The following is a 57,671-nucleotide window of genomic DNA, read 5'->3' as shown; positions in this document are numbered from 1 at the left end:
ATCCAGCGCCAGCAGGAGGATCTGTTATCCGAGGTCGAAGCACGCCGCCGGACCGAGGCCCTGCTGCGCGAGACCCAGGAGGGCCTGGAGCGCAGCGTGGCGGAACGCACCGCCGCCCTGCGGGAGACCACCGCACGGCTGGAGGATGCCCAGCGCATCGCGGGGGTTGGGCACTGGGACTGGGATATCGAACGGGGCCGCCTGCACTGGTCGGACAGCATCTACCAACTGTTCGGTCTGCCCCGACAGGGCGAGCTTGCGTCCTACGAACATTTTATGGCGGCTGTGCACCCGGATGACCGGCAGATACTGCAACAGGCGGTGGACAGGGCGCTGGCCGGCGACGCGCCCTACCAGGTGGATCATCGCATCGTCAGGCCCGATGGCGAGATCCGGCACGTGCGCGAGGAAGCCGAGGTGACCCGTGACAGTACCGGCCAGCCTGTCCGCATGCTGGGCACAGTGCGGGACATCACCGCAGACATCGCCATCCAGCAACAACTCTGGCACCTGGCTCACCACGACCCCCTGTCTGCCCTGCCCAACCGAAACCTGTTTCGGGCCCTCCTGGATCAGGCCCTGGAGCGGACTAGCCGCTCGGGCAAGAAACTGGCGGTGATGCTCTGCGACCTGGACGGCTTCAAGGCCATCAACGACCGGCATGGTCACGCCACCGGCGACCAGGTGATCATACACACGGCACGTCGACTCAAGGGTGCCATCCGGCGCAGTGATGTGGCCGCACGCCTGGCCGGTGACGAGTTCGTGGTGCTCCTTGAGGATCTCAACGATGCCGAGGAGGCGGTCGCCGTCGCCGGCAAGCTGCTTAAGGACATCAACGCACCCATCGCGCTGGCTGCCGCAGAAGTCTCGGTGGGCATCAGCATCGGCATCGCCGTGTCCCCCGAGCATGGCGAGACCGCAGAGACACTGATGGCCGGCGCGGATGCCGCCATGTACGCCGCCAAGGCCGCCGGCAAGGGCAGTATCCGGCTGGCGGGAGACTGACGCCTAGGGAAGCATTGGGTCGTGCTAAGGTGCTGAGCGGGCCCGAGGCAGCCATCGCCCAGATTCCATGGTGTTCGCAATGAGTGTCATGGTGGCTATCTGTGGCGATCACGACAACCTGCTGTGGCAAGATAGGGCGTACCGATTGGCCATCTCGGTACGCTGCCGACCGGTTCCATGGCGGTCAATCGGGGACACTCTGGTGGCGACTATGCTTTTAGTGTCGATCTGTGTTTGCGCAGGTATCACCTGGCGCTATAAAATTGCTTCGGCTTTTATGGAGGCCAGTGATCCTGCTCGACGTGGCCATTGATCGGACAAAGGAAGGTCAGGCGAAAAACCAAGTCTCACCTTTAGAAACTTCGTATAGGACCGTTAGATGCCCAAGCAGAGCCGGCGCGATGGATCAGATCACGCTCCGCGAGTTCGATCATCTGAGCGTGCCTCCGGCCTCGACGCACAAAGCGGATGAAATCAAGCTCATCAGAGAGGACACGCGCGTCAGCCAAGCCGTGTTTGCACGCATGCTCAACATCAGCGTCTCCACTGTGCACGAGTAGGAGATCGGTCAGAAGAGGCCCGCAGGTACCGCCTTGAAGTTGCTGCACCTCGTGCAAAAGCATGGGCTAGAGATCATCGCCGCATAGCGGCACACTGTGTCGCATTATCACTAAGTTCGAATTATCCATCGTTAACAGCATTCAAGTAGAACCACAGGCCCGCATGCCGACAACTACACTAGTAACCACCGGAGAAGATGCAAGTGCGCGGCTGATGAACCCGTTCATGGGGCGACCGCCATCCAACGTTGCCTATGCAACTGCGTGGGGCCGCATGCTTCACGGCAAATCCGACGAAATTCTTAGCGACGGATCTCTGGCGCGTTTTGAAGGCAAGGTGAACCTGATCTTCACGTCACCGCCTTTCCCACTGAATCGTAAAAAGCGCTATGGCAATGAGACGGGGGAAAGTTATATCCGCTGGCTTTGTACGTTCGGCCCGCTCTTCAAGAAAATGCTCACACCGGACGGATCTATCGTGATCGAGATGGGAAACTCTTGGGAGCCTGGCTCGCCAGTAATGTCCACACTGGCACTACGCGCGCTTCTTGAATTTCAGTCCAAGAACGATCTTTACCTCTGCCAAGAGTTTATCTGGCAAAACCCGGCGAAATTGCCGTCACCGGCACAGTGGGTCAATGTCGAACGTATTCGGGTGAAAGATAGTTTCACGAAGCTGTGGTGGCTGTCACCAAACGAAAAACCCAAGGCGAGCAATCAGCGTGTGCTCCAGGAATACAGCAAATCCATGAAGGATTTGCTGAAAAAAGGCTCGTACAACGCCGGCAAGCGCCCGTCGGAACATGACATCGGAGAGACCTCGTTCCTGAAAAACAATGGCGGTGCGATTCCGTCGAACGTCCTGACGTATGCAAACACACTAGCCTCCGACGCATATCAAACGTATTGCCGGAACAACCAATTCCAACTGCACCCTGCACGGATGCCAAGCGATCTAGCGAAGTTCTTTATCAAGTTTCTTACTGAGCCGGGTGATATTGTCTTGGACCCATTCGGTGGCAGCAACACTACGGGTTGCGCTGCAGAGAATCTTGAGCGGTTTTGGATCAGCATCGAGGCATCTGAGGAATACATTAAAGGATCCCGCGGTCGCTTTGGCAATGGCATAACCCTAGATTCGTTTTCAGTATTCTAATCCGCCGACGAATGTTGGGCATGTTTTTCAACCTGGGGGAGCTAACGAATGACGCAGAACATTGACGAAGCCGAGCTGAGTGTCGGCCCAAAGGCGATCGATGCCTACAGCCGTCTGAGCTACACGATGTGGTTCGCGCTAGCCGAGTTCGTAGACAACTCGACCCAGTCGCGCCTTAACTATGGAACGCTTGTCAATGATCTGCTGAAGTCAGAAGGACAACCGCTTACGATATCCATCGTGCACAACCGACAGACCAAGGAAATCACGATCGAGGACAACTCGATAGGGATGACTAAGGCAGACTTGATCGCCGCGCTGAAGATCGCTAACCCAACAGCTGACAGCAAGGGCCGATCGAAATATGGCATGGGAATGAAAACGGCCGCATGCTGGATCGGCGCGAAATGGTCGGTGACGACATGCGAATGGGGCAGCGGCGAAGAATGGACCGCTACGGTCGATGTCAACGCGATTGCGAACCATGGCGCGAAGGTCCCGTTGACTATGAAGTCAGTGAGCAAAGATGCGCACTACACGCGCATCACGATCACAGACCTACGCCGCGTGATTCAGAAGCGCTCCGAAGAGACCATCAAGACCTATTTGGGTTCGATGTACATGTTCGACTTGAGACCAGACGACAAGGGCCAGGTAGCACTGAAGTTGACCTATAACGGCGAGGAAGTGGCGCCGCCCCAGGACAGCGACTGGGATACCGACCCGTCTGGCACGGTCATGCGCCGCGATCTGCCGGAACTCGACATCGATGGCAAGAAGGTTATGGGCTGGATCGGTGTGTTGCGCAAGGGTGGTCGAAAATTCGGTGGTTTTTCTCTCTTCCAGAATAATCGTCAAATCCAGGGTTTTCCGAATGCCTGGAAGCCTAAGGCCATTTATGGCGGTGTCGATGACGAAGGCGCCAATAACCTCGTTGCGCAGCGACTCACTGGTGTCCTGAAACTCGATGGTTTCGTTGTGTCCCATACGAAGGATGCGATCCTTTTTGAGGGAGACGAAGAGGACAAGCTGGAGCAATTTCTCGTTAAGGCATCTCTGAATAACCCAGCCCATTTGGCATAATCCCGGCATCGCATCCAACCCGAGCCATTCGCCATGAGCCAGCTGACTTTCGCAGAAGCCGAATACGAGAACAAGAAGCACAAGACCCGGCGTGAGTTGTTCCTGGAGCGGATGGAAGGGCTGATTCCGTGGAAGCGGCTGGAGAAGAAGATCATTCGCTACTACGCCAAGGCCGGTCCGCAGGGCGGTCGGCCTGCCTACCCGTTGCCGACCATGCTACGCGTGCACTGCCTGCAGTTGTTCTACAACCTGAGTGATCCGGGGCTGGAGGACGCGCTGTACGAAGTGGAGTCGATGCGCCGCTTCGCCGGCTTGAAGTTGGACCGGATCCCCGATGAGACGACGATCCTGAACTTTCGACGCCTGCTGGAACGCCACAACCTGGCAGCGAAGCTGTTCAAGGAGATCAACCAGACTCTGGCTGAGCAGGGCTTGATGCTGAAGGAGGGCACGATCGTGGATGCCAGCATTCTGTCGGCGCCGAGTTCGACCAAGAATGCGTCTGGCGAGCGCGATCCGGAGATGCACCAGACCAAGAAGGGCAACGCCTGGCATTTCGGCATGAAGGTGCATGTGGGCGTGGATGACACGCTGGGCCTGATCCACAGCCTGGAGACGACGCCCGCCAATGAAGCCGATATCAACGTGGCCGACAAACTGCTGCATGGTGAGGAAAAAGTGGTGTGGGCCGATGCCGGCTATCAGGGCATCGAGAGGCGCGAAGAGCATCAAGATCGCCGGGTGGACTGGCGCATCGCGATGCGGCCAGGCAAGCGCGCGGCGCTGCCGAAGAGATCGCCCTTGCACAAGATCGAGAAGAACAAGGCGAGCATGCGCGCAAAGGTGGAGCATGTGTTCCAGCGCATCAAGCAGATGTTTGGCTATGCCAAGGTTCGCTATCGTGGCCTGGCCAAGAACACGAGCCGACTGTACCTGCTGGCAGGGTTTACAAACCTGCTGCGGGCGGAACCCTACATGCTCGCGTAGGGGTAGTACGCCTGTTTTCCACCCCAAACCGGCGGGAAATGGGCGGAATGAGCCCCTTTGGGGGGTAGCATTGATCGAAATTTGAACGACTAGACTGCGGAAGCAGATTTTTTTGGCATCAGGCTGGGTTATTCAGAGATGCCTTAACGAGACCAAAGCTTATGCAGAGTACGCCAAGAGCCGGCGAGGCAGCGGGCGGCAAAAATGGTCGAAGGAACAAGTGCGCGAGTTCGCCATGAGCATGCAAAGCGAATTCACGAGCAATGAGTTCAAGGACGCGCTGAACAACGCTGCCCTGCCACCGCCTGAAACTACCGCGGCCAACAACCAGCAGATCTTGAAGACGCTTACCGCCGAAGAGGAGCTGGTCACATTCGATATTCTTCCGGATTTGAAAGTAGTGATGTCGCTGAAGGAGGCCAGCGAGTGGGAGCCGCACGTCACGTTTGTACCAGGCGCAGACCACAGTACTCTCCATGTCATCATCAATGGCTTGCATCCTTACTACCAGACGCTAGAAGCGAAGGACGCAATACTCGAATGCGTGCAGCAGTACATCTTTGATGCAGTTGCAGAGTTCAAGACTAGTAAGTTGCTCTCTCGCGTCAATCCAGACAGCGTGCGCCGTCTGAAGAATGACTTGCTGAGAGCGCGGGCGACACAACTCGACAACGCGGATGCTGAGGTTCGCGCGCAGGCTGAGGAAGATCTATTCGGGAATAAAATCGATCCCGCTTCAGACCAGAGCTGAAGAGGCGTGGAATGCCAAAATTGACGCCGCGAGGCTGGCAAGTCGATGCGCTCGCTAATTGGGAACAAGCTAACCATCGCGGCATCGTAAGTGTCGTTACGGGCGGCGGTAAGACGGTGTTTGCGCTGTCATGCGTCGACCGCATTCGGCCGGTCGCGACACTCATCGTCGTCCCGACCTCGGCGTTGCTTGAGCAATGGTGGGAAGAGGCAGCAAGCTACTTCGATCTTGATCTTGATGAAATAAACATCATCACTGGGAGCCTGCGCTTCCGCCTTGGGGCGATTAACATCGCAGTGCTCAACACGGCCGCCAAGTTGCCTGAACGCATGCAGGAGCAGCATAAGTGCTTCCTAATAGTCGATGAGTGTCACAAGGCTGCATCTGAACAGTTTCGTTCGGCACTTCAAGTTCCAACCTTCGCGTCTTTGGGCCTTTCGGCAACTCCTGAACGGCAATATGACGACGGCCTGAAGGATGTGCTCGTTCCAGCACTCGGCGAGATCATCTACAGCTATGACTACACAGATGCACTGCGTGACGGTGTAATCGTGCCCTTCGAACTGAAGAACATCGTCTTCGAGTTGGAAGCAGGCAGACAAGCCGAATATGACAAGCTCAGCCGAGCCATAGCGCGCTCCATCAGCCAGCATGGCACCGAAGCTGAGGAAACGATTGCACTGTTCCTGAAGCGAGCCCGCGTCTTGAATCTCAGCCTGAACCGAATTCGCTTGGCGCTTAAGTTGGTGGCTGCAAATCGCGGCAAGCGTACCCTGATCTTTCATGAAGATATCGAAGCCTGCGATCTGATCCACGGCGTGCTATCCGAAAACGGCGTCAAGAGTGGCGTGTATCACTCTAAGCTGCCGCTCCGCGCGAAAGCCGCGATGTTGGGACAGTACCGACGCGGTGAGATCGATGTGTTGGTAACGTGTCGTGCGCTCGACGAAGGCTTCAACGTGCCCGAAACTGAAATCGGTATCATTGCTGCTAGCACGGCGACGCGGCGCCAGCGTATCCAACGACTCGGTCGGGTCGTGCGACCCGCGAAGGGAAAAAACCGTGCTTCAATCTATACGCTCGTTGCGACCGGTCTAGAAATTCAGCGCCTCAAAGAGGAAGAGGAGCGCCTTGAGGGCGTAGCAACCGTGACGTGGAGCCGGGCATGAGAATGCTATTGGCCGGCGAATGCCATCCCGAAAACATTTTTCAGCTTGTTGATCCAACGACATATGTCGAGGGTGACTTCGAGGCTGAGGTCGTTAAAGCGCTATCGTGTTTGATGCCGGAATACCGTTGCGGCGTGTTCGCTGGAGCGTTCGTCCTGGAGGGCGAGCGTCGCGTTGCGGACCTGGCGCTTGTTCACAAGACTTTATCGCATTGGTTCGTCGTCGAGGTTGAGCTGGCAGGTCATTCGCTGGAACACCACGTCCTGCCTCAAGTTCGCTGCTTTCGCTATGGTGACCCAGAGGACTCTTGTGTTACGAGCTTGGTACGGGCTTTTGGAGATCTGACCCGAGAACAAGCCAAGGATCTTTTGAGCTACATTCCGCGCTATGTTGCCGTTGTCGGCAATCTGCCCGACTCGACCTGGGCAACAAAGCTCAGCGCTGTTGATACGCAGTATTTGACGGTGTCTGTCTATCAGGACCGTAATGGACGAACAGCGCATGAAGTGGAAGGCCGACTATTCGTAAGAGCCCACAGCATAGGATTCGCTCGGTTCTCGGCGATTGACAACTGCTTACGCATCCCACGTGGCTGTGGGCTGCCGGTGGGGAACATTCAGGTCGAGGATCAGTTCGGTGTCGCTGGAGTATGGACTGTCCGCGATGAGGCTGGAAATCTGTGGATTCAGAAAGAGCATGGGCCTGCGCTGATTCCCCACGGCAGCTTGGTGCAGATCATCCGAAATTTCGAAGGTCGCATCTCGATCTTGCTGTCGTCGTAGAGAGATGGTGCATTCCCCATTGGATGCGCGATTTCCAGATGAGAGTTAATCAGACATTCTTTTGGTTGATCATGGTCTGAAAAATCGCCGCATCATCGGCGGAAACAAAGATCTGGTGATTCTGGCAGTATAAGCGACGGTAAAGCCCAAAATCAGTCGTTCATGAAGCCCATATTTTCAATGGGTTAAAGCCATCGATGATGATTGAGCGGGAATGAGGGCGCTAGCTAGAGACAAGTGAAAGGCTTTTTCCTGTCTCTTGCATCTTGCCTCTTGTCTCTGCCCTGTGAGCACTTCGCGCTCACAGGAATATTCTGCTTACCAACTCCATGCCCTTCATGCTCTGGTCCCAATGCAGATCGGGGTCCTCGGCGGTGTAGCCGAGGCGGCGGTAGGCGGGGATGTGCAGGCGGTTGATGCGTCCCAGGCGGTGGCGGGTGGCCTGGTAGCTCTCGACGTTGGCGGCCTGGACCACGTCCACGTAGTCCACCGGTACGTCGTCGCCCGGGTCGCGCTTGAGGTTTTCGTGTTCCGCGACCACCGCGATCAGGTCGGGTTCGAAGTTCCAGGCCTTGAGCACTGCCTTGCCCACCGCGCCGTGTAGGGAGGCGATGATCATGCCGAGCTGTTCGTCATTCTGAACGATCTCGTCCACATCCTTGGCCTTGTTGAGGATGGGGATCACGCCGATGTCGTGCACCAGGCCTGCCAGCAGGGCCACCTCGCCGTCCAGGTGGCGGTGGCGCAGGGAGATGAGCATGCTGAGCGCGGCCACCTCCATGCTGTGCTCCCAGAGCTGTTCCATGCGCTCCTTGATGCTGCGGTGACCGGTCTTGAACACCTCCTTCATGGACATGGTCAGGAGGATGTTCTTGGTCTTCTGCAGGCCCAGGCGGGTGATGGCGGACTTGATGGTGGCACAGCGGGTCAGGCCCCGGTAGGCGGGGCTGTTGGCATAGCGCACCAGGCGGGTGGCCATGGCCGTATCCCGGGCCACCACGGCGGTGACGTCGTCGATGGAGCTGTCGTCCCGGTTGATGGTGAACAGGGCCTGGAGGGAGAGGTCGGGCAGGGTCGGAATCTGAATGCCGTTGTTCTGCAGGTCAGCCTTGAGCTTCCCCACGAAGTCATCGACGATTTCTTTGCTATCTTTCCCGCTGCTCACGCCCGAATAAGCCCGTTATAAGTGGAATGGGGCGTAGTATGACACAAGCCTTTGCCGACCCGGAGCGGGGAGCGTGCCTTGACCGACAAACTGTCCAAACCCAGTGACGAAGACCAGCACTGGATGCGCCATGCCCTGGAACTGGCGGCCCGGGCCGAGGCGGCCGGCGAGGTGCCCGTGGGTGCCGTCCTGGTGCGCGACGGCGAACTGCTGGGGGAGGGCTGCAACGGCCCCATCGCCGCCCACGATCCCACCGCCCATGCGGAGATCGCGGCCCTGCGCGCGGCGGCGGCCCGGGTGGGCAACTACCGTCTGCCCGGGGCCACGCTCTATGTGACCCTGGAGCCTTGTCCCATGTGCGTTGGGGCCATGATCCATGCCCGGGTGGCGCGCCTGGTGTACGGTGCCGCCGATCCCAAGACCGGCGCCGTCGGCGGTGCCCTGGACCTGCTGGGGCATCCCAGTCACAACCACCGCATCGAGGTCACGGGGGGCGTGCTGGCCGAGACCTGCGCCGAGCAGTTGCGGGCCTTCTTCCGGACCCGGCGGCAGAGCCGTACTCAGTAGCTCTGCACGGTCAGGGCCGGGTCGCGTCTAGTCTAGCGCCTTCCTTCATTCCCACTCGATCGTCGCCGGCGGCTTGCCGGAAATGTCGTAGGTCACCCGGGAGATCCCGTTCACCTCGTTGATGATGCGCCGGGACACGGTGTCCAGGAACTCGTAGGGCAGGTGTGCCCAGCGGGCGGTCATGAAGTCGATGGTCTCCACGGCGCGCAGGGACACCACGTAGTCGTATTTGCGCCCGTCGCCCATCACGCCCACGGACTTGACCGGCAGGAACACCACGAAGGCCTGGGAGACCTGGTCGTAGAGTTCCGCCTTGCGCAGTTCCTCGATGAAGATGTGGTCGGCCTTGCGCAGCAGGTCGGCGTATTCCTTCTTCACCTCGCCGAGGATGCGCACGCCGAGGCCCGGGCCCGGGAAGGGATGGCGGTAGACCATCTCGCTGGGCAAGCCCAGCTCGACGCCGATCTTGCGCACCTCGTCCTTGAACAGCTCCCGCAGCGGCTCCACCAGGCCCATCTTCATGTGCTCGGGCAGGCCGCCCACGTTGTGGTGGGACTTGATCACGTGGGCCTTGCCGGTCTTGGAGCCGGCGGACTCGATCACGTCCGGGTAGATGGTGCCCTGGGCCAGCCACTTGGCGTTGGAAAGCTTGCCGGCCTCCTCGTCGAACACCTCCACGAACAGGCCGCCGATGATCTTGCGCTTGGCCTCCGGGTCGGTGACACCGGCAAGTGCCTTCAGGAAGCGCTCCTCGGCGTCCACGCGGATGACCTTCACGCCCATGTGCTTGGCGAAGGTGGCCATCACCTGGTCGCCCTCGTGCAGGCGCAGCAGACCGGTGTCCACGAACACGCAGGTGAGCTGATCGCCGATGGCCTTGTGCAGCAGCGCGCCCACCACCGAGGAATCCACGCCACCGGACAGGCCCAGGATCACCTGGTCATCGCCCACCTGTTCGCGCACCCGGGCGGTCATGTCGTCGATGATGTTCTCGGCGGTCCACAGGCTTTCGCAGCCGCAGATCTCGTGCACGAAGCGCGACAGGATGCGCATGCCCTGGCGCGTGTGGGTAACCTCGGGATGAAACTGCACGCCGTAGAAGCGCCGCGCCTCGTCGGCCATGCCGGCGATGGGCGCGGCGTCCGTGGAGGCCATGAGCTTGAAGCCTTCCGGCATCTCGGTGACCCGGTCGCCGTGGGACATCCACACGTCCAGCAGGCCGTAGCCCTCCGGGGTGGTGTGATCCTCGATGTCCTTGAGCAGGCGGGTGTGGCCCCGGGCACGTACCTGGGCGTAGCCGAACTCCCGGTGATCGGCGCTCTCCACCCGGCCGCCCAGCTGGGCAGCCATGGTCTGCATGCCGTAGCAGATGCCCAGCACCGGCACGCCCAGCTCGAACACCAGCTCGTGGGCCCGGGGCGGGTTGTCCATGTTCACCGACTCGGGGCCGCCGGAGAGGATAATGCCGCTGGGCGCGAACGCGCGCAGGGCCTCCGGGTTCATGTCCCAGGGATGGATCTCGGAATAGACCCCGCACTCACGCACCCGGCGGGCGATCAGCTGGGTGTACTGGGAACCGAAGTCGAGGATCAGGATGCGGTGGGAATGGATGTTCATGGACAAGTGGCTAGTCTCAAGTGGCGAGTGGCAAGGAAAACAGGACAAGTGACTGGCCTTCCCTGGCCACTTGCCACTTGAGACTTGCCACTGCCGGATGGACGTCAGTCCATCCGGTAATTGGGCGCTTCCTTGGTGATGGTCACATCATGCACGTGGCTCTCGCGCATGCCGGCGCTGGTCACGCGCACGAAGCCGGGCTTGGTGCGCATCTCCTCGATGGTGGCGCAGCCCACGTAGCCCATGGAGGAGCGCAGGCCACCCAGCAGCTGGTGGATGATGGCCACGATGGTGCCCTTGTAGGGCACGCGACCCTCGATGCCCTCGGGCACGAACTTCTCGGCGCTGCTTTCGCTGTCCTGGAAATAGCGGTCCGAGGAGCCCTGCTGCATGGCGCCCAGCGAGCCCATGCCGCGGTAGGACTTGTAGGAACGACCCTGGTAGAGCTCCACCTCGCCGGGCGCCTCCTCGGTGCCGGCGAACAGGCCACCCATCATGACGCAATGGGCACCGGCGGCCATGGCCTTGGCCAGATCACCGGAGAAGCGGATGCCGCCGTCGGCCACCAGGGGCACGTCGGTGTTGCGCAGGGCCTCGCGCACATTGGCAATCGCCGTGATCTGGGGCACGCCCACGCCGGCCACGATGCGGGTGGTGCAGATGGAGCCGGGGCCGATGCCCACCTTCACGCCGTCGGCGCCCGCGGCCACCAGGGCCTGGGCGGCCTCGGCAGTGGCAATGTTGCCGCCGATCACCTGCAGGTCGGGATAATGTTTCTTCACCCAGGACACCCGGTCCAGCACGCCCTGGGAATGGCCGTGGGCGGTGTCCACCACCACCACGTCCACACCGGCCTCCACCAGGGCGGCGATGCGCTCGTCGGTGCCGGCGCCCACGCCAACGGCAGCGCCCACCCGCAGGCGACCCCGCTCGTCCTTGCAGGCCAGGGGGAAGTCGGTGGACTTCTGGATGTCCTTGACGGTGATCATGCCGCGCAGGTGGAACTTGTCGTTGATCACCAGCACCTTTTCGATGCGGTGCTTGTGCAGCAGGTGCTGCACCTCTTCCTTCTCGGCCCCCTCGCGCACCGTCACCAGGCGCTCCTTGGGCGTCATGATCTCTGACACCGGGGCGTCCATGCGGGTCTCGAAGCGCAGGTCGCGGCTGGTGACGATGCCCACCAGGTCGACGCCGTCCACCACCGGCACGCCGGAGATGTTGTGTGCCCGGGTGATGGCCAGCACCTCGCGGATGCTGGTGCCGGGGGTCACGGTCACGGGATCGCTGATCACCCCGCTCTCGTATTTCTTGACCAGGCGCACCTGCTGGGCCTGGGCCTCGATGCTCATGTTCTTGTGAATGATGCCGATGCCGCCCTCCTGGGCCATGGCGATGGCCAGGCGGCCCTCGGTCACGGTGTCCATGGCGGCGGACAACAGCGGGATGTTGAGGGTGATGCCCCGTGTCAGACGCGTGGTGAGGTCCACATCCTTGGGCAGCACCGTGGAATGGGCGGGCAGCAGCAGGACGTCGTCGAAGGTGAGGGCTTCCTGTACGATGCGCATAACCGATCTCGTGAGGAAGTGGAGGTTAATCGGCCAATTATAAAGATCGAGGCCCCCTGGGTAAACCGATACCCGCGGGCACCGGAAGGTTGAAGGGGGAAGGTTGAAGGATGAATACCCCTTCCCTGTATCCTGAACCCTTCGAGTCTTTGCGCTCATGACCCGAGGCATCGAATGGCAGTCACCGATCGCGACATCTTCACCGTCACCCGCCTCAACCAGGCCGTGCAGGGCCTGCTGGAGGGGACCTTCCCGCTCATCTGGGTGGAAGGTGAGCTCTCCAGCGTGTCCCGTCCGGCCTCGGGGCACCTGTATTTCACCCTCAAAGACAGCGGCGCCCAGGTGCGCTGCGCCCTGTTCCGCAACCGGGCCCAGCTGATGCGCTTTCGACCCGCCGACGGCATGCAGGTGCTGGTGCGCGCCCGGGTGGGACTCTACGCCCCCCGGGGGGACTACCAGCTCATCGTGGAGCACATGGAGGAGGCCGGCGACGGCGCCCTGCGCCGGGCCTTCGAGGAACTGAAGCAGCGCCTGGAGCGCGAGGGCCTGTTCGATGCCGAACGCAAACGCCCCCTGCCCCGCTTCCCGCGACGCCTGGGGGTGATCACCTCGCCCACCGGTGCGGCCATCCGGGACATCCTGTCCGTACTGCGCCGGCGCTTCCCGGGCCTGCCGGCGCTCATCTACCCGGTGCCGGTGCAGGGTGCGGCGGCCGCCCCGGCCATCGCCGAGGCCCTGCGCACGGCCTCGGCGCGCAAGGACTGCGACGTGCTGATCCTGGCCCGGGGCGGCGGCTCCCTGGAGGACCTCTGGGCCTTCAATGAGGAGATCGTGGCCCGGGCGATCCACGACTGCGAGATCCCGGTGGTCAGCGGCGTGGGCCACGAGGTGGACGTCACGATCGCGGACCTGGCCGCCGACCTGCGCGCCGCCACACCCTCGGCGGCCGCGGAACTGGTCAGCCCCCTGCGCGATGAATGGCTGCTGCACGTGGAGCGCCAGCGGCGCCTGCTGGTGGAACGCATGCAGCGGGGACTGCAGCACCAGGCCCTGAAACTGGACAATCTGGAACGGCGCCTGCGTCAGCAGCACCCCGAGCGGCGCCTGCAGAACCAGGCCCAGCGGGTGGACGAGCTGGAACGCCGCCTGGCACTCGCCATGCAGCACCGCCTGCGCCACCGGGAATCCCGTCTGGCCAGGCTCCAGGACCGGCTGCAGCACCGATCCCCCGCCCGGGCACTGGAGCGCCTGGAGGCCCGCGAAGCCCAGCTGCGCCTGCGCCTGGACAGCGCCCTGCGCCGGCGCCTGGACCGCTTCGAGGCCCGCCTCGCCGCCGCCGGCCGGGCACTGCATTCCGTGAGCCCCCTGGCCACCCTGGGCCGGGGCTACAGCATTCTCACCACGGCCGAGGGCCAGGTGATCCGGGACGCGTCTCAGGTGCAGGTGAACGACCGGGTGGAGGCAAGACTGGGGAAGGGAAGACTGAGTTGCACGGTCGTGACCAGGTACGAAGGGTGAATTGGGAAGTGCGAAGTAAAGCCTTTCATTCCCACTTCCAAATTCCCACTTCGCACTTCACCCCCACTGTTTCATCTGCTCCACAGTGAGATACCCCCCCTCCACCGCCGGCCCCGCCAGCACCGTGCACGGGCTGCCCGGCTCGCCGAACTTATCCAGCACCAGCAGGGCGCCGGTGAAGTCCTCGTCCCGGGTGTAGCCATTGACGGTCACGATGGTGCGCAGGCCGGCACCCACGGAGGAGCGGACCCCGTTGGCAGAGTCCTCGAAGGCCAGACAGGCCTCGGCGGGCAGGCCCAGGTGACGCAGGGCGTACTCGAAGATGTCCGCGGCGGGCTTCTTGGCGGGCACCACGTCACCGGCGGCGATCACCGAGAACCACTCCACCGACTCCCGCCCCAGGGTGGATTCCAGCAGGTAGACCACGTTGGCCGGCGTGGTGGTGGTGGCGATGGCAAGCGTCAGCCCCGCCGCCCGGGCCTCGGCCAGCAGCCGGGCCACGCCGGGGCGCAGGGGGATGGCACCGTCCTTGAGCATGTCCAGATAGTGGCGGGTCTTTGCCTTGTGCAGCCCGGCGATGAACTCGTCCAGCGCCGCGGGGCGCTCGAAGGCGGTGTTGTAATGATCCAGGTAGTGGCGGATGCGCTCCTTGCCGCCGGTCACCGCCAGCAGCCTGCCGTACAGGGCCTCGTCCCAGTCCCAGTCCAGGCCGGCCTCCCTGAAGGCCGCATTGAAGGCCACCCGGTGGCCGTCCCGCTCGGTATCGGCGAGGGTACCGTCCACGTCGAAAATCAGTGCGCGCAATTCACTCACGATGGGCTCCGGGGCAGGGTTGTCCACTAGCCCGCATATCTCACCACCCTTCTACTGCGGCCGCCGATCTGCTCGCTGTGACGGGGCGTGCTCCCTCCAGCCGGCTTGACGTAGTGTCGGCTACGCCGGCGCCGTCTTCCGCTCCGCGCGCCCCGTCACAGCGGCATCTCGACGCCCTCGCTACGAACGGTGGTGAGATATGCGGGCTAGGCGGCGGGACTGTACCACAAGGCCTTGCCAGGCTTCATCGTGCTTGCGCCTGTCATGGTTCTCTGTTAATAAAGCACGCTTTTCAGGACTCAGGAGATAGTGCCCATGGCCTCCAAGAAGACCACGGCCGCCAAGACCAACACCATGTCGCTGCCCGTCAGCGGCATCGCCCCCTACAAGGAAAAGAAGGGCGAGGAGTACATGAACAAGGATCAGAAGGAGCACTTCCGCAAGATCCTGCTGGCATGGAAACAGGAACTCATGGAAGAAGTGGACCGCACCGTGGGCCACATGAAGGAGGACGCCGCCAACTTCGCCGATCCCGCCGACCGGGCCACCCAGGAAGAGGAATTCAGCCTGGAGCTGCGCACCCGCGGCCGCGAGCGCAAGCTGATCAAGAAGATCGACGAGGCGATCAACGACATCGAGTCCGGCGACTACGGCTACTGCGAGGCCTGCGGCATCGAGATCGGCATCCGCCGCCTGGAGGCCCGCCCCACCGCCACCCTGTGCATCGACTGCAAGACCCTGCAGGAGATCAAGGAAAAGCAGATGGCGTGAGGCCGTAGGCCTCAGCCAGAGACAAGATCCAAGATACAAGAGACAGGTTGATTCACGCCCGGCCCAGCCGGGCGTTTCTTTTTCTTGCCTCTTGCCTCTTGTATCTTGCCGCTATGTACATCGGTCGTTTTGCCCCCTCCCCCACCGGCCCCCTGCACTTCGGTTCCCTGGTGGCCGCCCTGGCCTCGTGGCTGGATGCCCGGCGCCACGGCGGGCGGTGGCTGCTGCGCATCGAGGACCTGGACCCGCCCCGGGAGGTGCCGGGGGCGGCGGATGCCATCCTGCGCACCCTGGAGGCCTTCGGCCTGAGCTGGGACGGGCCGGTGCTCTACCAGAGCAGCCGGCTGGAGACCTATTGGGCCGCCCTGGATGAGTTGCGCGCCGCGGGCCACGCCTACGACTGCGGCTGCACCCGCCGGGAGATCGCCGAGGCGGGGCAACCGGGACTGGACGGCCCGGTCTATCCTGGCACCTGCCGCGCGGGCCTGCCCCCGGGCAAGGCCCCCCGCGCAGTGCGCCTGCGCACCGAAGCCGGCGAGATCACCTTCACCGACCGGATGCAGGGCCCGATCCGCCAGGACGTGGCCCGGGAGGTGGGCGACTTCGTCATCCGCCGCGCCGACGGCTACTTCGCCTACCAGCTGGCGGTGGTGGTGGACGACGCCTTCCAGGGCATCACCCACGTGGTGCGCGGCGCCGACCTGCTGGACTCCACCCCCCGCCAGATCCTGCTGCAGCGCCTGCTGGGGCTGCCGACCCCCGCGTACTTGCACCACAGGCTGGTGCTCACCCCCGAGGGCGAGAAACTCTCCAAGCAGACCCACGCCCCGGCGGTGGATGACACGAATCCCGTCCCGACCCTGATCCGCGCCCTGGAATTCCTGGGCGAGCCGGTGCCCCGACCGGCCGACGTCCGCTCTCCGGAAGAGATCCTGGACCACGCGCTCAACAAAACCAGCCCGTAGGCCGGATAAGCACAGCGCATCCGGCGTTCCAAGTCGGCAAATCTGATCACGCAGAGGTCGCAAAGACGCAGAGAACGCGGAGTTTTCTTGATCAAAATCCTTCGCGTTCTCTGCGTCTTTGCGTGCTTTGCGTTGACATCAAAACGCCGGGGAAGAACGCCGGATGCGCTGTGCTTATCCATCCTACGGACTGGGCGCTCCCAAACTAAGAAGGGGGAATTGGGAAGTGGGAAGGAAACCACCCTCACCCGGGCCCTCTCCCTGATGGAGAGGGGGTGAACTGCAGTTGTTCGTTCCTCTCACTTCTGACTTCTCACTTCTCACTTCTCACTTCTCACTTCTCACTTCAGATTGTTACAATCCGTAACACACCCACCCTCCCAGGCCCGCCATGGACAAGACCCTGCTGCTGTTCCTGTTCGGCCTGCTGCTGTTCGCCTCGCCCCTGGTGGCCTGGTGGGCCGCGCCGGGGAGCCACTGGCTGCTGCCCTACGGCCTCTGGGCCCTGCTCATCGGCCTGATCGCCCTGGTGACCCACCGGCATGAACGCTGAACTGGGGATCCTCTATGCGGTAGGCGTGGCGTACCTGGCGTTGCTGTTCTTCGTGGCACATGCCACGGAGAAAGGCTGGCTGCCGGACGCCCTGGTGCGTCACCCCCTGGTCTACGCCCTGTCCCTGGGCGTCTACGCCACCTCCTGGAGCTTCTACGGCAGCGTCGGCTTCGCCGGCGAGCAGGGCTACAACTTCCTCACCATCTACCTGGGGGTGACCCTGGCCTTCGCCCTGGCCCCGGTGCTGCTGGCGCCCATCCTGCGCCTGGTGCGGGACTACCAGCTCACCTCCCTGGCGGACCTGTTCGCCTTCCGCTACCGGCACCAGTTCACCGGCGTGCTGGTGACCCTGTTCATGCTCGCCGGGGTGCTGCCCTACATCGCCCTGCAGATCAAGGCGGTGACCGAATCCGTGGCGGTGCTCACCCAGGAGGCGCCGCCCCACCTGCTGGCGCTGGGCTTCTGCGCCACCCTGAGCCTGTTCGCCATCCTGTTCGGGGCACGGCACATCACCCCCCGGGAGAAGCACGAGGGCCTGGTGATGGCCATCGCCTTCGAGTCGGCGGTCAAGCTCATTGCCCTGCTCATGGTGGGCGTGTTCGCCCTGTTCGGCATCCTGGGCGGCCCCGCGGCCCTGGGGGAATGGCTCCTGGAACACCCGGAGGCCATCGAGGCCCTGTACGCGCCGGTGCGTGAGGGGCCGTGGATGACCTTCATGCTGCTGGCCTTCGCCGCCGCCTTCCTGCTGCCGCGCCAGTTCCACATGATCTTCGTGGAGAACATGGAACCGGGGGCCCTGCGCGTGGCGGCCTGGGCCTTCCCCCTGTTTCTGTTGCTGCTCAACCTGCCCATCCCCCTGATCCTGTGGGCCGGTCAGCAGGCCCAGGTGGGCACGGTACCGGACTACTACGTGCTCGGCCTGTCGGTGGAGCACGGCTACGGCTGGGCACTGTTCACCTTCATCGGCGGCGTCTCGGCGGCCAGCGCCATGATGATCGTCACGACGCTGGCCCTGGCGGCCATGTGCCTCAATCACCTGATCCTGCCTGCCCGCTACCAGAACCAGGCCCTGCCCAGGCAGAATCTCTACACCTGGCTGCTGTGGGGCCGTCGCATCCTGATCGTGCTCATCATCGCCCTGGGCTACGTGTTCTACCGGCTGATGGAATTCCACCAGAGCCTGGCCCAGATCGGCCTCATTTCCTTCGTCGCCGTGGCCCAGTTCCTGCCCGGCCTCATGGGCCTGCTGTTCTGGCCCCGAGCCACCCGCTGGGGCTTCATCGCCGGGCTCGCCGGCGGCATCACCGTCTGGGCCCTGGCCCTGATCGTGCCCCTGCTGCAGCAGTCGGGACTCATGCCCGGGCAGCTGGAACTGCAGACCTGGTTCCGCGCCACGGAACAGAACCACTGGGCCTTCGCCACCTTCTGGTCCCTGGCGCTGAACGCGGTGCTGTTCGTGGCCGGCTCCCTGCTCACCCGGCCCAGCCCCGAGGAGACCGAGGCGGCACTCGCCTGCCGCCGCGAGCAGATGGAACCGCCCCGGGGCCAGCTGGAGGTGCGCAGCGTGCAGCACTTCGAGGAACAGCTGGCCCAGACCGTGGGTCCACAGACCGCCGCCCTGGAGGTGAGCCGCGCCCTGGCGGACCTGGGGCTGAAATCCGACGAGACCCACCCCGGTGAACTGCGTCGCCTGCGTGAACGCCTGGAGCGCAACCTCTCCGGCCTCATGGGTCCGCTGCTCTCGCGCATGATCGTGGACCACCGCCTGCGGGTGGACCCCCACACCCAGATGGCCCTGGCCGACAGCCTGCGTTTCGTGGAGGAGCAGCTGGAGCACTCCAACGTGCGCCTGCAGGGCCTGGCGGCGGAGCTGGACACCCTGCGCCGCTACCACCGCCAGGTGCTGCACGAACTGCCCCTGGGGGTCTGCTCCCTGACCCCCGGCGGCGAGATCATCATCTGGAACAGCGCCATGGGACTGATCTCCGGCATCCCCAGCCGCGACGCCGTGGGCCAGGAGCTGCGCCTGCTGGGCGATCCCTGGCACGGCATCCTGCGCGGCTTCCTGCAGGGCGACGACAAGCACCTCTACAAGCTGCAGATCAACCTCCAGGGCCGCAGCCGCTGGATCAACCTGCACAAGTCGGAGATCGAGGCCCCCGGTGCCCTCAATCCCGGCGCCGTGGTGGGCGGCACCGTGATCCTGGTGGAGGACCTCACCGAACTGCACACCCTGGAGAGCGAAGTGGCCCACAACAACCGCCTGGCCTCCATCGGCCGGCTGGCCGCCGGGGTGGCCCACGAGATCGGCAATCCGCTCACCGGCATCGCCTCCCTCGCCCAGAACCTGCACTACGAGCCCGACGAGTCGGAACGTGAGCTCAGCGCCCAGCAGATCCTCGAGCAGACCCGGCGCATCAACAACATCGTGCAGAGCCTGATCACCTTCAGCCACACCGGCGAGGTGCCCAGCACCGCCATGGGCGCGGTGGACATCAAGATCTGCGTGGACGAGGCCATGCAGCTGGTGCAGCTGAGCGACACCGCCCGGGCGCACCTGTTCGAGAACCGCCTGCCCCCGGGAATCACCGTGCGCGGCAGCCACCAGAAGCTGCTGCAGGTGTTCGTCAACCTGATCAACAACGCCATGCAGGCCTCGGGACCCGGCGACCGTATCCGCATCCAGGGTGAGGCCACGGCAGGCTTCGCCGAGATCCTGGTGGAGGACGAAGGCACCGGCATCCCCGAGACCCTGCTCGACCGGGTCTTCGAACCCTTCTTCACCACCAAGCCGCCGGGCGAGGGCACCGGGCTCGGCCTGTCCGTGGTCTACAGCATCATCCAGGACCACGGCGGCGCCGTGTACGTGGACAACCTGCCCCAGGGCGGCGCCTGCTTCACCCTGCGCCTGCCCCTGAGCACGACGCCCAGGCTGCGCGCCAGCGGCTGACACACACCCATGCACGAACCCATTGAACGGCCATGAAACGCATACACATCGTCGAGGATGAAGAGGTCATCCGCCGCGCCCTGCACCGGCTCCTGGAGCGGGAGGGCTACCAGGTCAGCGCCAGCGCCACCCTGGGCGAGGCCCGCACCGCCTGCCAGGACGGGGTGGACCTGGTGATCAGCGATCTGCGCCTGCCCGACGGCGAGGGCACCGCCATGGTGGAGGCCTGCCCGGACACCCCGGTGCTGATCATGACCAGCTATGCCAGCGTGCGCTCTGCCGTGGAAGCCATGAAGCAGGGCGCCGCGGACTACATCGCCAAGCCCTTCGACCATGACGAGATGCTGCTGTGCGTGGACCGCATCCTCAAGCAACGCCGCCTGGAACAGGAGAACGCCCGCCTGCGCGAGGACCTGGAGGCGGTCTACCCGGTCAAGGGCATGGTGGGCCACTCGCCGGCCATGCGCGCCGTGTGCGCCACCGTGGAGAAGGTGGCCCCCACGGACACCACGGTGCTGATCCGAGGCGAGTCCGGCACCGGCAAGGAGCTGGTGGCCCGGGCCCTGCACGACAAGAGCCCCCGGGCCCAGGCGCCCATCATCGCGGTCAACTGCGCCACCATCCCCGAGGGCCTGGTGGAATCGGAACTGTTCGGCCACGAGAAGGGCGCTTTCACCGGTGCCGCCCGCGCCCACCGGGGCCTGGTGGAGGCCGCCGACGGCGGCACCCTGTTCCTGGATGAGATCGGCGAGCTGACCACCGCCGCCCAGTCCCGGCTGCTGCGCGTGCTCCAGGACGGGGAGATCCGCCGGGTGGGCGCCACCGACAGCCGCCGGGTGGACGTGCGCCTGGTCGCCGCCACCCACCGGGACCTGGAGCAGATGGTGCGCGACGGGCGCTTCCGGGATGACCTCTACTACCGGCTCAAGGTCATGGAGATCACCCTGCCGCCGCTGCGGGACCGGCGCGAGGACATCCCCATCCTGGCCCGCTTCCTGCTCGACAAGGCCTGCCAGCGCCTGCGCCGCAGCCCCCCTGGACTCACCGACGAGGCGCTCGCCTCACTGACCCGTCATGACTGGCCCGGCAACGTGCGCGAACTGGAAAATGCCATCGAGCGGGCCGTGATCCTGGCCGTCGGCCAGGACATCACCCCCCAGCACCTGGCACTGACCGGCCAGGACCCGTCCAGCGCCGGGGCCGAACTGAGCCTGGACGCCTATTTCCGCCAGTTCGTGCTGGACAACCAGGGCCACATGACCGAGACCGAGCTGGCGCGTCGCCTGGGCATCAGCCGCAAGGCCCTGTGGGAGCGCAGGACGCGCATGGGGATACCCCGCAAGGCGGGGTAAGTGGCTAGTGGCTAGTGGCTAGTGGCTAGTGGCTAGTGGCTAGTGGCTAGTGGCTAGTGGCTAGTGGCTAGTGGCAAGAAAACACTGGTCACTCGTGGAAAGCAATCACCACGTCTTCCACACCGGAAATGGCCGTGAACAGGGCACGACTGAGGCGCTCCAGGAGGAGCGCCTGGGGTTCGTCCGCCACACCGAACTCGGCGATCAAGCCGCCTTCCTTGCCTTCATGCTCGTAAACGAGCACATGATCCGGGTGGCTGCTCAAACCCTCCACGACACCGCGCAATTGCAGTTGCTGCTGTTCGTTGACCGGACCACGGCTGATGAGATGGGCCTTGACGTGCATTGCAATCCCCCCGGGGCAGCTTGATGGAATCACCCACTGGGTAAGCTAAACACTGTTCATGACAGCCGGATGTCGCCACCGACCCACCCGCCGTCAACTACACTCAGTCCAGATCCTGTCATGAGGAAATGTCGCCATGACCACGATGCTGCCTGATGCCATCGAACGGGAACGGGAAACCCTGCTGGAGGCCTCCATGAAGCTGTTGCGCCGGCAGGGCTTCGAGCAGTTCGAGGCCCATGAGTTGCCGGGCCACCCGCAACCGGAGCCGGTCACCGTGCCGGTGCTCAACATCCACATCACCCCCGACCTGCGCGCCTTCCACCCCGAGCAGGGCACCCTGCTCGGGGTGGTGGAGCCGGAGACCGACCTGGGTGAGGAGGCCTGCGGTCGCCGCTGGCAGGGGCTGGCCGCCTGGGCGGAGAAACACCAGGCCCGGCTGCAGGTCTTCGTCCACGAGGAGGACAAGACCCGCGCCCGAGACATCGCGCGCCACTGGCACCTGGACGAGGCCATCATCCAGCCGGTGCCGAGGCACTGATTCAAGGCGATTCAAAGGGGCAGATTCAAGATTCAAAGGGCATGCCCGCCCACACAGCTTTGAATCTTGAATCTTGAATCTTGAATTGCAATCCACCCGTTACCATCAGTAACACTTTGTTACCCGAGGTAACACCCGCAGCCCGTCACGGAGGGCCAAGCTGCTGATTTACGGGGAAACACTCGCCCGGCATGGAACCTGCATTTTGCAGTGGAATTCCACCCAGGTCCTGCCATGAGCGAGCCGAGCCACAGCCACGCAGAAGCACACGATCGCCAGGCGGGCGTCCTGCTGCCGGTGCTCGAGTTCCTGCGTCGCCATGCGCCCTTCGACCAGGTGGAGCCGGAGCACCTGGAATTCCTGGCCAAGCGGCTCAAGCTGACCTTCTACGCCCGGGGCGAGAAGATCACCGACCCCAAGGGCGGCCCCGCCTCGCGCTTCTACATCATCAAGCAGGGCCGGGTGCGGGGGGAGACTCCCAGCGAGGACGAACAGATCTCCGGCAACGCCTGGGAACTGGTGCCCGGGGAATGCTTCCCCATCGGCGCCCTGCTCTCCCGCCGCCCGGTGCGCACCGTGCACCGGGCCGCCGAGGACACCTTCTGTTTCGAGCTGGAGCGCGATGACTTCCTGCAGCTCAATAAGCTCTCCCCGGAATTCAACGACTTCTGCACCCGCCGCCTGGCGAGCCTGCTGGACCAGGTGCATCGCCAGGTGCAGGCCAGCGCCGCCACCACCGGCCCCGGCGGCGACACCTCCCTGAACATCACCCTGGGTGAACGCCTGCGCCGTGAACCGGTGTCCTGCCTGCCCACCACGCCCATCCGCGAGGCCCTGGAGACCATGGAGCGGGAGAACGTGGGCAGCATCGTCATCGTGGACGAGCACATGCACCCGCTGGGCGTGTTCACCCTGCACGATCTGCTGTCCCGGGTGGCCCTGCCGGGCCGCCGCATGGACGAACCCATGGGCGAGGTGATGAGCCCGGAGCCCATCACCCTGCCGCCCTCGGCCTTCGCCTTCGAGGCCGCCATGCTCATGGCCAACCACGGCTTTCACCACGTGTGCGTGGTGGAGCGCGGCCGCCTCAAGGGGGTGATCTCGGAGCGGGACCTATTCTCCCTGCAGCGAGTGGGCCTGGTGAATCTGAGCCGTGCCATCGCCCACGCCGACGACATCCCCGCCCTGGCCGCCCTGGGGGGCGACATCCAGCAGCTGATCACCCAGATGATCGCCCAGGGCGCCCAGGTGGCGCAGATCACCCAGATCATCACCCTGCTCAACGACCACATCACCCGGCGCATCATCGACATCTGCACCCGGGAGTTCCCGCCCCCGCCGGTGCCCTTCACCTGGATGGCCTTCGGCAGCGAGGGACGCCAGGAACAGACCCTCAAGACCGATCAGGACAACGGCATCATCTTCGAGGTCCCCGAGGGCAAGTCCGCCGAGGACATCCGCCAGACCCTGCTGCCCGTCGCCCGGCGCATCAACGAGGCCCTGGACCAGTGCGGCTACCCCCTGTGCCCCGGCAACATCATGGCCAGCAATCCGGAGTGCTGCCTGAGCACGACGGAGTGGCGCGAGCGCTTTTCCCGCTGGGTCGACGGCGGCAACCCGGAGCACCTGCTCAAGGCGAGCATCTTCTTCGACTTCCGCACCATCGAGGGCGACAGCCGCCCGGTGGAGGCCCTGCGCCACTGGCTGACCAGCAAGATGGTGGGCAACTCCCGCTTCCTGCACCTGATGGCGCGCAATGCCCTGCTCAACCGTCCGCCCCTGGGCCTGGTGCGCGACTTCGTGGTCTCCGACGACGCCAAGCACCCCAACACCCTCGATCTCAAGCTCCAGGGGCTGACCCCCTTCGTGGACGGCGCGCGCATCCTGGCGCTCGCCCACCGCATCGAGGAGACCTCCACCCTGGAGCGCCTCAATGCCCTGGCCCGCAGCCAGCACATCACCAAGGGCGAGGCCCAGTCCTGGATTCAGGCCTTCAGCTACATCCAGCTGCTGCGCATGCGCCAGCACCGACGCCAGCAGGCCGCGGGTGAGACGCCCAGCAACCGGGTCAACCCGGACACCCTGAGCGAGCTGGACCGGCGCATCCTCAAGGAGGCCTTCCGCCAGGCGCGCAAGCTGCAGTCGCGCATCACCCTGGACTACCAGCTATGAGTTTCCTGAGCACTCTGTTCGGCAACCACCCCAACCTCGATCCGGGCATCGAGGACCGCCTCGCCCGCTGGCGCGCCCTGCCGGAGCCCTCGGCCCGCACCAGCCTGGACGAGGCCCGCTTCGTGGTCATCGACGTGGAGACCACCGGTCTCGATCTCAGCCGCAGCGAGCTGCTGTCCGTGGGCCTGGTGCCGGTGGGCCCTCATGGGATTGAACTGGGCGGCCTGGACGAGATCGTGCTGCGCCGCGAGGTGACCCGCATCGACAAGGACAACCTGGTGGTGCACGGCATCTCGCCCACGGAATCCGCCGCCGGCGTGGACATCCACGAGGCCCTCTCCAGCGTGCTGGAGCGCATCGGCAAGACCTGGCTGGTGGCCTTCCACGCCGACTTCGATCGCATCATCCTGGGCCGCACCCTGCGCAAGCAGCTGGGCGTGAAGCTGCGCAACCCGTTCCTGGATCTGGCCATGCTGCTGCCCGCCCTCTACAGCGAGGGCACCGCAGGCCTCAAGGGCCTGGACGACTGGCTCGGCCATTTCGCCATCCCCTGCCCGGTGCGCCACCGGGCCTCGGCGGATGCCCTGGTGACGGCGGAACTCCTGCTCCTGGCGCTGGCCGAGGCACGACGCCAGAACCATAACGATCTCAGGGCCCTGGACGGGCTGGCGCAGACCCAGGCGAAGCTGCACCTGATGCGCCACTAAAGACACCACGGTCTCATTCACACATCCGCAAGCAAGGGAGGAGATAGCCACCACAACCAAACCAACATTCAGGAGGACGTCTGATCAACACAACAAGGAAACGGTTGGGTCATAACAAGACGTTTTATTCATAAACAATCGCACAGGAAGGAGTCACACAATGACACTCGACTTGGCACAAAGAGAGGCGCATTGGCGGAAGACCCGCAACCTGATGGTCGTACACCTGGTCATCTGGTTCATCTTCGCCTTCGTAGTCCACTGGTTCGCCCCGGCGCTGAACAACTTCAGCCTGTTCGGCTGGCCGCTGGGCTATTACATGGCAGCACAGGGGGCGCTGGCAGTCTTCGTGATCCAGCTCTTTGCCTTCAACCGTCAGCAGCACGCCATCGACCGTGAATTCGGCGTGGCTGAAGACGAATAAGGGGGAGAAAAGACATGGGCATGCAATGGGAAGGTAAATCCTTCATTGAAAACCTGCCGAAGATCTACGGTGTGTACACCGGTGGATTCCTGGCATTCTTTTTCCTGATGGCCTTTTTTGAACAGATGGGCATGGGCGCGGACACCATCGGCATCCTGTTCGTGGCGTTCACCATCGGTATCTATGCGTTCATCGGTATCCTGTCGAGAACCATGGCGGTGGAGGCCTACTACGTGGCCGGACGCAGCGTGCCTCCGGTGTTCAACGGCATGGCCACCGCGGCGGACTGGATGTCCGGTGCGTCCTTCGTGGCCATGGCGGGCGGCATCTTCATGGGCGGCCATGGCTACATGGCGTTCGTGGTGGGCTGGACCGGCGGCTACATCCTGGTGGCCACGCTGATGGCGCCGTACCTGCGCAAGTTCGGCTGCTACACGGTGCCGGACTTCATCGGTACCCGCTACGGCGGCAAGGTGACCCGCTTCGCGGCGATCCTGGTACTGGTGGTGGCTTCCTTCACCTACGTGACCGCGCAGATCACCGCGACCGGCACCATCGCCGCCCGCGCCCTGCAGATCCCGTTCGCCGTGGGTGTGTGGTTCGGTCTGGCAGGTATCCTGGTGTGCTCCATGCTGGGTGGCATGCGCGCGGTGACCTGGACCCAGGTGGCCCAGTACATCGTGCTGATCATCGCCTACCTGATCCCGATCTTCTGGATGTCCATGGCCCAGGGCTTCGGCCCGCTGCCGCAGCTGATGTACGGCCCGGCGGTGGAGCGCATCATGGACCTGGAGCCGGTGATCGGTGTGGGTACCCTGACCGCCCAGGAGTCGATACGTGGCCTGTCCACGCTGACGCAGCTGCACGCCACGCCGCGTGAAGGCGCCATGGCTGCCTGGCAGTTCGTGACCCTGGTGGCCTGTATGATGATCGGTACGGCTTCCCTGCCGCACATCCTCATGCGCTACTTCACCACGCCCTCCGTGCGTGCTGCCCGTAACTCCGTGGCCTGGTCGCTGTTCTTCATCTTCCTGCTGTACTTCTCGGCCCCTGCTCTGGCCACGTTCAGCAAGCTGTCGATGATCGACCCGAACCTGCCCACGGCCATCATCGGTCAGCCCATCGAGGCTGTGCTGGCTCTGGACTGGATCCAGAAGTGGAGCGCCATCGGCCTGCTGGCTGTTGTCGACAGTAATGGCGACGGCATCCTGCAGATCAACGAGTTCTACCTGAACCCCGACATCATCGTGCTGGCCACGCCTGAAATGGCCGGTCTGCCCTACGTGATCTCGGGTCTGGTAGCCGCGGGTGGTATGGCTGCCGCCATGTCCACCGCCGACGGTCTGCTGCTGGCCATGGCCAACGCCCTGTCCCACGATCTGTACTACAAGATCATCGACCCGAAGGCGGAGACCAAGAAGCGTCTGCTCACCGCCCGCGTGCTGCTGATCGTGATCGGTGCCGGCGGCGCGCTGGTGGCGAGTATGCAGCTCACCGGTATCCTCGGTGCGGTGGCCTGGGCATTCTGCTTCGCCATGTCGGGCCTGTTCTTCCCGCTCGTGCTTGGCGTGTGGTGGAAACGGGCCAACCGGCAGGGTGCGCTGGCAGGTATGCTGGTGGGTCTGTTCGTGGGCTGGTGGTACCTCGTCGCGGTGCGTAACCCCGATGCCTGGTACGGCATCTCCGCCCCGTGGCTGGGCCTCAACGACCTGCGCTTCGGCATCGTCGGCATCACCGCGAGCCTGATCGCCATGGTCGTGGTGACCCTGCTGACACCTGCGCCTGATGCTGAGACTCAGGCCATGGTGGATGAAGTGCGTATCCCGCGCGGCGAAACCATCATCCCTTCCAAGGGCTGATGCGCCGGAAGTGCTGACCTTCGTGGTCAGTGTATGAGGGCCGGGGCGAGGCGACTCGCCCCGGCTTTTTTCTGAACACCCCGTGGGGTACCATCCCCGCCGGTAACCCGGATTCGACTATTACTCATGTTGATTGATCAAATTCCCCTCTGGGCAGTCATCCTCGACTACCTCCTCGGCATGATCATGTGGACCCTGATCGGCCGTTCCGGCATGCGTCTGTTCCTGCCCGAGGACAGCAAATTCTTCTTCAGCCGCTTCTTCATCCGGGTCACGGACCCGCTGCTGCGGCTGTTCAGACCCATCACGCCCGGCTTCCTGATCCCGATCATGGTGCCCCTGTACGTGGCGTGGTTCTTCTTCATGATCCGTTTCTACCTGATGCCCTGGCTGCTGGGCTATTCGGTCATGGGCATGCTGTCCTTCCCGCTGGAAGGCGAGATCGCCCGCGGCATCTACTATCTGTTCAGCCAGTTCCTGAACTGAGCACACGCGGGACGCCCGCAGACGGGCACGACTGCGGTATCAGGGAAGTTTGAGGGATTGCCTGGCGGACCTGAGGGTCCGGTTGACGGGCTTCAGGGCAGCATGGAGGTGGGCGCGCCGGGACCTGACGGGGCGTTCTCGACCTGGGCGAGCACCGCCTGGGCATTCAGCAGTTCTCGCATATCCCGCCGAATCTCCTGCCAGTGGAAGCGCACCGAGTTGCGCACGATCTCGTCATCGAGCGCCTTCAGTTCCTCGACGATGGGCGCATACTTCACCAGTCCCTCGGGGCTCTCCACGAATACCGACTCGTCGTCGGTCACGTCACGCCAGACACTGGCGCGCACCCGTGCCATGACCCGCTCGGCATGGGCGGGGTATTCCTCGCCGGCATCCTCCGGCACGCCCGTCTCGTCCAGGATGGACTGCACCAGTTCCTCCATGAAGCGCCCCACGTCCACGGACGAACCCGGTGCCTTCAGACGCAGCATCCCGCCCGCATACACCGACAGGTCCGAGAGGCAGGCCAGGAACATGTGCCACTTGGCGATGTTGATGGACACCACGAAGGGATCGTCATCGAACAGCTCCGGATAGCGCATCCCGGCGCGGGTGCGCAGGTAGCCATACAGGGAGGTCTGGGCGATGTAGCTTGCGCGGGTCTGCACGAAATGGCGCAGCCCGGCGGGGTCGACGATGGGTGCCTTGTTGCGCCGGGCCCCGGCGAAGAGGTATTCGTGCAGCACTTGCCAGAGACCGGTGACGCGGCCGAGAAGCGAGGACTGTGTGGGGGTTCGGGTAGTCATGATCGATGCTGGTTCGCGGCTCTGAATTTGGCGGGCTCGCCCCGGGGCGGCGTTACTCAGCGACCGTAGCGGCAAACCCTGCCCGAGGTCAAGAAACACACGCCGAGCCGGTCCGCAGCCGGCATCCGGCGTGTTATCCTAAATCAATTCATATGTATGTATCCTTGGCATCAGCCCCCGGGCTGACGCACCCCATAACAAGACCGGTGAACCGAGCTTTCCCGAAAGCCCTGCATAACACGAGGAGAGAGGCCCATGTCTGAAGTCAAAGTCCACGAGATCCCCGAGGCGTTCGCCGCCCAGGCCCACGTCAACGCCCAGCAGTACCAGGAGATGTACCAGCGCTCCGTGGACGACCCGGAGGGCTTCTGGTCAGAGCAGGCCGACAAATACGTCACCTGGTTCAAGAAGTGGGACAAGGTGCTGGACTGGTCCTTCGCCGGCGACGTGCACATCCGCTGGTTCGAGGGCGCCAAGCTCAACGTCTCCTACAACTGCCTGGATCGCCACCTGGAGACCCGCGGCGACCAGCCCGCCATCATCTGGGAGGGGGATGATCCCAACGAGGACCGCACCCTCACCTACCGGGAGCTGCACGCCGAGGTCAGCCGCTTCGCCAATGTGCTCAAGTCACGCGGCGTGAAGAAGGGCGACCGGGTCTCCATCTACATGCCCATGATCCCCGAGGCGGCCGTGGCCATGCTGGCCTGCACCCGCATCGGTGCCATCCATTCCGTGGTGTTCGGCGGTTTCTCCCCCGACGCCCTGCGCGACCGCATCCAGGACTCCGACTGCCAGGTGGTGATCACCTCCGACCAGAGCCTGCGCGGCGGCAAGAAGGTGCCGCTCAAGGCCAACGCCGACAAGGCCATCGCCCAGTGTCCCAACGTGCACACCTGCATTGTGGTCAAGCGCGGCGGCGAGCAGGTGAACTGGCATGATGATCGTGACGTCTGGTACCACGAGGCCATGAAGGAGGCCTCCGCCGAGTGTCCGCCGGAGGAGATGAACGCCGAGGACCCGCTGTTCATCCTCTACACCTCCGGCTCCACCGGCAAACCCAAGGGCGTGCTGCACACCACCGGCGGCTACCTGCTGCAGGCGGCCATGACCCACAAGCTGGTCTTCGACTACAAGGACGGTGAGACCTACTGGTGCACCGCCGACGTGGGCTGGGTCACCGGCCACACCTACATCGTCTACGGCCCGCTGGCCAACGGCGCGCGCTCGCTGATGTTCGAGGGCATCCCCACCTACCCCGACACCGGACGCTTCTGGCAGGTGTGCGACAAGCACAAGGTGTCCACCTTCTACACCGCGCCCACAGCCATCCGCATGCTCATGGGCGCGGGAGACGACTTCGTCAAGAAGCACAAGCGTTCGTCCCTGCGCCTGCTGGGCACCGTGGGCGAGCCCATCAACCCCGAGGCCTGGGAGTGGTATTACCGGGTGGTGGGCGACGAGCGCTGCCCGATCGTGGACACCTGGTGGCAGACCGAGACCGGCGGCCACATGATCACCCCCCTGCCCGGTGCCACCAGGCTCAAGGCCGGATCCGCCACCCATCCCTTCTTCGGCGTGCAGCCGGTGCTGCTGGATGATCAGGGCAAGGAGATCACCGGCAATCCCGCCACCGGCAACCTGTGCATCAAGCATCCCTGGCCGGGGATGATGCGCACGGTCTACGGCGATCATCCCCGCTTCATCGAGACCTACTTCAAGCTCTATCCCGGCTATTACTTCTCCGGTGACGGCGCGCGCCGGGACGAGGAAGGCTATTACTGGATCACCGGCCGCGTGGACGACGTGCTCAACGTCTCCGGCCACCGCCTCGGCACCGCCGAGATCGAATCCGCCCTGGTGCTGCATCCCAAGGTGGCCGAGGCCGCCGTGGTGGGCTATCCCCACGAGATCACCGGCCAGGGCATCTACGCCTACGTCACGCTGATGGCCGGCGAACAGGGCAGCGAGGAGCTGAAGAAGGAACTGGTCAACCTGGTGCGCGAGGAGATCGGCCCCATCGCCAAGGTCAACCTGCTGCAGTTCGCCCCGGGCCTGCCCAAGACCCGTTCCGGCAAGATCATGCGCCGCATCCTGCGCAAGATCGCCGCCAACGAACTGGACAACCTGGGTGATACCTCGACCCTGGCCGATCCCGGCGTGGTGGACAACCTGATCGACAATCGCCTCAATAAGTAGGAAGGCGCGGAGACAAGAGGCAAGTTGCTAGAGGCAAGAAAAAGCCCCGGGTTCTACCCGGGGCTTTTTTGCGTACAGCTATTTCGATAATGAGGCAGCGCGGCTGATTCGGCCCGGGGTCGGGCCTACTACAGTAACCGTAGGAGCGGCGACCCCGCCGCGAACCACCTCAGCCGGCAGCACCTATTCGAAGTGATAGACCGTGGTCTCTCCTGCAAGCACCTCTACCACCTCACCTTCGAGCAGACGCACCAGGATCTCCGACTCGTTGTCATATTCCTCCGGATCATCCTGATCCGCATCGCAGGTGAATGCCGGCAGGTAATACCCCGACGGCAGGAAACCCACCTCGTAGAAGCCATAACCGGCCTGATCCCCTTCCGTCGCGATGCTCACCACGGTGGTGGTCACGGGTGTCCGGTCCTCGGGACCACCCACGTCTGCCGGCACGGTCACGTCCCCGTCGTAGACATAGACCGCCGGAAAACAGGCCTCACGCTCGCCCTGAGCCGCGGCAATGACACCGGGTGAATGCTGCCGGCGATGGCGCCGGAGAGCTCTGTCTCCACCAGCCTGAGAGCCGGCCTGAGCAGGCAGGTACCTCCTTGTCCACGCGGGCAGACCACGGCCTTCATGAGATCGAAGTCGATGGTATAAGCCGCATGGCCATCCTCGGGCACCGTGAAACCGCTCACCAGTTTCAGCCCGGTCTGATCACCACTGGGCACCCGCAGGGGATCGGCAATGCCATTCCTGAGAATGTAGGAGTAATCGTTGTTGTCGCTGATCACGTAGAGGCGGATCCACTCATAGCGCCCGGCCGGCACGGTTTCACCGTCCAGCAACACCTCGTGCAGGGAGCCGGTCAGTGCCAGGAGGTCGATCTCCCGGGGTTCCTCAAACAGAAACTCTATCGCAGCACCGGACTCGGGCTTCACGGCAACCCCAGTGAAACTCACCACCACCTTCTCGGCGGAGGCCACCGGCGCATCGGTCACCGACAGGGTCAGCTGCCCCGTGCCGCCGGAGGTCCCCCCACCGCCGCCCAGGCAGGCGGTCAGAAGCAGGGCCGAAGCGGCCAGGAGCGCGGATTTGGGTAGGATCGATGTCATGCGACACCTCGCAGTTCAGATGGATTGTCATCACATAACATAGTCAAGAACCCTGCCCTCAGCCCTGACCACCATCACGTTCCTCGTGCCTCCCCCTCTTGTCTCCTGCATCTTGTATCTTGTATCTCCCTTTCATTGACCCACCGCCCCCGTCCCGCCTACCATTTCCAACTCACCATTCCACCTTTCCCCGACCCGCTCACATGACCTACTGCGTCGCCATCGCCCTGGACGAGGGGCTGATCTTTGCCTCCGACTCCCGCACCAATGCCGGCGCGGACCAGGTGAGCACCTACAGCAAGATGCACACCTTCGACGTGGAGGGGGAGCGGGTGTTCGTGATGCTGGCGGCGGGCAACCTGGCCACCACCCAGGCGGTACTCAACCAGATGCGGCGGGACATGGAGGACGGCGCCGAGGAGAGCCTCTACACCGTGACCCACATGGCCGAGGCGGCCGCCTACGTGGGCCGTCTCAACCGCCAGGAACAGGAAAAGCACACCGACGCCCTGTCCAAGGCAGGCTTCACGCCGGATGCGACCTTCATCCTGGGCGGGCAGATCGAAGGCGAGCCGCCGGAGATCTTCATGGTCTATCCCCAGGGCAACTTCATCACCACCTCATCCCACACGCCCTTCCTGCAGATCGGCGAGAGCAAGTACGGCAAGCCCATCCTGGACCGCATCATCGAGCCCTCCACCCCCCTGGGCGACGCCACCCGCTGTGCCCTTGTGTCCATCGATTCCACCATGCGCTCCAACGTCACCGTGGGCCCGCCCATCGAGGTGCTGATCTACGAGAAGGACAAGCTGGCCTTCGACCATTACCTGTGCCTGGAAACCGACGACGACTATCTGCTGACCCTCAAGCGGGCCTGGGACGAGAACATCAAGAAGGCCTTCCGGGAACTGCCCCGTTTCGACTGGGAGGCGGCCCAGGGCCGCAAGCGCCGCGGCACCCAGGTGAGCGCGAAAAAGAAGAAGACGGTGAAAAAGAAAAAGTAGGAAGTGTGAATTGGGAAGTAAGAATTTCACTTCGTACTTCCCAATTCACACTTCCCACTTCAATCAGCTTTCAGCAGTCACGTCCACCGCCACGCTCAAGCCGTGGCTCTCCCCGCCCCCGAACAGCACCCCCTTGAGCGGCGCCACGTCCGTGTAGTCCCGACCCCAGGCCAGGGTGATGTGGCGATCCATGGGCACCAGGTTGTTGGTGGGGTCGAAATCCAGCCAGCCCCGCTCCGGATCGAACACCGAGAACCAGGCGTGGGAGGCATCCGCCCCTTGCAGCTTCTCCTGGCCCGGCGGCGGCCGGGTCTCCAGGTAGCCGCTCACGTAGCGGGCCGCCAGGCCCATGGCGCGCAGGCAGCCAATGGCCAGGTGGGCGAAGTCCTGACAGACCCCCTTGCGATGCTCCAGCACGGTCTCAAGCGGCGTGCTGACCGTGGTGAAGCCGGGGTCGTATTCGAAATCCCCGTGGATGCGGGCCATCAGGTCCGCCACCGCCTCGCCCAGGGGCCGACCAGGCCCAAACGAGGGCCGGGCGTAGTCCGCCAGGTCCTCCAGGGTGGGGATACGCGGCGATTCCAGCCGGTAGGGACGCGCCTCCAGCATCGCCTCGCTGAGCTCCGTGTCCAGCCGCTGCCGGGCCTCGTCCCAGGGCGTGTCGCGCCCGAGATCCAGCTGCCCGATCTCGGGCAGCACCTCCACCAGACTTTCGGCCACCACCCTCAGCAGGATGTGAGGCTGCTCGATGGTGAGGAAACTCACCCGGTTGCCGAAGAAATCCTCCCGCTCGCTGCGATAGGCGGCGCCCGGTTCACAGCTCACCGAGGCCTGCACGCATCGTTGCCGGGTGGTGGAGCGCGGATTGAGCCGGGCCTCGTTGTGGCACAGGCTCACCGTCTCCGGGTAGCTGTATTCGGTCACATGGCGGATGCGGTATCTCATCGCCACCTCAGGACTGCAGCGGATGCTGGCTGTGGGCAAAGGCGAAGTACTGGGCCACCAGGGCCTCGGAGGCCTGGCTCAGCAGGTAGACCTGACGGCTCAGCAACTGGTCCAGATCCCGGCGCAGGCCGCTGTCTCCATCCACCCGGGCCAGGGTGGGAGACTCGGCCAGGCGCAGGGCGCTGAGCGCCTCCACCAGGGGGCGTGCCGCAGCGGACAGCCGGCCGCTGCCCGGCTGATCCGGCAGGGCCCGTACGTGCTGCTCCAGGTGCTCCAGCTGGAACATCAGGGAGCGCGGGTTGGCAGGCTCCAGCAGGAGCAGGTCCAGGACCCGCGAAGGCTCCGGCGGCGCCCGGTGGCCGGTACGATAGGCCGCGAGGCTCTCGCCCCAGGCCAGCACCGCCTCCAGCAGCAGCCCCTCGGCCACCGACTCGTGGCGGGCCACCAGGGTGGCTCGCAGCAGGTTCGACAGCAGCAGGGCGCGTTCCAGGCGCCGGCCGGCATCCAGGAACAGCCAGCCGGTCTGGCGCAGGGTGCTCTCCTGGGCCAGACCCGCCAGGGCCAACAACCGGGTCACCACCTCGTCCATGGGTTCGCGCAGTTGCTCCGGATCCTTGCTCGCCGGGCAATTCAGGCCACGGGTCTGGTCGCGCAGGGCCGCGAGCACCCGCCAGCTGTCCCCGGACACCCGGTCGCGCAGGGCGTAGGCGGACTGGAACAGTGCGTTCAAAGTGAAGCGCAGGCTGCCTGGACGCTGGGCATCGGTGATCAGGGCGCAGAGCTCTGCCTCGGGGGCGGCCAGACGCTCCGACGCACCCGGTCCCACGAAACCGGGATAGCAGGTGGTCAGATGGGTCAGGGTCCGCAGCAGGGTGTGCAGGGCCGCGTCCTCGTGGGGCGCGGGCAGTTCCTGGGCCAGGCGACGGCGTTTGAGAGCCACCCGCAGCAGGCGCAGGGTGGCCTCGGCGCGCTCCGCATAGCGGCCCAGCCAGAACAGGTTCTCCGCCACGCGGCTGGGCAGGGAGGCCTGCATCCCCAGCACCGAGCCCTCGGCCAGGCCCTCGGAGAGCACCGGGCCGGCCACGGGTTCCGGCTCCGAGGCCAGCACCCAGGTGTCCTTGCTGAGCCCCCCTTCCTGGTTGGAGACCACCATGTCCCCGGCCCGGCCCGCCACCCGGGTGAGCCCCCCGGGCATGACCACGTAGTCGTCCTCCCGGGCACACAGGAAGGCGCGTACAGCCCCGTGGCGGGCCTCCAGGCCGCCGTCCTCCGCCAGCACCGGCACGGTAGAGAGGCTGACCTGATCCTGGCCCACGTAACGTTCCGGATGGGTCTGGATGCGCACCCCGAGGGCCTCCCGTTCAGCCCGGGACAGCAGGGCCGCAAACACCGGCCGGCCTGCCGCTTCGGAGCGGTCCACGGAGCGCACCACCAGTCGCTCCAGGTTGGCCAGCACGTGCGCCCTGCCCAGCCGCTCCCCGCACCACCAGGTCTGCACGCCGGGCAGCAGGGGGTCCTGGCCGAGGAAATGGCGCGCGATGGCGGGCAGGAACGCGGCCAGGGCCGGGGATTCCAGCAGGCCCGAGCCCAGGGGATTGGCCACCGCCACCCGGCCCCGGCGCACCGCCTCCAGCAGGCCGGCCACCCCGAGCCGGGAGTCCTGGTTCAGGGCCAGGGGATCGCAGAAGGCATCGTCCACCCGGCGCAGGATCACGTCCACCGGCTCCAGGCCGCCCAGGGAACGCAGCCAGACCCGTCCCCCGGAGACCACCAGGTCCTGGCCCTGCACCAGGGTGTAGCCCAGGTAGCCAGCCAGGTAGACGTGCTCGAACCAGGTCTCGTTGAGCGGCCCCGGGGACAGCAGCACCACCCGCGGCTCCACGTCGCGCCGGGGCGAGAGCGCCGCCAGGCGGGCGCGCAGGGCCTGGAAGAAGCCCGTGAGCCGGTGCACGCCCGCATCCCGGTACAGGCTCGGGAACACCCGGGACAGCACCACCCGGTTCTCCAGGGCATAGCCCGCCCCCGAGGGCACCTGGGTGCGGTCCCCCAGCACCCAGAGCTGGCCGTCGGGACCTCGGGCCAGGTCTGAGGCGTAGAGGCTCAGGGCGTGTTCCGGCAGGGGCAGGTCGTCACAGGCGTGCAGGAAGCCCGGCTGGCCGAACACCAGTTCGGGGGGCAGCAGGCCCTTGCGGATCAAGGTGCGGGGACCGTAGAGATCCCGGAGCACCAGGTTGAGCAGTTCCGCCCGCTGGATCAGGCCGGTCTCGATGCCCGCCCACTCGCCGCTGTCCATGAGCAAGGGCAGCGGATCCAGGGGCCAGGGCCGTTCCATGCCCTGGGGATCGGAGTAGACGTTGTAGGTGACCCCGTTGTCCCGAAGCAGGCGCCGCGCCTCCGCCGCCCGGGCAAGCAGCCCGTCGCGCCCCAGGGCCTCCAGGGACTCCATCACCCCCGCCCAGTGGGGCCGGGGCGTGCCCGGCGCCAGGCACAGCTCGTCGTACGCATCCCCGGGGGGCGCGTAGCGTTCATGCAGCAACTGGCGATCGTCGGGGCTGGCGGACATTCGCTACTAAGGATGATGGCTGATGGATTATGGATGAAGGATAAACCACATCACGGGATCGGGTCCTGCCTGGCACTGCTGTCAACGCAAAGGTCGCAGAGACGCAGAGAACGCAAAGAAAGTCGGAATAGGGATCAAAACCGGCCGGGTATGGCTTGGCTTCACCCTTCAGAATCTTTGCGCCCTCTGCGTCTCTGCGTACTCCGCGTTAACAACAGTGCTAAACCGAAGGCGGCCGACGCAGATCCAGCGTGCAGGGATACTCCGGGTCGGGCCGCTCGGTGGGCGGGGCCATGGGGCCCAGAAGGCTGCCCTCGGGGTGAAATTGCGCCAGGGAGCGCAGGGCCGGCGGCGGCTGCAGGGTGCCGGGGGTGTGGCCGTGGTCCCAGAAGCGGGTGATGCGCCGGGCCTCGGCCTCGAAGGCGTTGACCGGGAAGACGTCGTAGTTGCGTCCGCCCGGGTGGGAGACGTGGTAGGTGCAGCCACCGATGGCCCGGCCGTTCCAGGTGTCGATCAGGTCGAACACCAGGGGTGCGTGCACGCCGATGTTGGGGTGCAGGGCCGAGGGCGGCTGCCAGGCCCGGTAGCGTACACCGGCCACGTACTCGCCGTGGGTGCCGGTAGACTGCAGGGGCACACGCCGGCCGTTGCAGGCCAGCACGTAGCGGCCCTCGGTGAGGCCGGTCACGCGCACCTGCAGGCGCTCCACGGAGGAGTCCACGTAGCGTGCCGTGCCCGCCGTCGTCACCTCCTCGCCCAGCACGTGCCAGGGCTCCAGCGCCATGCGCAGCTCGATCTGGATGTCGCCGATGCTGACCCGCCCGTAATGGGGGAAGCGGAACTCGGAGAACGGCGCCAGCCAGTCCGCCTGGAAGGGGTAACCGGCGCGGTTGAGGTGTTCCACCACCTGGGCCATGTCCCGCTCCACGAAGTGGGGCAGCATGAAGCGGTCGTGCAGGGCCGTGCCCCAGCGCACCAGGCGATGACGGTAGGGCTCGCGCCAGAAGCAGGCCACCAGGGACCGCAGCAGCAGCATCTGCACCAGGCTCATGCGCGCGTGGGGCGGCATCTCGAAGGCGCGCAGCTCAAGGAGGCCCAGGCGCCCCGTGGGGCTGTCCGGGGAGTAGAGCTTGTCGATGCAGAACTCGGCCCGGTGGGTGTTGCCGGTGATGTCCACCAGCAGGTTGCGAAACAGCCGGTCCACCAGCCAGGGACGGGGCTCCTCGCCTTGCGGCAACTGCGACAGGGCGATCTCCAGCTCGTAGAGGGACTCGTTGCGCGCCTCGTCGATGCGTGGCGCCTGGCTGGTGGGGCCGATGAACATGCCGGAGAACAGGTAGGAGAGCCCCGGGTGGTGCTGCCAGAAGCTCACCAGTGAGCCCAGCAGGTCCGGACGGCGCAGCAGCGGGCTGTCCACGGGCGTGGCCGCCCCCAGGGTCACGTGGTTGCCGCCGCCGGTGCCCGTGTGGCGGCCGTCCAGCATGAACTTCTCCGTGCCCAGGCGCGACTGGCGGGCCTCCTCGTAGAGGGCCAGGGTGTTGTCCCGAAGCTTTTCCCAGCTGGCAGCGGGATGGATGTTCACCTCGATCACCCCCGGGTCCGGGGTCACCAGCAGCCGTTCCAGGCGGTTGTCCCGGGGCGGCTCGTAGCCCTCCAGCACCACGGGCAGCCTGAGCTTCGTGGCGGTGGCCTCCACGGCACAGACCAGGTCCAGGTAGTGCTCCAGGAAATTGAGCGGCGGCAGAAACACGTGCAGGCGCCCTTCCCTCGCCTCCACGCACAGGCTGGTGTGGGGCACCTCCGCCCAGCGGGTGTCATCCGGATCATCGCCCGGGGCCTGGGGCTGCAGGCCCGTGTCGGCCCGGGGATCCTCCGGGGCCACCCGCTCGCTGTAGCGCCGGGTCACCTCGCCGAAGTAATCCCCCAGCTCCGGACGCGCCTCGAACAGGCTCGGGGCCTGGGGCTCGTCCCGCTTTGCGGGCGCCACCCAGGGCAGGCTGTCCAGGGGCAGGCGCAGGCCCATGGGGGAATCGCCGGGGATCAGGAACAGCCGGCCGCGGCGAAACGCCCAGACGCCGCTGCGCCAGTGGTCGTGCTCGTGGTCCCAGGTGAGCGGCAGGGCGTAGCCCGCCGGCTCGTCCAGACCCTGGGAGAGGATGCGGGCCAGGCGGCGGCGTTCCGCGGGACTCTTCAGATCCGCCTTCAGGGGATCCCGGTTGACGGGCTCGTTGCCTTCCCGCCACAGGTAGTAGAGGGGGTCCTCGTGACCGGGCACCAGGTAGCTCTCCGGCACGCCCAGGTGCTGCGCCAGTTCCCGGGCGAAGGCCAGGGCCTGGTCGCGGCCGTGGCCGTAGTCCCGGCTGATGTCCGCGAGCCACGCGGGATCCCGCCACACCGGCTCACCGTCCTTGCGCCAGAAACAGCCCAGGGACCAGCGCGGCAGGGGCTCGCCGGGATACCACTTGCCCTGGCCGTGGTGGAACATGCCGCCGGGGCCGAAGCGCCTGAGCAGACGCCCAGCCAGTTCCCGGGCCAGGCGGCGCTTGTGGGGGCCGTCGGCCCGGGTGTTCCACTCGGCGGCCTCCATGTCGTCGATGGACACGAAGGTGGGCTCGCCGCCCATGGTCAGGCGCACGTCGCCATCCAGCAGATCCTGGTCCACCTTGCGGCCCAGGGCATCGATGGCGGCCCACTGGTCGTCGCTGTAGGGCTTGGTGACCCGGGGGTCCTCGTGGATGCGGCTGACCCGGTTCTCGTGCTCGAAGGCTACCTCGCACACCTCGGTGTAGCCGGTGATGGGCGCGGCGCTCAGGGGGCTGGGCGTGCAGGCCAGCGGGATGTGCCCCTCCCCGGCGAACAGCCCCGAGGTGGGATCGAGCCCGATCCATCCGGCCCCGGGCACGAACACCTCGGTCCAGGCGTGCAGGTCGGTGAAGTCCGCCTCCGGTCCCGAGGGGCCGTCCAGGGACTTCTCGTCGGCGGTGAGCTGGACGAGATAACCGGAGACGAAGCGGGCCGCCAGCCCCAGGTGTCGCAGGATCTGCACCAGCAGCCAGGCGGAATCCCGGCAGGAGCCGATGCGCCGGGTGAGCGTCTCCTCGCAGGTCTGCACGCCGGGCTCCATGCGCACGCTGTAGGCGATGTCCTGGTGCAAGCGGCGGTTGAGATCCACCAGGAAATCCACGATGCCGCGGTCGTCGCGCTGGACCTGCTCGAGCCACGCCATGAGCAGGGGACCGCGATCGGTGATCTCCAGATAGGGGATCAACTCCTTGGCCAGGATGCCGTCGTACCCGAAGGGGAAGGTCTCCGCGTACTTCTCCACGAAGAAGTCGAAGGGATTGATGACGGTCATCTCCGCCACCAGGTCCACGGTGACCGAGAGCTCGCGCATGGCCTCCGGGAACACCACCCGGGCGAGCAGGTTGCCGAAGGGGTCCTGCTGCCAGTTGATGAAGTGATCCTTCGGCTGGATGTCCAGGGAGTAGCTGAGGATCGGGGTGCGCGTGTGCACCGCCGGGCGCAGCCGGATCACATGGGGCGAGATCCGCACCCGCCGGTCAAAGCGATACACCGTGCGATGGTTCAGCGCGACTCGAATGGCCATGGGGGCTCCGGTTTTCTATGGCGCGGAAGTGATGACATCTGCCGCAGAGGCGCGGAGACGCAGAGAAAGAAGGGATCTGACAGGATTTACATGATTCACATGATGAATAAGCACGCTTGCACCGCTTTTCGATTAATCCTGTAAATCATGTCAATCCTGTCAAAATACATTCTCTGCGTCTTCGCGCCTCTGCGGCAGATGTTCCTTAGCAAAGACCAAACCGCCGTCTCACGCCGCCCGGTCCAGTCGGAACCAGTTGTCCGCGATGCTGGCATGGGTCTCGGCCATCTCCATCTGGATCTGGTCCAGGAACTGGTGCAGTTCCTCGGGCTTGAGCAGGGTCTCCACCTTGGCGTCCTGCACGTGTCGCTTGACCTGGGCGATGAAGCGCAGCGGCAGTTCGTTGCGCGGCAGGTTGGCGAGACTGGTCTCCACCTCGCCCAGGGCATGAGCGATGGCGCGGGGGAACTGCTTGTCCTGGAGCAGGAACTGGATCACCAGGGCACCGTTTACGCGCCGGCGCACGTGCTGGCGGTACATCTGGAAGCCGCTCACGGATTTCAGGATGTTGATCCACAGCAGGTTCTCGAAGGGCTGCATGTCCTCGTCCTTGCTGAGCAGGCCGATGCCAGCCACGTCCAGCAGGCGCGAACTCATGTCGGCCCGCTCCAGGTTGCGCCCCGCGCGGATGAAATCATAGGCATGGTCGTGGCTCATGGTGCCCGCCAGCAGGCCGGTGATCTGCTGGCAACGGCTGATGATCTCCGAGAGGAAGGCATAGCGGCCGCGCTTGCCCACGCCGGCCTCCGCGTTGGCCTTGCCGAACAGGTACAGCTCGTTGACCGATTCCCAGGCCTCGGAGGGCACCAGGTCCCGGGTGGTGCGCACGTTCTCCCGGGCCCCTGAGAGCGAACTCATGATGGAGCCGGGATTGTCCAGGTCGGCGAGCAGGAACTTGACGCAGTTGCGCTCATCATCCCGCTGGTAGTGATGATCGAAGGCGGCATCACCGCCGGTGGTGGAGACCATGCTCTTCCAGGACAGCTGCACCGAGCGGGGCATGTCCAGGGCCAGGTGGGAGAAGGCCATCACCATGCGCGCGGTGTTCTCGGCACGCTCGATGTAGCGGGCCATCCAGTACAGGCGTTCGGCTACGCGTGAAAGCATCGCTTATGACTCCGTATCCACGATCCAGGTGTCCTTGCTGCCCCCGCCCTGGGAGGAATTGACCACCAGGGAACCCTTGCGCAGGGCCACCCGGGTCAGTCCGCCGGCGGTCACGTCGGTGCGCACCCCCTGGAGGATGAAGGGGCGCAGGTCCACGTGACGGGGCTCCAGGTGTCCGTCGCACAGGGTCGGCGTGGTGGAGATGGCCAGGGTGGGCTGGGCGATGTAATTGCGCGGATCCTTCTTGATCAGGTCGGCGAACTCCGCGCGCTGGCGCTTGCTGGCATGGGGGCCGATCAGCATGCCGTAACCGCCGGACTCGTTGGCGGGTTTGATCACCAGTTCGTCCAGGTGCTTGAGCACGTGCTCGCGCTCGTCGGGGTACATGCAGCGGAAAGTGGGCACGTTGGGGATGATGGGATCCTGGTCCAGGTAGTAGCGGATGATCTCCGGCACGAAGGCGTAGACCACCTTGTCGTCGGCCACGCCCGCCCCGGGCGCATTGGCCAGTGCCACGTTGCCCTTGCGCCAGGCGCGCATCAGGCCGGGCACCCCCAGCATGGAGTCGGGGTTGAAGGCCTCCGGGTCCAGAAACAGGTCATCGACGCGACGGTAGATCACATCCACCCGTTCCAGGCCGCCGATGGTGCGCATGTACACGCAGTCGTCCTCACCCACCAGCAGGTCACTGCCCTCCACCAGTTCCGCGCCCATGCGCTGGGCCAGGAAGGAGTGCTCGAAGTAGGCGGAGTTGTAGATGCCCGGGGTGAGCACCACCACCTCCGGATAATCCAGGGGCCGGGGCGACAGGGAGGCCAGCATGTCGAACAGCTGCGATGGGTATTCGTCCACCGGCAGGATGGAGTAGTTCTCGAACAGTTCCGGGAACACCCGCTTGGTGACCTGGCGGTTCTCCAGCATATAGGAGACCCCCGAAGGCACGCGCAGGTTGTCCTCCAGCACGTATAGGGTGCCGTCCTTGTCGCGCACCAGGTCGGAGCCGCAGATGTGCGCCCAGACCCCGTGGGCCGGCTGGATGCCGACGCACTGCTCACGGAAATTTTTGGACTGGGCCAGCACCTCCTTGGGGAACACCTTGTCCTTGACGATCTTCTGCTCGTTGTAGAGATCGTTGATGAACAGGTTGAGCGCGGTGACCCGCTGCTTGAGGCCCTCCTCCACGCGCATCCATTCCTTGCGCGGGATGATGCGCGGGATAATGTCGAAGGGCCAGGCGCGGTCGATGTTGCCGCCTTCCGTATACACCGTGAAGGTGATGCCCATTTCCACGATGGCATGCTCCGCGGCCGCCTTGCGCTCGTGGATCTCCTCGTCGCTCAGGGAGCGCAGATAGGAGGTCAGTGTGCGGGCTGCTGCGCGGGGATAGCCGGGCGAACTGATCAGTTCGTCGTAGAAGCCGTTGGGGTCGTAACTCTTCCAGTCGATGCTCATGGCTGATCGGATCCGGGTTCGAATGCTCGTGTTTTCACGTTAAGCCCTGAGGCCACGATAAACAAGTGTCCATGCCCCGTGCATCGCCATGGGGATTAGAGAAGCGGCAGACTTTCAGTCACAATCACGATCCGGCATCCGGCGGACAAAGCCTGACAATTTCGCGACGGTCATTTTTTCAGGTGAGGGATATGAATATCGAGATCGAGGGAGCGGACGGCAAGCTGCGCCGTTTTGATGACGATGCCCTGCTGGTGGCCATGGCCGGCGACTATGCCGGGCACAAGCCCCTGGACCTGGGTGAACCCGGTCCCGCCAGTGTGATCAGCGGCGAACCGGGCTACCGCTACCGCAGCGGCGGCGTGGAGGTTGTGCTTACCCGGCGTGAACTGCAGCACCTGGTATTTCACGCCCTGCCCGTCGCCTGGTATCAGCGCCTCAAATCGGCCTGCCCGGAACTGCCGGAGATCGGCGCAACCTTCTACGACGCGAACAGCGGTCGCGCCCTGCAACCCAAGGTCAAGGTGCCACGGGAGGACTGAATGAGCGAGTCACAGGAAAGCCTGGAAGAGAAACTCATCCGCTGGTACCGGCACGAGACCATCCAGGGCAGGAACTGGGCGCCCAGGCTGTTCTGGCTGCCCGATGACAGGGGCGGCCCCTTCGGGACCATGCGGGTGGATGCCTGTGAACTGGAAGTGATCTTCGCCACGATCCTGGGCGAGGCATCGGAGTGTCGGGAGAGGCTGGATCTGGAACAGAACGGCCGGGGAACCTTTCTGGCGGCCAACGCGCGTCGGCATGAACTGCCGCTGCTGACACGAAAGTCATAATTCAAGATTCAAAATTCAAAATTCAAAGGGATTAAACCCAGCCTTTGAATCTTGAATCTTGAATCTTGAATACTCTCTTCACCCCGCCAGCGCCTCTTCACCCACGGTCTGTTCCGCCACTGCCTCACCATTGCGGTAATGCACCAGCTTCCAGTAACCGAACAGATTGGCATTGAGCACGTCGAGGCGATCGAGCCCCGGCAGCCTCGGCAGGGCGTCCAGTTCCATGTCGGTGCGAAAGCCCAGCACCTTGGACAGCGGGCGCAGGGTGCGCTCCATACGGCGGATCACCGGATGACTGGAGGCAAAGTGGTTGATCACCAGCACATCCCCACCGGGTACGCAGACCCGCTGCATCTCCTCCAGCAGGCGCTCCGGGTGGGGCACCACCGAGGCCACGTACATGGCCACCACGCTGTCGAAACTGTTGTCCGGGAAGGCCAGCTGTTCGGCATCCATCTCCAGCAGGGCCTCCACCTGGGGAAGGTCACGGGCCCGTTCCCGGGCGATCTTCAGCATGTCCGGACTGATGTCGATGCCGACCACCCGGGCATCCTCCCGGTAGTCCGGCAGGGACAGCCCCGTACCGACCCCCACCTCCAGGATACGCTGGTTGGGCTCAGTATTGGCGAGCCTGACCGCCATGCGCCGGCCGCCGGAGAAGATGGGGCCGAACAGGGCGTCGTAGGTGCGTGCGTAACGCTTGTAGGCGCTTCGAATGGAAGGCAGATCCATGGCAAACCTTGGGTGAAGGCGTGCCCCTGTTGTACCGGCTCCAGCTCCGGGTTTCAAGGGCCGCCCACTTTTAGAACCGGTCTCAAGTCATGATCCATCCTGCCGATTTCACCCCCGCCTGGTGGCTGCCGGGTGCCCACCTGCAGACCCTGGTCCCCAACCTGCTGCCCCGCCGGGGCGTCGCCCTGCGCCGGGAGCGCCTGGAAATGCCCGACGGGGATTTCCTGGACCTGGACTGGGGTCCTCAACGCGAGGGACCCCTGGTGCTGTTGCTCCATGGTCTGGAGGGCTCCAGCCGCAGCCCCTACGCCGCCGGCCTGATGCGCCGCCTGGCACAGGCCGGCTGCCAGGGTCTGGTGATGCATTTCCGGGGCTGCAGCGGCGAACCGAACCGCCTGCCCCGGGCCTACAGCGCCGGTGAGACCGGCGACATCGCCCACGTGGTGGATCACCTGCGCCGACGGGCACCCGACCGGCCACTCGCGCTGATCGGCGTGTCCCTGGGCGGCAATGCCCTGCTGCGCTGGCTGGGGGATCACGCCACCAGCCCCCGGGTGGATGCCGCCATCGGCATCTCCGTGCCCTTCGATCTGCACCGGGCAGCCGACCGCATGGAACGGGGCCTGTCCCGAATATACCAGTGGCACCTGGTCCGGCAGCTGCGCCGCTCCGTGCTGCGCAAGTGCCGGCGCCTGGACATGCCCCTGGACTGCCGCGAGATCGCCCGGCTGCGGGACTTCCGCAGCTTCGACGATGCGGTGACCGCCCCCCTGGCCGGCTACCGGGACGTGGACGACTACTACACCCGAGCCAGTTGCCGCCCCTGGCTGCGCGGTATCCGGGTACCGACCCTGATCCTGCATGCGCGCAACGATCCCTTCATGACGCCCGACGTCATTCCCGGGGCGGACGAGCTGTCGGATTCGGTTCGGCTCGAGGTGGCCGAGGGGGGTGGGCATGTGGGATTCATGGACAGCCGCGGGCGGTCCTGGCTGGAGCGGCGGTGTGTGGCGTGGTTGGGGGAAAGGTTTGGATACCGTTTCGATCCGACATAGGCTCTCTTGTGTTTCGGCTGAAGTCATAAAGTCAAAGGCTTCCGATCCCCGTTGCCCGGGGCTCGGGTTACTTTTCTTGGACAAGCAAGAAAAGTAACTCGAGCCGGCTGCAAGCCGGATCGAAACGCCTTTGAATTGGACATCGGCTTTCGCCTCGGCTTGAACTCAAATTCCGCCCAAGAACGCGAACACTTCAACCAGACAACCCAACGAACCCAAAATGAAAAGGGGCCCGATCAGGCCCCTTTTCATCACACAACTTCAGAGATCAACCCCTCAGCCAACTTCCTTCATGCTGAGACGAATACGCCCCTGCTTATCCACTTCCAGCACCTTCACCTTCACCAGATCCCCCTCGGTCAGGCGGTCGGAGACACTCTCCACCCGCTCTTCGGAGATCTGGGAGATGTGCACCAGACCGTCGCGGCCGGGCAGGATGGTGACGAAGGCGCCGAAGTCCATGATCTTGACCACGCGGCCCTCGTAGATGCGGCCCACTTCCACGTCGGCGGTGAGCTCCTCGATGCGGCGGCGGGCCTCATCACCGGCGGCCTTGTCCACGGAGGCGATCTTCACGGTACCGTCGTCGGAGATATCGATGCTGGTGCCGGTCTCTTCGGTCAGGGCGCGGATCGTGGCGCCGCCCTTGCCGATCACGTCGCGGATCTTGTCCGGATGGATCTTGAGGGTGGTGAAGCGCGGCGCGTAGGCGGACACCTCCGTGCGGGGCTCGCTGAGCACCGCGTTCATCTTTTCCAGGATGTGCAGACGGCCTTCCTTCGCCTGGGCCAGGGCCTTTTCCATGATCTCGCGGGTGATACCATCGATCTTGATGTCCATCTGCAGGGCGGACACACCGTCCTTGCTGCCGGCCACCTTGAAGTCCATGTCGCCCAGGTGATCCTCGTCACCCAGGATGTCGGAGATCACGGCGAAGGCGTCGCCTTCCTTGATCAGGCCCATGGCGATACCGGCCACGGGGGCCTTCAGGGGCACGCCGGCGTCCATCAGGGCCAGGCTGGTGCCGCACACGGAGGCCATGGAGCTGGAACCGTTGGACTCGGTGATCTCGGAGACCACGCGCAGCACGTAGGGGCATTCCGCCTCGCCGGGCATCACGGCCTGCACACCGCGCTTGGCCAGACGGCCGTGACCGATCTCGCGGCGCTTGGGCGAACCCACCATGCCGGTCTCACCGGTGCAGAAGGGGGGGAAGTTGTAGTGCAGCATGAATCGCTCGCGGCGCTCACCCTCGATGGCCTCGATCAGCTGGGCATCGCGATCCGTGCCCAGGGTGGCCACCACGATGGCCTGGGTCTCGCCACGGGTGAACAGGGCGGAACCATGGGTGCGCGGCAGCACGCCGGTCTTGACGGTGATCGGGCGCACGGTGCGGGTGTCGCGTCCGTCGATGCGGGGCTCGCCCTTGAGCACCCGGCTGCGCACGATGCGTTTTTCCAGGGCGCCGAAGGCACCCTTGACCTTCTCGGCGGAGGGCGCGCCCTCCTCGCCGGTGGCCAGCTTGGCGACCACGGCATCGCGCAGGGCGTTGACCTGCTGGTTACGGGCCTGCTTCTCGGCGATCTGGTAGGCGGCGGTCAGCTCCGCCTCGCAGGCGGCGGCCACGGCTTCCTTGAGCGCCACGTTCTCTTCCGGCGCGACCCAGTCCCAGGCGGGCTTGCCGGCCTCGGCGGCCAGTTCGTTGATCACCTTGATGGCGGCCTGCATCTGCTCATGGCCGTACATCACCGCGCCCAGCATGACCTCCTCGGAGAGCAGCTTCGCCTCGGACTCCACCATGAGCACGGCCTTCTCGGTGCCGGCGACCACCAGGTCCAGATCGGAGTGCTTGAGTTCGGACATGCTCGGATTGAGCACGTAGGCGCCATTCAGGTAACCCACGCGGGCGGCACCGATGGGGCCCTTGAAGGGCAGGCCGGACAGGGCCAGGGCAGCGGAGGCGCCCAGCATGGCCGGGACGTCGGGATCCACCTCGGGGTTCATGGACATCACCGTGGCGATGACCTGCACCTCGTTCATGAAGCCCTTCGGGAACAGCGGCCGGATAGGACGGTCGATCAGCCGGGAGGTCAGGGTCTCCTTCTCGGTGGGACGACCCTCACGCTTGAAGAACCCGCCGGGGATGCGACCCGCGGCATAGGTGCGTTCCTGGTAGTTCACCGTCAGCGGGAAGAAGTCCCGGCCCTGCGCCACGTCCTTCAGACCCACGGCGGTGACCAGCACCACGGTGTCGGCCATGTTGACCAGGACCGCGCCGCTGGCCTGGCGCGCAATCTCTCCGGTTTCGAAGGTGACGGTATGCTGACCGTACTGGAAGGACTTCTTGATGGCTGTCACGGCGACTCCCGGTGTTTCTTCTAGTGTTTTTTAGCGACGCAGACCCAGGCTGCTGACCAGGTCCTGGTAGCGCTGCTGATCCTGGGACTTCAGGTAGTCCAGCAGCTTGCGGCGCTGGTTGACCATCTTCAGCAGACCACGGCGGGAATGGTGATCCTTCTTGTGGCTGGCGAAGTGCCCCATCAGGTGATCGATGCGGGCGGACAGCAGTGCCACCTGGACTTCAGGGGAACCGGTGTCGGAGGGGTCGCGGCGGTACTTTTCAACAATACCGGCCTTGGTTTCGGCATTCAGAGACATGACTTCATTTACTCCTGAAAAACTCTCTCGAGAAGGCTGTGCTTATGGTAAAGGTCGGCAATTCTATCACGCCGGGGGGCCGATGGAATAGGCATTGGCCGGATTTGCAAGGGGTACAGGGTGCTGTCCATCCTGCCTGTCAGGCCTGCCCCATCATCATCAGACGCCGGGGGGCCACCCGGCCATCGTCCAGGATCTCGCCCATGGCCAGGAAGGTCTCCCCCGGGCCATAGACCCGCACCATGCCCCGGGTCGGCGCGCCGGGCACGAACACCGCCTGACCCTGGCGAAGGTAATAGGCGCTGTCCCGGTCCAGGCGCACCGCCGGCCACTGGGTGAGCGCGCTGTCGATGGGGGCCAGCAGGGCATCCAGGGCCGCCTCGCCCTGCTCCGCGCGGGCCTCAATCTCCTCCAGGGTGACCATGGCCGGGGCCTCGAAGGGCCCGAGCCCCAGACGGCGCAACTCGATCACGTGGGCACCACAGCCGAGCCGCTCGCCGATGTCCTCCACCAGGGTGCGGATGTAGGTGCCCTTGGAACAGTGCACGTCCAGCTCCAGGGTGTCCGCCGTGAATCCCAGGCAGCTCAGGGCATGGATGGTGACATCCCGGGCCTTGCGCTCCACTTCCTCGCCCTTACGGGCCAGTTCGTAGAGCCGTTGCCCCTGGTGCTTGAGCGCCGAGTACATGGGCGGCACCTGGTGGATGGGGCCGCGGAACGGGGCCAGGGCGGCCTCGATCAGCGCCTCGTCCAGGGCCGGCACCGGCCGGGTCGCCAGCACCTGGCCCTCGGCATCGGCGGTGTCGGTGGTCTGTCCCAGGCGGCAACGGGTGCGGTAATGCTTGTCCGCGTCCAGCAGGAAGCCCGACACCTTGGTGGCCTCGCCGAAGCACAGGGGCAGCAGGCCGGTGGCCAGCGGATCCAGGCTGCCGGTATGACCCGCCTTGCGCGCCCGGAACAGATACTTCACCCGCTGCAGGGCCTGGTTGGAACTGTAGCCCTGGGGCTTGTCCAGCAACACGATGCCATGCACGTCCCGGCGCTGGATCTTGGGTTTGTTCATTCGGTGCTCAGGCCTGGAGGATTTGCCGCAGAGGCGCGGAGAAATGCTTTTTGACAGGATTTACATGATTAACGGGATTCAACACCAGGGTCACTACACCGCTTTTTGAATCCTGTTAATCATGTAAATCCTGTCCGATCTTTTTTCTCTGCGTCTCCGCGCCTCTGCGGCGGACGTTTATGACCGATCTTCGTCGTCGTCCGGATGCTGGGCGCGATCCTCGGCCACGGCCTTGTCGATGAGCGCGGACAGGCGCGCACCTTTTTCCTGGGTGTCGTCGTACTGGAAGTGCAGATGGGGCACGGTGCGCAGACGCATGCGTCGACCCAGTTCCCGGCGCAGGAAACCGGCGGCGCGCTGCAGGCCCTCGGTGGTGTCAGCGATCTGCTGCTCACTGCCCAGCACCGTGAACCACACCTTGGCGTGGGCCAGGTCGCGGCTGACCTCGACGCCCGCGAGCGTCACCATGCCCACCCGGGGGTCCTTGAGCTCCATGCGGATCAGTTCGGCCAGCTCACGCTGGATCTGGTCACCCACCCGCTCGGTTCTGGAAAAGTCTCTGGGCATAGGACATGACCCCCTGCAGGGCGGCGGACCGCCTTACAGGGTGCGGGCCACCTCGACGCGCTGGTAGACCTCGATCTGGTCGCCCGGCTTCACGTCATTGTAGTTCTTCACCGCGATACCGCAGTCGGTACCGGCGCGCACCTCGTTGACGTCGTCCTTGAAGCGGCGCAGGGATTCCAGCTCGCCCTCGTAGATAACCACGTTGTTGCGCAGCACGCGGATCGGATTGCCGCGCTTGATGGTGCCTTCCACCACCAGGCAGCCGGCCACCGCGCCGAACTGGGAGGACTTGAACACGTCCTTCACCTGGGCGAGACCGATGATCTCCTCGCGCATCTCCGGCGACAGCAGACCGGTCAGGGCCTGGCGCACGTCGTCGATGGCCTCGTAGATCACGCTGTAGTAGCGCAGATCCACTTCCTGCTCCGCCACGGCCTTGCGGGCACCGGCATCGGCTCGCACGTTGAAGCCGATAACGATGGCCTCGGAGGCCTTGGCCAGGTTGATGTCGGACTCGGTGATACCGCCCACGCCGGCGGCAATGATCTTCACCTTCACCTCGTCGGTGGAGAGCTTCTCCAGGGCGTCGCGGATGGCCTCGGCGCTGCCCTGCACATCCGCCTTGAGCAGGATGTTGACGGTACCCACCTGGCCTTCCTGCATCTGGCTGAACAGGTTCTCCAGCTTGGCGGCCTGCTGGGTGGCCAGCTTGGACTCGCGGAACTTGCCCTGGCGGAACAGGGCCACTTCGCGGGCCTTGCGCTCGTCTTCCAGCACCAGCACGTCATCGCCGGCATTGGGGGTGCCGGACAGGCCCAGCACCTCCACGGGCATGGACGGACCGGCGGACTTCACCGGCTTGCCGTTCTCGTCGAACATGGCGCGCACCCGGCCGAACTCCTGGCCGGTAAGGATCACGTCGCCCTTGTTCAGGGTGCCGCGCTGCACCAGCACCGTGGCCACGGGGCCGCGGCCCTTGTCCAGGCGGGACTCGATCACCACGCCCGCGGCGGGGCCTTCAACGGGGGCCTTCAGCTCCATCACCTCGGCCTGCAGGTTGACGGCCTCCAGCAGGTCTTCCACGCCGGTGCCCTTGAGGGCGGAGACGTGGATGAACTGGGTGTCGCCACCCCACTCCTCGGGGATGACCTGGTGAACGGACAGTTCGTTCTTGACCCGGTCCGGATCGGCCTCGGGCTTGTCGATCTTGTTCACCGCCACGACCATGGGCACGCCGGCGGCCTTGGCATGCTGCACGGCCTCGATGGTCTGGGGCATCACGCCGTCATCGGCGGAGACCACCAGGATGACGATGTCGGTCACCTTGGCGCCGCGGGCACGCATGGCGGTAAAGGCCGCGTGGCCCGGGGTGTCCAGGAAGGTGATGCCGCCCCGGTTGGTCTGCACGTGGTAGGCACCGATGTGCTGGGTGATGCCGCCGGCCTCGCCGGAGGCCACCCGCGAGGAGCGGATGTAGTCCAGCAGCGAGGTCTTGCCATGGTCCACGTGACCCATGATGGTGACCACCGGCGGACGGGGCTTGAGCTCGCCCACCGGCTCGGCAGTGGCCACGGCCAGTTCCTCGTCCAGGTCCTCCACCTGCATGGGCACAGCCACGTGGCCCAGTTCCTCCACCACCAGGGTGGCGGTATCCCGGTCGATGGCCTGGTTGATGGTGGCCATGACGCCCATGCCCATCAGGGACTTGATCAGTTCCGGGGCCTTGATGGCGAGCTTCTGCGCCAGTTCGCCCACGGTGAGGGTTTCAGGCAGGGCCACCTCGCGCACCACCGGTGCGGTGGGGCGCTCGAAACCATGCTTGCTTGCCACGGCGGCCGCGGCGACGCGCGTGGCGCCCTTGCCCTTGCCCTTGCGCCGGCCACGCTTGTCGCTGGCCACGTGCAGTTCCTCGCGACGACCGCCCTTCTCGTCCTCGCGCTCCTTGGGACCGCGACGGCGGCGGGCGGGACGGGCGGCATCGGAGGGCGGCGGGGCGACAGCGGCCTCCACGGCCTCGGCGACGGTCTCGGGTTCGGCGGCCCGGGCGGCCTCTTCGGCCTCGCGGCGGGCGGCCTCCTCGGCCTCCAGGCGGGCAGCCTCCTCGGCGGCCTTGCGTTCCTGCTCGGCCTTGCGGGCGGCCTCGGCGGCCTTGCGCTCCTCATCGGCCCTGCGTGAGGCGTCCATGGCGGCCTTGCGTTCTTCTTCCACCTGCTTGGCGATCTGCGCGGCCTTGCTCTCCAGCACCGGGGCCGGGGCGGCCTCCTCAACGGGAGCGGCGACCTCGGCCTCGTCGCGCTTGACGTAGGTGCGGCGCTTGCGCACCTCAACGCTCACGGTCTTGGCGCGACCCTGTGAGCCGGTGACCCGCAACTCCGTGGTGCTCTTGCGCCGCAGGGTGATCTTCTTGCCCTCGCCGGCGGCCGACGACTTGCCGTGGCTCTTGCGCAGGTGCTCCAGGAGCTTGAGTTTCTGTTCCTCGGTGACAGTCTGATCCGCATCGGAGACGCTCACACCCGCCTCGCCGAGCTGCTCGATCAGCCGCTCAACCGGGGTGCCCACCACCTCGGACAACTGTTTAACCGTTACATCGGTCATAAACCATCACCTCCGCTAACTTGCTGTCTCGGCCCCGTTCAGGCCCCTCATCGCGCTCCGCACCATCCCTTCCGGTATGACCGTCGCGACCCGGGCCCGTCCTGGCGCCGTATCGATCTTGCCTTGCGCCCCTGCGGGCGCCTGCGTCGGCGACGCCGCTGCGGGCGTCATGACGCGCTGAATTACTTGGCCTCGCCCGCATCCTCCGCGAACCAGGGCGCCCGGGCGGTCATGATCAGCTCGCCGGCCTTCTCGGCGTCCAGACCGGAGATCTCCACCAGGTCGTCCACGGCCTGCTCGGCCAGATCTTCCATGGTGCAGATGCCCTTGGCAGCCAGCTTGAAGGCCAGATCCCGGTCCATGCCCTCCATGTTGAGCAGGTCCTCGGCGGGCTCACCGCCACCCTGTTCCTCCGTAGCGATGGCCTTGGTGAGCAGGGCGTCCCGGGCACGGGCACGCAGCTCCTCGACGATCTCCTCGTCGAACTCCTCGATCTGCATGATCTCCGAGGTGGGCACGTAGGCCACTTCCTCGATGCTGGAGAAACCTTCCTGGACCAGGATGGCGGCGACCTCCTCGTCCACGTCCAGGTTCTCCATGAACATGCGCTGCAGCTCGGCGGCCTCGGCCTCGCTCTTCTCGGCGGCCTGGGCCTCGTTCATCACGTTCAGTTCCCAACCGGTGAGCTGGGAGGCCAGGCGGATGTTCTGCCCGCCCCGCCCGATGGCCTGGGAGAGCTTCTCCTCGGCCACGGCGATGTCCATGCTGTGGCGGTCCTCGTCCATGACGATGGACAGCACCTCGGCGGGCGACATGGCATTGATCACGAACTGGGCCGGGTTATCGTCCCAGAGAATGATGTCGACGCGCTCGCCGGCCAGCTCGTTGGACACCGACTGCACCCGGGAACCGCGCATGCCCACGCAGGCGCCCACGGGATCCAGGCGCGAATCATTGGAACGCACCGCGATCTTGGCGCGAAGACCCGGGTCACGGGCGGCGCCCATGATGTCGATCAGGCCCTGGCCCACCTCGGGCACTTCCAGCTTGAACATCTCGATGAGGAATTCCGGCGCCGTGCGGCTGACGAACAGCTGCGGGCCGCGGGGCTCGGAACGCACCTCCTTGAGGTAACCGCGCAGGCGATCGTTGGGGCGCACCGTCTCCCGGGGGATCATCTCCTCGCGGGGGATGAAGGCCTCGGCATTGCCGCCCAGGTCCAGGAACACGCCGCTGCGCTCGGTGCGCTTGACCACGCCCATCACCAGCTCGCCGACCCGGTGTCTGAACTCTTCGACCACCTTGGCACGCTCGGCCTCGCGCACCTTCTGCACGATCACCTGCTTGGCGGTCTGGGCGGCGATGCGTCCGAAGTCCACGGATTCCATGGGCTCCTCGATGTACTCGCCCACCTGGATGTCGGGATGGGTCTGGTGCGCGTAGGACAGCAGCTTCTGGCGCTCCGGGCTCTCGAATTCCGGGTCCTCGTCGTCCACCACCAGCCAGCGGCGGAAGGTCTCGTAGTCGCCGGTCTCCCGGTGGATGCTGACGCGCACGTCGATCTCGCCGCCGTGCTTCTTGCGCGTGGCGGAGCCGAGCGCGGCCTCGATGGCCTCAAAGATCACTTCCTTCTCGACGCCCTTCTCGTTGGAAACGGCGTCCACCACCATCAGGATCTCTTTGTTCATAACTGCATCTCCAGTAAACCGAACGACCCCCGGGGGCTGGCAGGCCGTTCCGGCGACTCAATCCTCGATCTCCACCCGGCGCATAACCGCACCGGACGTCAAATAAGCTGTCTGCGCCCTATTCCTCGACCTGGGTCGCCGGCGGCAGGGTGCCCTTGAGCCGACCCCGGGCAATGGCCTCCAGGGGCAGCCGCACCTCGCGGCCGTCCACGTCCAGGGTCACCGAGTCCTCATCCGCCGAGACGATCGCACCGGCGAAGTTGCGCTGACCGTCAATGGGCCACTGGGTACGCACCCGCACCTGCTCGCCCACGTAGCGAGCGTACTGGCCGGCCTCGAACAGGGGCCGATCCACGCCGGGGGAGGACACCTCCAGGGTATAGGGCACCTGGATGGGGTCTTCCACATCCATCAGGGCGCTCACCTGGCGGCTCACCTCGGTGCAGTCGTCCAGGGTGATGCCCTGTTCGCTGTCGATGAACAGACGCAGCAGGGCGCTGTGCTTGGCGACACGAAACTCCATGCCCCAGAGCTGGTAGCCCATGCGGGTCACCAGGGGCTCCAGCAGGGCCTTGAGCTGCAAGGAATCCGAATCCGCCACCGTTCACCACCCACAAAAAAAGGGCACGCGGCCCTTGTCGAAATACCCAGGCATTGATCGGATTCCCGGCGACCGCCTGCCGGGACCCGGTAACAAAAAGGCCCCTGATGGGGCCTTTTCTAAGTCCTTGGTAGCGGGGGCAGGATTTGAACCTGCGACCTTCGGGTTATGAGCCCGACGAGCTGCCAGACTGCTCCACCCCGCATCAGAGGTTGCATACTATAGTCACTTGCGCTTCGGATTTCAAGTGCAACTTCGGGAGCGGGGCACGCCCCCGAAACAGGCCCGTAGGGTCGGGCTTCAGCCCGACGATGCTGCCTCCCTGAGGGCTGGCTGTCGGGCTGAAGCCCGACCCGCGGGGTGACAGTGCCTCAGCGCCGCTGCAGCAGCTTGCGCAGGTCGTAGCGGTAGATGAAGCCCGGCAGCGCGAACACCGTGAACAGGGACAGGGTGATGGCGTAGAACTCCCAGTCCTGGGGGTGGTTGCTGCCGGTGACCTGGCGTTCGAAGGCCAGGGCGATCAGACCCACCACCAGATACAGCACGAACCACTCCAGCAGGCGCATGGCCGGCCCCTTCTCGCCCTGCTTCGGCTCGATGACGAAGAAGATCCGCTCGCTGAGCCAGGGCAGGTTGGCCACCACGAAGGCCAGCCCGAAGAACACCCAGACCAGCCAGGTTGCGCTCATACCCATGATTCAGATTCCCCCTACCAACTGATGGCTCCGGTAGCTAGAGACATCAGCAGGCCGGGAAAGATCCCCAGTACGATGACCAGCAGACCGTTGATGCTCAGCACCACGTTCATATCCAGGGCCTTCGGCAGCGGGGATTCGTCCTCGGGCTTGTCGAAGTACATGATCTTCACCGCCCGCAGGTAGTAGAAGGCGCCGACGATGGAGAAGATCACCGCGAAGATGGCCAGCCAGATCATCTCCACCTGCACTACCGCCTGCAGCACGGCGAGCTTGGCGTAAAAGCCCACGGTGGGCGGCACGCCGGCCATGGAGAACATGATCAGCAGCATGATGAAGGCGAACCAGGGGCTGCGCTCGTTCAGTCCCCGGAAGTCGTCCAGGTTCTCCGCCTCGAAGCCCCGGCGGGACAGCAGGATGATCATGCCGAAGCCGCCGGCGGCCACGATGGCGTACACCAGGGTGTAGAACAGCGCCGCGGCGTAGCCCTCGTGGGTCCCGGCCAGGATGCCCATGAGGATGAAGCCCACGTGGGAGATCGTCGAGTAGGCCAGCATGCGCTTGATGTTGGTCTGGGCGATGGCCACCACGTTGCCCACCGCCAGGGAGAGCACCGCCAGGATGGTGAGCATGCCCTGCCAGTCGTGGTGCAGGGGGCCCAGGCCGTCCACCAGCAGGCGCATGATGATGGCCAGGCCCGCCAGCTTGGGGGCGGTGCCGATGAACAGGGTCACCGAGGTGGGCGCGCCGTGATAGACGTCGGGCACCCACATGTGGAACGGCACGGCGCCCAGCTTGAAGGCCAGGCCCACGATCACGAAGGACAGGGCAAACACCAGGGGCACGTTCAGGCCGGCGCCGGAGGTGATCAGGTAATCGCTCACCTCCTTGATGTCCAGGCTGCCGGTGATGCCGTAGAGGATGGACATGCCGTAGAGCAGCATGCCCGAGGCGATGGCGCCCAGGATGAAGTACTTCATGGCCGCCTCGGAGGCCCGGGCGGAATCCCGGTTGAAGGCCACCATGGCGTACAGGGACAGGGACAGCAGCTCCAGGCCCAGGTACAGGGTCAGGAAGCTGTAGGAGGAGATCATGATCATCATGCCCAGCACGCCGAACAGGCCGAGCACGTAGTACTCCCCCTTGTAGATGTCCCGGTCCTGCAGGTAGGGACGGGAATACAGGAACACCACCGCGGTGATGAGATACACCGCCACCTTGAGCAGGTCCGAGAGCCCGTCGGCGATGAAGGTGTCGTTGAAGGTGAAGCGGGTCTCGGGGCTCGCCAGGGCGATGGTCAGGATTGCCGCGCCGATCAGGGTGAACTGGGACAGCCCGTAGGTGATGTCCCGGCGCGACTGGGGCACGAACAGGTCGATCACGAGAATGGCGCAGGCCATCCCGAGCACGAACAGCTCGGGGATCACGGGCATGAAGTCTGGGATCTCGAAGGTCATGTCGTTATCCGGGTCAGAGCTTGGATACAGCGATGTGCTGGATCAGGTTGTCCACCGTGGCATGCATCACCTCCAGCAGCGGCGCGGGCCACACACCCAGCAGCAGCACCACGAAGGCGAGGATGCCCAGCACCAGGAACTCGCGGCGGTTGAGATCCTGGAGCTTGGCCACGTTGTCATTGGCGATCTCGCCGAACACCACCCGCTTAACCAGCCACAGGGTGTATCCGGCGGCCAGGATCAGGGTGGTGGCGGCCAGGAAGGCGATCCAGAAGTTGGCCTTGAAGCTGGCCAGGATCACCATGAACTCACCCACGAAGCCGGAGGTGCCCGGCAGGCCGGTGTTGGCCATGGCGAACAGCACGAAGAAGGCGGAGAACCAGGGCATGGTGTTCACGACGCCGCCGTAGTCGGCGATCTGGCGGCTGTGCAGGCGGTCGTAGAGCACGCCCACGCACAGGAACATGGCCGCGGAGATGAAGCCGTGGGAGATCATCTGCACCATGGCGCCCTCGATGCCCAGTGCCGCGCCCTGCCAGTTGCCGGTGTTGTTGTAGATCATGAACACGATGAAGATGCCGAGCGTCACGAAGCCCATGTGGGCGATGGACGAATAGGCGATGAGCTTCTTCATGTCCTGCTGCACCAGGGCCACGAAGCCGATGTAGACCACGGCGATGAGCGACATGGTGATCAGCAGCCAGTCCAGGGCCATGGAGGCGTCCGGCGTAATGGGCAGGCTGAAGCGCAGGAAGCCGTAGCCGCCGATCTTGAGCATGATGGCCGCCAGCACCACCGAGCCGCCGGTGGGCGCCTCCACGTGGGCGTCCGGCAACCAGGTGTGCACCGGCCACATGGGGATCTTCACCGCGAAGGCCGCCAGGAAGGCGAGGAAGATCAGCACCTGGGCGGTCATGCCCAGCTGCAGCTGGTGGAAGTCCAGGATCGCGAAGCTGCCGGAGCGGGTGTACATGTAGATCAGCGCGACCAGCATGAACACCG

Annotated in this window: 50 protein-coding genes and 1 tRNA gene (2 of these 51 cut by a window edge); 26 read left to right on the top strand and 25 right to left on the bottom strand. The window is 64.8% G+C overall.

Annotated features, from left to right (window positions below):
* The 8 genes from TGR7_RS05230 to TGR7_RS05195 all read left to right on the top strand — a co-directional run.
* Positions 1-1,008 carry the 3' portion of a diguanylate cyclase domain-containing protein gene (locus TGR7_RS05230; protein WP_041441020.1) on the top strand. It extends 633 nt beyond the left edge of the window, so only the last 1,008 of its 1,641 coding nucleotides appear in the window; the start codon falls outside the window, past its left edge; its stop codon occupies positions 1,006-1,008.
* 401 nt (positions 1,009-1,409) lie between these two features.
* A complete protein-coding gene (locus TGR7_RS17665) occupies positions 1,410-1,568 on the top strand; it encodes a helix-turn-helix domain-containing protein (RefSeq protein WP_012637616.1) in 159 nt (52 codons plus the stop codon).
* A gap of 214 nt (positions 1,569-1,782) precedes the next feature.
* The gene (locus TGR7_RS05220) at positions 1,783-2,724 is read left to right on the top strand and encodes a DNA-methyltransferase (protein WP_222702414.1); all 942 of its coding nucleotides are present in this window, start codon (positions 1,783-1,785) and stop codon (positions 2,722-2,724) included.
* Positions 2,725-2,772: 48 nt separating this feature from the next.
* Complete coding sequence (locus TGR7_RS05215; RefSeq protein ID WP_012637614.1) at positions 2,773-3,807, top strand: ATP-binding protein; 1,035 nt, start codon at positions 2,773-2,775, stop codon at positions 3,805-3,807.
* Positions 3,808-3,840: 33 nt separating this feature from the next.
* Complete coding sequence (locus TGR7_RS05210; RefSeq protein ID WP_012637613.1) at positions 3,841-4,794, top strand: IS5 family transposase; 954 nt, start codon at positions 3,841-3,843, stop codon at positions 4,792-4,794.
* 112 nt (positions 4,795-4,906) lie between these two features.
* On the top strand, positions 4,907-5,545 hold the full coding sequence (locus TGR7_RS05205) for a hypothetical protein (RefSeq protein ID WP_148211470.1): 639 nt from the start codon (positions 4,907-4,909) through the stop codon (positions 5,543-5,545).
* Between the two features lie 11 nt (positions 5,546-5,556).
* Positions 5,557-6,714 carry a DEAD/DEAH box helicase gene (locus TGR7_RS05200; RefSeq protein ID WP_012637611.1) on the top strand — a complete coding sequence of 386 codons (1,158 nt, stop codon included), beginning with the start codon at positions 5,557-5,559 and terminating at the stop codon, positions 6,712-6,714.
* On the top strand, positions 6,711-7,496 hold the full coding sequence (locus TGR7_RS05195; protein ID WP_012637610.1) for a hypothetical protein: 786 nt from the start codon (positions 6,711-6,713) through the stop codon (positions 7,494-7,496). Before TGR7_RS05200 ends, TGR7_RS05195 begins: the two co-directional genes overlap by 4 nt.
* Positions 7,497-7,797: 301 nt before the next feature.
* Here the strand turns inward: TGR7_RS05195 and TGR7_RS05190 are convergent, their stop codons facing one another.
* Positions 7,798-8,661 carry an HDOD domain-containing protein gene (locus TGR7_RS05190; protein ID WP_012637609.1) on the bottom strand — a complete coding sequence of 288 codons (864 nt, stop codon included), beginning with the start codon at positions 8,659-8,661 and terminating at the stop codon, positions 7,798-7,800.
* Between the two features lie 78 nt (positions 8,662-8,739).
* Here TGR7_RS05190 and tadA point away from each other — a divergent pair, with 78 nt between their 5' ends.
* Positions 8,740-9,228 (top strand): tRNA adenosine(34) deaminase TadA, encoded by a 489-nt coding sequence (tadA, locus tag TGR7_RS05185; protein ID WP_012637608.1) that lies wholly within the window; start codon positions 8,740-8,742, stop codon positions 9,226-9,228.
* 45 nt (positions 9,229-9,273) lie between these two features.
* On the opposite strand, the gene guaA is transcribed toward tadA, so the two are convergent.
* Both guaA and guaB read right to left on the bottom strand, forming a co-directional pair.
* Complete coding sequence (guaA, locus tag TGR7_RS05180) at positions 9,274-10,845, bottom strand: glutamine-hydrolyzing GMP synthase (RefSeq protein WP_012637607.1); 1,572 nt, start codon at positions 10,843-10,845, stop codon at positions 9,274-9,276.
* A 104-nt stretch (positions 10,846-10,949) separates the two neighbouring features.
* A complete protein-coding gene (gene guaB / locus TGR7_RS05175; RefSeq protein WP_012637606.1) occupies positions 10,950-12,410 on the bottom strand; it encodes an IMP dehydrogenase in 1,461 nt (486 codons plus the stop codon).
* 174 nt (positions 12,411-12,584) lie between these two features.
* Between guaB and xseA the strand changes: the two genes are divergently transcribed.
* Positions 12,585-13,928, top strand: coding sequence for an exodeoxyribonuclease VII large subunit (xseA, locus tag TGR7_RS05170; RefSeq protein WP_012637605.1), 1,344 nt, complete (start codon positions 12,585-12,587; stop codon positions 13,926-13,928).
* A 57-nt stretch (positions 13,929-13,985) separates the two neighbouring features.
* Here xseA and TGR7_RS05165 read toward each other — a convergent pair whose 3' ends face one another.
* Positions 13,986-14,741, bottom strand: a complete 756-nt coding sequence (locus TGR7_RS05165) for an HAD-IA family hydrolase (RefSeq protein WP_041442577.1) — start codon at positions 14,739-14,741, stop codon at positions 13,986-13,988.
* Positions 14,742-15,056: 315 nt separating this feature from the next.
* On the opposite strand from TGR7_RS05165, the gene dksA reads away from it, so the two are divergent.
* From dksA to TGR7_RS05145, 5 genes are all read left to right on the top strand, one after another.
* Positions 15,057-15,512 (top strand): RNA polymerase-binding protein DksA, encoded by a 456-nt coding sequence (gene dksA / locus TGR7_RS05160; RefSeq protein WP_012637603.1) that lies wholly within the window; start codon positions 15,057-15,059, stop codon positions 15,510-15,512.
* A gap of 113 nt (positions 15,513-15,625) precedes the next feature.
* Positions 15,626-16,477, top strand: a complete 852-nt coding sequence (gene gluQRS / locus TGR7_RS05155) for a tRNA glutamyl-Q(34) synthetase GluQRS (protein ID WP_012637602.1) — start codon at positions 15,626-15,628, stop codon at positions 16,475-16,477.
* A 391-nt stretch (positions 16,478-16,868) separates the two neighbouring features.
* Complete coding sequence (locus TGR7_RS17585; RefSeq protein ID WP_012637601.1) at positions 16,869-17,030, top strand: hypothetical protein; 162 nt, start codon at positions 16,869-16,871, stop codon at positions 17,028-17,030.
* Positions 17,020-19,980 (top strand): sensor histidine kinase, encoded by a 2,961-nt coding sequence (locus TGR7_RS05150; RefSeq protein WP_012637600.1) that lies wholly within the window; start codon positions 17,020-17,022, stop codon positions 19,978-19,980. The genes TGR7_RS17585 and TGR7_RS05150 overlap by 11 nt, the downstream gene beginning before the upstream one ends.
* 32 nt (positions 19,981-20,012) lie before the next feature.
* Complete coding sequence (locus TGR7_RS05145) at positions 20,013-21,332, top strand: sigma-54-dependent transcriptional regulator (RefSeq protein ID WP_012637599.1); 1,320 nt, start codon at positions 20,013-20,015, stop codon at positions 21,330-21,332.
* 88 nt (positions 21,333-21,420) lie between these two features.
* On the opposite strand, the gene TGR7_RS05140 is transcribed toward TGR7_RS05145, so the two are convergent.
* Positions 21,421-21,678, bottom strand: a complete 258-nt coding sequence (locus TGR7_RS05140; RefSeq protein ID WP_012637598.1) for a hypothetical protein — start codon at positions 21,676-21,678, stop codon at positions 21,421-21,423.
* Positions 21,679-21,814: 136 nt separating this feature from the next.
* Between TGR7_RS05140 and TGR7_RS05135 the strand changes: the two genes are divergently transcribed.
* The 6 genes from TGR7_RS05135 (at position 21,815) to TGR7_RS05110 (ending at position 27,867) form a co-directional block, all read left to right on the top strand.
* Positions 21,815-22,219 (top strand): hypothetical protein, encoded by a 405-nt coding sequence (locus TGR7_RS05135; RefSeq protein WP_012637597.1) that lies wholly within the window; start codon positions 21,815-21,817, stop codon positions 22,217-22,219.
* A gap of 234 nt (positions 22,220-22,453) precedes the next feature.
* Positions 22,454-24,391, top strand: a complete 1,938-nt coding sequence (locus TGR7_RS05130; protein WP_012637596.1) for a DUF294 nucleotidyltransferase-like domain-containing protein — start codon at positions 22,454-22,456, stop codon at positions 24,389-24,391.
* Complete coding sequence (locus TGR7_RS05125) at positions 24,388-25,098, top strand: 3'-5' exonuclease (protein ID WP_012637595.1); 711 nt, start codon at positions 24,388-24,390, stop codon at positions 25,096-25,098. The genes TGR7_RS05130 and TGR7_RS05125 overlap by 4 nt, the downstream gene beginning before the upstream one ends.
* A 160-nt stretch (positions 25,099-25,258) precedes the next feature.
* Entirely contained in the window at positions 25,259-25,522 is a 264-nt protein-coding gene (locus tag TGR7_RS05120; protein ID WP_012637594.1) for a DUF4212 domain-containing protein, read from the top strand.
* A gap of 20 nt (positions 25,523-25,542) precedes the next feature.
* A complete protein-coding gene (locus TGR7_RS05115) occupies positions 25,543-27,381 on the top strand; it encodes a sodium:solute symporter family protein (RefSeq protein ID WP_041442569.1) in 1,839 nt (612 codons plus the stop codon).
* A 126-nt stretch (positions 27,382-27,507) separates the two neighbouring features.
* Positions 27,508-27,867, top strand: a complete 360-nt coding sequence (locus tag TGR7_RS05110) for a hypothetical protein (RefSeq protein ID WP_012637592.1) — start codon at positions 27,508-27,510, stop codon at positions 27,865-27,867.
* 92 nt (positions 27,868-27,959) lie between these two features.
* On the opposite strand, the gene TGR7_RS05105 is transcribed toward TGR7_RS05110, so the two are convergent.
* Positions 27,960-28,673: a hypothetical protein gene (locus tag TGR7_RS05105; RefSeq protein ID WP_012637591.1), complete on the bottom strand. Its 714-nt coding sequence runs from the start codon at positions 28,671-28,673 to the stop codon at positions 27,960-27,962.
* Between the two features lie 255 nt (positions 28,674-28,928).
* On the opposite strand from TGR7_RS05105, the gene acs reads away from it, so the two are divergent.
* Positions 28,929-30,872 (top strand): acetate--CoA ligase, encoded by a 1,944-nt coding sequence (gene acs, locus TGR7_RS05100; RefSeq protein ID WP_012637590.1) that lies wholly within the window; start codon positions 28,929-28,931, stop codon positions 30,870-30,872.
* Positions 30,873-31,055: 183 nt separating this feature from the next.
* Here acs and TGR7_RS05095 read toward each other — a convergent pair whose 3' ends face one another.
* Both TGR7_RS05095 and TGR7_RS05090 read right to left on the bottom strand, forming a co-directional pair.
* Positions 31,056-31,328, bottom strand: coding sequence for a hypothetical protein (locus TGR7_RS05095; RefSeq protein ID WP_041441001.1), 273 nt, complete (start codon positions 31,326-31,328; stop codon positions 31,056-31,058).
* Positions 31,325-31,984 carry a DUF4382 domain-containing protein gene (locus TGR7_RS05090; protein WP_049764618.1) on the bottom strand — a complete coding sequence of 220 codons (660 nt, stop codon included), beginning with the start codon at positions 31,982-31,984 and terminating at the stop codon, positions 31,325-31,327. Before TGR7_RS05090 ends, TGR7_RS05095 begins: the two co-directional genes overlap by 4 nt.
* 203 nt (positions 31,985-32,187) lie before the next feature.
* Between TGR7_RS05090 and TGR7_RS05085 the strand changes: the two genes are divergently transcribed.
* The gene (locus TGR7_RS05085) at positions 32,188-32,988 is read left to right on the top strand and encodes a proteasome-type protease (RefSeq protein ID WP_012637589.1); all 801 of its coding nucleotides are present in this window, start codon (positions 32,188-32,190) and stop codon (positions 32,986-32,988) included.
* A gap of 63 nt (positions 32,989-33,051) precedes the next feature.
* Here the strand turns inward: TGR7_RS05085 and TGR7_RS05080 are convergent, their stop codons facing one another.
* The 5 genes from TGR7_RS05080 to TGR7_RS05060 all read right to left on the bottom strand — a co-directional run bounded on the left by TGR7_RS05080 (position 33,052) and on the right by TGR7_RS05060 (position 42,722).
* The gene (locus tag TGR7_RS05080; RefSeq protein ID WP_012637588.1) at positions 33,052-33,933 is read right to left on the bottom strand and encodes a transglutaminase family protein; all 882 of its coding nucleotides are present in this window, start codon (positions 33,931-33,933) and stop codon (positions 33,052-33,054) included.
* A gap of 7 nt (positions 33,934-33,940) precedes the next feature.
* The gene (locus TGR7_RS05075; RefSeq protein WP_012637587.1) at positions 33,941-36,496 is read right to left on the bottom strand and encodes a circularly permuted type 2 ATP-grasp protein; all 2,556 of its coding nucleotides are present in this window, start codon (positions 36,494-36,496) and stop codon (positions 33,941-33,943) included.
* A gap of 220 nt (positions 36,497-36,716) precedes the next feature.
* Positions 36,717-40,103, bottom strand: coding sequence for a transglutaminase family protein (locus TGR7_RS05070; protein WP_012637586.1), 3,387 nt, complete (start codon positions 40,101-40,103; stop codon positions 36,717-36,719).
* 228 nt (positions 40,104-40,331) lie between these two features.
* Positions 40,332-41,270 (bottom strand): alpha-E domain-containing protein, encoded by a 939-nt coding sequence (locus TGR7_RS05065; RefSeq protein ID WP_012637585.1) that lies wholly within the window; start codon positions 41,268-41,270, stop codon positions 40,332-40,334.
* 3 nt (positions 41,271-41,273) lie between these two features.
* Positions 41,274-42,722, bottom strand: a complete 1,449-nt coding sequence (locus tag TGR7_RS05060) for a circularly permuted type 2 ATP-grasp protein (protein ID WP_012637584.1) — start codon at positions 42,720-42,722, stop codon at positions 41,274-41,276.
* Between the two features lie 191 nt (positions 42,723-42,913).
* Here TGR7_RS05060 and TGR7_RS05055 point away from each other — a divergent pair, with 191 nt between their 5' ends.
* Together TGR7_RS05055 and TGR7_RS05050 are read left to right on the top strand one after the other, a co-directional pair.
* Positions 42,914-43,264 (top strand): hypothetical protein, encoded by a 351-nt coding sequence (locus TGR7_RS05055; RefSeq protein ID WP_012637583.1) that lies wholly within the window; start codon positions 42,914-42,916, stop codon positions 43,262-43,264.
* Positions 43,265-43,555 carry a hypothetical protein gene (locus TGR7_RS05050; protein ID WP_012637582.1) on the top strand — a complete coding sequence of 97 codons (291 nt, stop codon included), beginning with the start codon at positions 43,265-43,267 and terminating at the stop codon, positions 43,553-43,555.
* A gap of 78 nt (positions 43,556-43,633) precedes the next feature.
* Here the strand turns inward: TGR7_RS05050 and TGR7_RS05045 are convergent, their stop codons facing one another.
* Entirely contained in the window at positions 43,634-44,290 is a 657-nt protein-coding gene (locus tag TGR7_RS05045; RefSeq protein WP_012637581.1) for a class I SAM-dependent methyltransferase, read from the bottom strand.
* Between the two features lie 89 nt (positions 44,291-44,379).
* Between TGR7_RS05045 and TGR7_RS05040 the strand changes: the two genes are divergently transcribed.
* Positions 44,380-45,345, top strand: coding sequence for a hydrolase (locus TGR7_RS05040; RefSeq protein ID WP_012637580.1), 966 nt, complete (start codon positions 44,380-44,382; stop codon positions 45,343-45,345).
* A gap of 276 nt (positions 45,346-45,621) precedes the next feature.
* Here the strand turns inward: TGR7_RS05040 and pnp are convergent, their stop codons facing one another.
* The 11 genes from pnp to TGR7_RS04985 all read right to left on the bottom strand — a co-directional run.
* On the bottom strand, positions 45,622-47,703 hold the full coding sequence (gene pnp / locus TGR7_RS05035; protein WP_012637579.1) for a polyribonucleotide nucleotidyltransferase: 2,082 nt from the start codon (positions 47,701-47,703) through the stop codon (positions 45,622-45,624).
* A 30-nt stretch (positions 47,704-47,733) separates the two neighbouring features.
* Positions 47,734-48,003 (bottom strand): 30S ribosomal protein S15, encoded by a 270-nt coding sequence (gene rpsO, locus TGR7_RS05030; RefSeq protein ID WP_012637578.1) that lies wholly within the window; start codon positions 48,001-48,003, stop codon positions 47,734-47,736.
* 139 nt (positions 48,004-48,142) lie between these two features.
* On the bottom strand, positions 48,143-49,066 hold the full coding sequence (truB, locus tag TGR7_RS05025) for a tRNA pseudouridine(55) synthase TruB (RefSeq protein WP_012637577.1): 924 nt from the start codon (positions 49,064-49,066) through the stop codon (positions 48,143-48,145).
* Between the two features lie 177 nt (positions 49,067-49,243).
* The gene (gene rbfA, locus TGR7_RS05020) at positions 49,244-49,633 is read right to left on the bottom strand and encodes a 30S ribosome-binding factor RbfA (RefSeq protein ID WP_012637576.1); all 390 of its coding nucleotides are present in this window, start codon (positions 49,631-49,633) and stop codon (positions 49,244-49,246) included.
* A gap of 33 nt (positions 49,634-49,666) precedes the next feature.
* Positions 49,667-52,228, bottom strand: a complete 2,562-nt coding sequence (infB, locus tag TGR7_RS05015; RefSeq protein WP_012637575.1) for a translation initiation factor IF-2 — start codon at positions 52,226-52,228, stop codon at positions 49,667-49,669.
* 182 nt (positions 52,229-52,410) lie between these two features.
* On the bottom strand, positions 52,411-53,916 hold the full coding sequence (nusA, locus tag TGR7_RS05010; protein ID WP_012637574.1) for a transcription termination factor NusA: 1,506 nt from the start codon (positions 53,914-53,916) through the stop codon (positions 52,411-52,413).
* A gap of 118 nt (positions 53,917-54,034) precedes the next feature.
* Positions 54,035-54,499, bottom strand: coding sequence for a ribosome maturation factor RimP (rimP, locus tag TGR7_RS05005; protein ID WP_012637573.1), 465 nt, complete (start codon positions 54,497-54,499; stop codon positions 54,035-54,037).
* Positions 54,500-54,645: 146 nt separating this feature from the next.
* Positions 54,646-54,722, bottom strand: a tRNA-Met gene (locus TGR7_RS05000).
* A gap of 166 nt (positions 54,723-54,888) precedes the next feature.
* Positions 54,889-55,206 carry a DUF2818 family protein gene (locus TGR7_RS04995; protein WP_148211468.1) on the bottom strand — a complete coding sequence of 106 codons (318 nt, stop codon included), beginning with the start codon at positions 55,204-55,206 and terminating at the stop codon, positions 54,889-54,891.
* Between the two features lie 20 nt (positions 55,207-55,226).
* The gene (gene nuoN / locus TGR7_RS04990) at positions 55,227-56,669 is read right to left on the bottom strand and encodes an NADH-quinone oxidoreductase subunit NuoN (protein ID WP_012637571.1); all 1,443 of its coding nucleotides are present in this window, start codon (positions 56,667-56,669) and stop codon (positions 55,227-55,229) included.
* A 13-nt stretch (positions 56,670-56,682) separates the two neighbouring features.
* On the bottom strand, positions 56,683-57,671 hold the 3' portion of the coding sequence (locus tag TGR7_RS04985; protein ID WP_012637570.1) for an NADH-quinone oxidoreductase subunit M. Its footprint extends 526 nt past the window's final position; only the last 989 of its 1,515 coding nucleotides appear in the window; the start codon falls outside the window, past its right edge; it ends in the stop codon at positions 56,683-56,685.

Source organism: Thioalkalivibrio sulfidiphilus HL-EbGr7 (assembly GCF_000021985.1).
GTDB lineage: Bacteria > Pseudomonadota > Gammaproteobacteria > Ectothiorhodospirales > Ectothiorhodospiraceae > Thioalkalivibrio_A > Thioalkalivibrio_A sulfidiphilus.
The sequence above is the reverse complement of the archived record's forward strand: the minus strand, read 5'-3'. Positions and strand labels throughout refer to the sequence as shown.

Bases quoted from the DNA above. Each gene is read 5' to 3' on its own strand.
- TGR7_RS17665 (WP_012637616.1), top strand. From the start codon at position 1,410: ATGGATCAGATCACGCTCCGCGAGTTCGATCATCTGAGCGTGCCTCCG.
- TGR7_RS05220 (WP_222702414.1), top strand. From the start codon at position 1,783: ATGAACCCGTTCATGGGGCGACCGCCATCCAACGTTGCCTATGCAACT.
- TGR7_RS05215 (WP_012637614.1), top strand. From the start codon at position 2,773: ATGACGCAGAACATTGACGAAGCCGAGCTGAGTGTCGGCCCAAAGGCG.
- TGR7_RS05210 (WP_012637613.1), top strand. From the start codon at position 3,841: ATGAGCCAGCTGACTTTCGCAGAAGCCGAATACGAGAACAAGAAGCAC.
- TGR7_RS05200 (WP_012637611.1), top strand. From the start codon at position 5,557: ATGCCAAAATTGACGCCGCGAGGCTGGCAAGTCGATGCGCTCGCTAAT.
- TGR7_RS05195 (WP_012637610.1), top strand. From the start codon at position 6,711: ATGAGAATGCTATTGGCCGGCGAATGCCATCCCGAAAACATTTTTCAG.
- guaA (WP_012637607.1), bottom strand. From the start codon at position 10,845: ATGAACATCCATTCCCACCGCATCCTGATCCTCGACTTCGGTTCCCAG.
- guaB (WP_012637606.1), bottom strand. From the start codon at position 12,410: ATGCGCATCGTACAGGAAGCCCTCACCTTCGACGACGTCCTGCTGCTG.
- xseA (WP_012637605.1), top strand. From the start codon at position 12,585: ATGGCAGTCACCGATCGCGACATCTTCACCGTCACCCGCCTCAACCAG.
- dksA (WP_012637603.1), top strand. From the start codon at position 15,057: ATGGCCTCCAAGAAGACCACGGCCGCCAAGACCAACACCATGTCGCTG.
- gluQRS (WP_012637602.1), top strand. From the start codon at position 15,626: ATGTACATCGGTCGTTTTGCCCCCTCCCCCACCGGCCCCCTGCACTTC.
- TGR7_RS17585 (WP_012637601.1), top strand. From the start codon at position 16,869: ATGGACAAGACCCTGCTGCTGTTCCTGTTCGGCCTGCTGCTGTTCGCC.
- TGR7_RS05150 (WP_012637600.1), top strand. From the start codon at position 17,020: ATGAACGCTGAACTGGGGATCCTCTATGCGGTAGGCGTGGCGTACCTG.
- TGR7_RS05145 (WP_012637599.1), top strand. From the start codon at position 20,013: ATGAAACGCATACACATCGTCGAGGATGAAGAGGTCATCCGCCGCGCC.
- TGR7_RS05140 (WP_012637598.1), bottom strand. From the start codon at position 21,678: ATGCACGTCAAGGCCCATCTCATCAGCCGTGGTCCGGTCAACGAACAG.
- TGR7_RS05135 (WP_012637597.1), top strand. From the start codon at position 21,815: ATGACCACGATGCTGCCTGATGCCATCGAACGGGAACGGGAAACCCTG.
- TGR7_RS05130 (WP_012637596.1), top strand. From the start codon at position 22,454: ATGAGCGAGCCGAGCCACAGCCACGCAGAAGCACACGATCGCCAGGCG.
- TGR7_RS05125 (WP_012637595.1), top strand. From the start codon at position 24,388: ATGAGTTTCCTGAGCACTCTGTTCGGCAACCACCCCAACCTCGATCCG.
- TGR7_RS05120 (WP_012637594.1), top strand. From the start codon at position 25,259: ATGACACTCGACTTGGCACAAAGAGAGGCGCATTGGCGGAAGACCCGC.
- TGR7_RS05115 (WP_041442569.1), top strand. From the start codon at position 25,543: ATGCAATGGGAAGGTAAATCCTTCATTGAAAACCTGCCGAAGATCTAC.
- TGR7_RS05110 (WP_012637592.1), top strand. From the start codon at position 27,508: ATGTTGATTGATCAAATTCCCCTCTGGGCAGTCATCCTCGACTACCTC.
- TGR7_RS05105 (WP_012637591.1), bottom strand. From the start codon at position 28,673: ATGACTACCCGAACCCCCACACAGTCCTCGCTTCTCGGCCGCGTCACC.
- acs (WP_012637590.1), top strand. From the start codon at position 28,929: ATGTCTGAAGTCAAAGTCCACGAGATCCCCGAGGCGTTCGCCGCCCAG.
- TGR7_RS05090 (WP_049764618.1), bottom strand. From the start codon at position 31,984: ATGACATCGATCCTACCCAAATCCGCGCTCCTGGCCGCTTCGGCCCTG.
- TGR7_RS05085 (WP_012637589.1), top strand. From the start codon at position 32,188: ATGACCTACTGCGTCGCCATCGCCCTGGACGAGGGGCTGATCTTTGCC.
- TGR7_RS05080 (WP_012637588.1), bottom strand. From the start codon at position 33,933: ATGAGATACCGCATCCGCCATGTGACCGAATACAGCTACCCGGAGACG.
- TGR7_RS05075 (WP_012637587.1), bottom strand. From the start codon at position 36,496: ATGTCCGCCAGCCCCGACGATCGCCAGTTGCTGCATGAACGCTACGCG.
- TGR7_RS05070 (WP_012637586.1), bottom strand. From the start codon at position 40,103: ATGGCCATTCGAGTCGCGCTGAACCATCGCACGGTGTATCGCTTTGAC.
- TGR7_RS05065 (WP_012637585.1), bottom strand. From the start codon at position 41,270: ATGCTTTCACGCGTAGCCGAACGCCTGTACTGGATGGCCCGCTACATC.
- TGR7_RS05060 (WP_012637584.1), bottom strand. From the start codon at position 42,722: ATGAGCATCGACTGGAAGAGTTACGACCCCAACGGCTTCTACGACGAA.
- TGR7_RS05055 (WP_012637583.1), top strand. From the start codon at position 42,914: ATGAATATCGAGATCGAGGGAGCGGACGGCAAGCTGCGCCGTTTTGAT.
- TGR7_RS05050 (WP_012637582.1), top strand. From the start codon at position 43,265: ATGAGCGAGTCACAGGAAAGCCTGGAAGAGAAACTCATCCGCTGGTAC.
- TGR7_RS05045 (WP_012637581.1), bottom strand. From the start codon at position 44,290: ATGGATCTGCCTTCCATTCGAAGCGCCTACAAGCGTTACGCACGCACC.
- TGR7_RS05040 (WP_012637580.1), top strand. From the start codon at position 44,380: ATGATCCATCCTGCCGATTTCACCCCCGCCTGGTGGCTGCCGGGTGCC.
- rpsO (WP_012637578.1), bottom strand. From the start codon at position 48,003: ATGTCTCTGAATGCCGAAACCAAGGCCGGTATTGTTGAAAAGTACCGC.
- truB (WP_012637577.1), bottom strand. From the start codon at position 49,066: ATGAACAAACCCAAGATCCAGCGCCGGGACGTGCATGGCATCGTGTTG.
- rbfA (WP_012637576.1), bottom strand. From the start codon at position 49,633: ATGCCCAGAGACTTTTCCAGAACCGAGCGGGTGGGTGACCAGATCCAG.
- infB (WP_012637575.1), bottom strand. From the start codon at position 52,228: ATGACCGATGTAACGGTTAAACAGTTGTCCGAGGTGGTGGGCACCCCG.
- nusA (WP_012637574.1), bottom strand. From the start codon at position 53,916: ATGAACAAAGAGATCCTGATGGTGGTGGACGCCGTTTCCAACGAGAAG.
- TGR7_RS04995 (WP_148211468.1), bottom strand. From the start codon at position 55,206: ATGAGCGCAACCTGGCTGGTCTGGGTGTTCTTCGGGCTGGCCTTCGTG.
- nuoN (WP_012637571.1), bottom strand. From the start codon at position 56,669: ATGACCTTCGAGATCCCAGACTTCATGCCCGTGATCCCCGAGCTGTTC.